37 protein-coding genes, 1 tRNA gene, 1 CRISPR repeat array and 1 riboswitch (1 of these 40 only partly in view) are annotated in these 45,016 nt (G+C 40.6%); of the genes, 21 read left to right on the plus strand and 17 right to left on the minus strand.

What is annotated here, in order from left to right; genetic code table 11:
• Positions 1 to 618: the 3' portion of a histidine phosphatase family protein gene (locus tag V7K61_RS11320; protein ID WP_335053410.1), read on the plus strand. 21 nt of this gene lie to the left of the window's left edge; 618 of the gene's 639 nt are visible here — the last part of the coding sequence; its start codon lies off the left edge, out of view; its stop codon occupies positions 616 to 618.
• A 133-nt stretch (positions 619 to 751) separates the two neighbouring features.
• Here the strand turns inward: V7K61_RS11320 and V7K61_RS11325 are convergent, their stop codons facing one another.
• Positions 752 to 1,618 (minus strand): WYL domain-containing protein, encoded by an 867-nt coding sequence (locus tag V7K61_RS11325; RefSeq protein WP_335053411.1) that lies wholly within the window; start codon positions 1,616 to 1,618, stop codon positions 752 to 754.
• 319 nt (positions 1,619 to 1,937) lie between these two features.
• Between V7K61_RS11325 and cas3 the strand changes: the two genes are divergently transcribed.
• The 11 genes from cas3 to cas2 all read left to right on the plus strand — a co-directional run bounded on the left by cas3 (position 1,938) and on the right by cas2 (position 14,038).
• On the plus strand, positions 1,938 to 4,070 hold the full coding sequence (gene cas3, locus V7K61_RS11330) for a type I-D CRISPR-associated helicase Cas3' (RefSeq protein ID WP_335053412.1): 2,133 nt from the start codon (positions 1,938 to 1,940) through the stop codon (positions 4,068 to 4,070).
• 28 nt (positions 4,071 to 4,098) lie between these two features.
• Entirely contained in the window at positions 4,099 to 4,359 is a 261-nt protein-coding gene (locus V7K61_RS11335; RefSeq protein ID WP_335053413.1) for a DUF433 domain-containing protein, read from the plus strand.
• The gene (locus tag V7K61_RS11340) at positions 4,356 to 4,727 is read left to right on the plus strand and encodes a DUF5615 family PIN-like protein (RefSeq protein ID WP_335053414.1); all 372 of its coding nucleotides are present in this window, start codon (positions 4,356 to 4,358) and stop codon (positions 4,725 to 4,727) included. Before V7K61_RS11335 ends, V7K61_RS11340 begins: the two co-directional genes overlap by 4 nt.
• A gap of 8 nt (positions 4,728 to 4,735) precedes the next feature.
• Complete coding sequence (gene cas10d / locus V7K61_RS11345) at positions 4,736 to 8,050, plus strand: type I-D CRISPR-associated protein Cas10d/Csc3 (protein ID WP_335053415.1); 3,315 nt, start codon at positions 4,736 to 4,738, stop codon at positions 8,048 to 8,050.
• Positions 8,051 to 8,093: 43 nt separating this feature from the next.
• Positions 8,094 to 9,128 (plus strand): type I-D CRISPR-associated protein Cas7/Csc2, encoded by a 1,035-nt coding sequence (gene cas7d, locus V7K61_RS11350; RefSeq protein WP_335053416.1) that lies wholly within the window; start codon positions 8,094 to 8,096, stop codon positions 9,126 to 9,128.
• A 5-nt stretch (positions 9,129 to 9,133) separates the two neighbouring features.
• On the plus strand, positions 9,134 to 9,841 hold the full coding sequence (gene cas5d, locus V7K61_RS11355; protein ID WP_335053417.1) for a type I-D CRISPR-associated protein Cas5/Csc1: 708 nt from the start codon (positions 9,134 to 9,136) through the stop codon (positions 9,839 to 9,841).
• Between the two features lie 114 nt (positions 9,842 to 9,955).
• Positions 9,956 to 10,576, plus strand: a complete 621-nt coding sequence (locus V7K61_RS11360; RefSeq protein ID WP_335053418.1) for a 2OG-Fe(II) oxygenase — start codon at positions 9,956 to 9,958, stop codon at positions 10,574 to 10,576.
• Positions 10,566 to 11,402, plus strand: a complete 837-nt coding sequence (gene cas6 / locus V7K61_RS11365; protein WP_335053419.1) for a CRISPR-associated endoribonuclease Cas6 — start codon at positions 10,566 to 10,568, stop codon at positions 11,400 to 11,402. The genes V7K61_RS11360 and cas6 overlap by 11 nt, the downstream gene beginning before the upstream one ends.
• Before the next feature lie 31 nt (positions 11,403 to 11,433).
• On the plus strand, positions 11,434 to 12,027 hold the full coding sequence (cas4, locus tag V7K61_RS11370) for a CRISPR-associated protein Cas4 (protein WP_335053420.1): 594 nt from the start codon (positions 11,434 to 11,436) through the stop codon (positions 12,025 to 12,027).
• A gap of 548 nt (positions 12,028 to 12,575) precedes the next feature.
• Positions 12,576 to 13,580 (plus strand): type I-D CRISPR-associated endonuclease Cas1d, encoded by a 1,005-nt coding sequence (gene cas1d, locus V7K61_RS11375; protein ID WP_335053421.1) that lies wholly within the window; start codon positions 12,576 to 12,578, stop codon positions 13,578 to 13,580.
• Positions 13,581 to 13,750: 170 nt separating this feature from the next.
• Positions 13,751 to 14,038 carry a CRISPR-associated endonuclease Cas2 gene (gene cas2, locus V7K61_RS11380; RefSeq protein ID WP_094347310.1) on the plus strand — a complete coding sequence of 96 codons (288 nt, stop codon included), beginning with the start codon at positions 13,751 to 13,753 and terminating at the stop codon, positions 14,036 to 14,038.
• Positions 14,039 to 14,306: 268 nt separating this feature from the next.
• A CRISPR array of direct repeats spans positions 14,307 to 16,233; the repeat unit is 37 nt; unit sequence ATTGCAATTCATCAAAATCCCTATTAGGGATTGAAAC.
• 151 nt (positions 16,234 to 16,384) lie between these two features.
• Here cas2 and V7K61_RS11385 read toward each other — a convergent pair.
• Positions 16,385 to 17,005: an NADPH-dependent FMN reductase gene (locus V7K61_RS11385; protein ID WP_335053422.1), complete on the minus strand. Its 621-nt coding sequence runs from the start codon at positions 17,003 to 17,005 to the stop codon at positions 16,385 to 16,387.
• 62 nt (positions 17,006 to 17,067) lie between these two features.
• On the opposite strand from V7K61_RS11385, the gene V7K61_RS11390 reads away from it, so the two are divergent.
• Entirely contained in the window at positions 17,068 to 17,556 is a 489-nt protein-coding gene (locus tag V7K61_RS11390) for an NUDIX hydrolase (protein WP_335053423.1), read from the plus strand.
• Here V7K61_RS11390 and V7K61_RS11395 read toward each other — a convergent pair.
• The 7 genes from V7K61_RS11395 to V7K61_RS11425 all read right to left on the minus strand — a co-directional run bounded on the left by V7K61_RS11395 (position 17,553) and on the right by V7K61_RS11425 (position 24,543).
• Positions 17,553 to 18,287, minus strand: a complete 735-nt coding sequence (locus V7K61_RS11395; RefSeq protein WP_335053424.1) for an amino acid ABC transporter ATP-binding protein — start codon at positions 18,285 to 18,287, stop codon at positions 17,553 to 17,555. The genes V7K61_RS11390 and V7K61_RS11395 overlap by 4 nt on opposite strands.
• Entirely contained in the window at positions 18,280 to 19,767 is a 1,488-nt protein-coding gene (locus tag V7K61_RS11400) for an ABC transporter permease subunit (protein ID WP_335053425.1), read from the minus strand. The genes V7K61_RS11395 and V7K61_RS11400 overlap by 8 nt, the downstream gene beginning before the upstream one ends.
• A 152-nt stretch (positions 19,768 to 19,919) precedes the next feature.
• Positions 19,920 to 20,900, minus strand: a complete 981-nt coding sequence (locus V7K61_RS11405) for a 2-dehydropantoate 2-reductase (protein WP_335053426.1) — start codon at positions 20,898 to 20,900, stop codon at positions 19,920 to 19,922.
• A gap of 136 nt (positions 20,901 to 21,036) precedes the next feature.
• Positions 21,037 to 21,915 carry an inositol monophosphatase family protein gene (locus V7K61_RS11410; protein ID WP_335053427.1) on the minus strand — a complete coding sequence of 293 codons (879 nt, stop codon included), beginning with the start codon at positions 21,913 to 21,915 and terminating at the stop codon, positions 21,037 to 21,039.
• A gap of 623 nt (positions 21,916 to 22,538) precedes the next feature.
• On the minus strand, positions 22,539 to 23,027 hold the full coding sequence (locus V7K61_RS11415) for a PEP-CTERM sorting domain-containing protein (protein ID WP_335053428.1): 489 nt from the start codon (positions 23,025 to 23,027) through the stop codon (positions 22,539 to 22,541).
• 76 nt (positions 23,028 to 23,103) lie between these two features.
• Positions 23,104 to 23,850: a cobalt-precorrin-6A reductase gene (locus V7K61_RS11420; protein WP_335053429.1), complete on the minus strand. Its 747-nt coding sequence runs from the start codon at positions 23,848 to 23,850 to the stop codon at positions 23,104 to 23,106.
• 273 nt (positions 23,851 to 24,123) lie between these two features.
• Positions 24,124 to 24,543, minus strand: coding sequence for a DUF1636 domain-containing protein (locus V7K61_RS11425; RefSeq protein ID WP_094347318.1), 420 nt, complete (start codon positions 24,541 to 24,543; stop codon positions 24,124 to 24,126).
• A gap of 22 nt (positions 24,544 to 24,565) precedes the next feature.
• Positions 24,566 to 24,737: riboswitch (cobalamin riboswitch) on the minus strand.
• Between the two features lie 52 nt (positions 24,738 to 24,789).
• Between V7K61_RS11425 and V7K61_RS11430 the strand changes: the two genes are divergently transcribed.
• On the plus strand, positions 24,790 to 25,479 hold the full coding sequence (locus tag V7K61_RS11430; protein ID WP_335053430.1) for a SinI family restriction endonuclease: 690 nt from the start codon (positions 24,790 to 24,792) through the stop codon (positions 25,477 to 25,479).
• A 3-nt stretch (positions 25,480 to 25,482) separates the two neighbouring features.
• Here V7K61_RS11430 and V7K61_RS11435 read toward each other — a convergent pair whose 3' ends face one another.
• The 4 genes from V7K61_RS11435 to V7K61_RS11450 all read right to left on the minus strand — a co-directional run bounded on the left by V7K61_RS11435 (position 25,483) and on the right by V7K61_RS11450 (position 29,235).
• Positions 25,483 to 26,922 (minus strand): DNA cytosine methyltransferase, encoded by a 1,440-nt coding sequence (locus V7K61_RS11435; RefSeq protein WP_335053431.1) that lies wholly within the window; start codon positions 26,920 to 26,922, stop codon positions 25,483 to 25,485.
• 151 nt (positions 26,923 to 27,073) lie between these two features.
• Positions 27,074 to 27,856: a uroporphyrinogen-III C-methyltransferase gene (gene cobA / locus V7K61_RS11440; RefSeq protein ID WP_335053432.1), complete on the minus strand. Its 783-nt coding sequence runs from the start codon at positions 27,854 to 27,856 to the stop codon at positions 27,074 to 27,076.
• On the minus strand, positions 27,853 to 28,578 hold the full coding sequence (locus V7K61_RS11445; protein ID WP_335053434.1) for a sirohydrochlorin chelatase: 726 nt from the start codon (positions 28,576 to 28,578) through the stop codon (positions 27,853 to 27,855). Before V7K61_RS11445 ends, cobA begins: the two co-directional genes overlap by 4 nt.
• 273 nt (positions 28,579 to 28,851) lie before the next feature.
• Entirely contained in the window at positions 28,852 to 29,235 is a 384-nt protein-coding gene (locus V7K61_RS11450) for a DUF4359 domain-containing protein (RefSeq protein ID WP_335053447.1), read from the minus strand.
• Between the two features lie 125 nt (positions 29,236 to 29,360).
• Here V7K61_RS11450 and V7K61_RS11455 point away from each other — a divergent pair.
• Together V7K61_RS11455 and V7K61_RS11460 are read left to right on the plus strand one after the other, a co-directional pair.
• Positions 29,361 to 29,433: transfer RNA gene (locus tag V7K61_RS11455), tRNA-His, on the plus strand.
• 1,565 nt (positions 29,434 to 30,998) lie between these two features.
• Complete coding sequence (locus tag V7K61_RS11460; protein WP_335053448.1) at positions 30,999 to 33,419, plus strand: sucrose synthase; 2,421 nt, start codon at positions 30,999 to 31,001, stop codon at positions 33,417 to 33,419.
• Positions 33,420 to 33,472: 53 nt separating this feature from the next.
• Here V7K61_RS11460 and V7K61_RS11465 read toward each other — a convergent pair whose 3' ends face one another.
• Entirely contained in the window at positions 33,473 to 34,027 is a 555-nt protein-coding gene (locus tag V7K61_RS11465; RefSeq protein ID WP_335053435.1) for a peptidoglycan-binding domain-containing protein, read from the minus strand.
• 644 nt (positions 34,028 to 34,671) lie between these two features.
• Positions 34,672 to 35,388 (minus strand): ROK family protein, encoded by a 717-nt coding sequence (locus V7K61_RS11470; RefSeq protein WP_335053436.1) that lies wholly within the window; start codon positions 35,386 to 35,388, stop codon positions 34,672 to 34,674.
• A 350-nt stretch (positions 35,389 to 35,738) separates the two neighbouring features.
• Between V7K61_RS11470 and V7K61_RS11475 the strand changes: the two genes are divergently transcribed.
• Positions 35,739 to 36,242 (plus strand): 2TM domain-containing protein, encoded by a 504-nt coding sequence (locus tag V7K61_RS11475; protein WP_335053437.1) that lies wholly within the window; start codon positions 35,739 to 35,741, stop codon positions 36,240 to 36,242.
• A gap of 191 nt (positions 36,243 to 36,433) precedes the next feature.
• Here V7K61_RS11475 and V7K61_RS11480 read toward each other — a convergent pair whose 3' ends face one another.
• Entirely contained in the window at positions 36,434 to 37,000 is a 567-nt protein-coding gene (locus V7K61_RS11480; RefSeq protein WP_335053438.1) for a phycobiliprotein lyase, read from the minus strand.
• Positions 37,001 to 37,075: 75 nt separating this feature from the next.
• Complete coding sequence (locus tag V7K61_RS11485) at positions 37,076 to 37,756, minus strand: HEAT repeat domain-containing protein (RefSeq protein ID WP_335053439.1); 681 nt, start codon at positions 37,754 to 37,756, stop codon at positions 37,076 to 37,078.
• A gap of 335 nt (positions 37,757 to 38,091) precedes the next feature.
• On the opposite strand from V7K61_RS11485, the gene V7K61_RS11490 reads away from it, so the two are divergent.
• The 4 genes from V7K61_RS11490 to V7K61_RS11505 all read left to right on the plus strand — a co-directional run.
• Positions 38,092 to 39,105, plus strand: coding sequence for a zinc-dependent alcohol dehydrogenase family protein (locus V7K61_RS11490; RefSeq protein WP_335053440.1), 1,014 nt, complete (start codon positions 38,092 to 38,094; stop codon positions 39,103 to 39,105).
• Positions 39,098 to 41,353: a pentapeptide repeat-containing protein gene (locus V7K61_RS11495; protein ID WP_335053441.1), complete on the plus strand. Its 2,256-nt coding sequence runs from the start codon at positions 39,098 to 39,100 to the stop codon at positions 41,351 to 41,353. The genes V7K61_RS11490 and V7K61_RS11495 overlap by 8 nt, the downstream gene beginning before the upstream one ends.
• Positions 41,354 to 41,897: 544 nt before the next feature.
• Positions 41,898 to 43,244, plus strand: a complete 1,347-nt coding sequence (locus tag V7K61_RS11500) for a P-loop NTPase fold protein (protein ID WP_335053442.1) — start codon at positions 41,898 to 41,900, stop codon at positions 43,242 to 43,244.
• Positions 43,201 to 45,016 (plus strand): tetratricopeptide repeat protein (locus tag V7K61_RS11505; protein ID WP_335053443.1); only part of this gene is annotated, 1,816 nt, incomplete at its 3' end. The genes V7K61_RS11500 and V7K61_RS11505, both read left to right, overlap by 44 nt.

Below are 45,016 nucleotides of genomic sequence, written 5' to 3' on the forward strand. Positions count from 1 at the left end.
CTGCGACATGGAGAAACTACTTTTAGTCAAAGTGGTAATTTCTGCGGTGAAACTGATGCAGAGTTGACTTCTGAAGGTATGCAGATGGCATCCGCTTTTGCCGATGTTTATCAACAATTGAAGTGGGAAGGGGTTTATGTTAGCCCGATGAAGCGCGCAATTGCAACTGCCAAACCATTTTGTGATGCTATCGGTATGGATATGCAGTTGCGTGACGGACTTAGAGAAGGTAGTTACGGCGAATGGGAAACTAAGAGTAAATCGTTTGCCCAAGAGAATTACGCAGAAAACTATGTAAAATGGGTGACAGAGCCAGCTTGGAATGCACCACTAGGTGGAGAAACTGCGGTAGATATTGCTAACCGTTCTATGCCTGTAATTGCTGAAATTCAAGAAAAACATCCCCAAGGTAATGTTTTAGTAGTTTCTCATAAAGCCACGATTCGGATTATGCTTTGCAGTTTACTGGGAATTGATTTGGGACGCTATCGCTATCGGGTGAATATTTTGGTCGCGTCGGTAAGTATGGTTAAATTTGACGTTAATGGCCCTTTGTTAGAGATATTAGGCGATCGCCATCATATACCCGATCGTATTCGCTCTCGTCCGGGAACATAATATAGCGGTTCTCGTTTGGGTGCAATACAGTCTGACCTCTCTCCAAACCTCTCTCCTAAGAGGAGAGAGGCTTTGAATTTTACCCCCCTTCCAGCAATCAAAAGTTTTTCCGCTTCCCTCTCCTCGTCAAGACTTAACTCCTGGTTTCGATATCGTATAACTGGCAGAGGGTGAGGAGTTTTTGTTTGAGGCGATCGCGCAAATTTTCCGGCGACACCACTACACAATCTGGTGCATATTGCATAACTTCCCGCATAAACCAAAATGTACTAGATACTCGCCTGATAACTCGCCGGACTCGCGCTTTATCTGGTAGCCACTCATTAATATTGTCTTCTTGTTTAGCTTGATAGGCAAAAGCCAAACCTGCAAATAGATGCATTTCCACTTCTATCTCAGCCAAATTGGTATGCCACTCACCAGAAATTGGCATGACAGCAGCTTCTGTAATCCTGTCTAATCGCAAACTCCAGTTGTGAACCAGTTCTGGGATATCAAAGTTTCCTTCTGTCTCTTCGCACCAGCAATCAAGATATTGCCGCTTTTCGTGGGGTGTAACTTTGGCGTGACGAACGGTAAAATTAAATACACGCTCGGCTGCATCTTGATAGGAAAGCTGAAAAGGTTGTTCGCGTAAGATATAGCGGTCTATTTCTAAGCGCCAAGCTGGGGGTAAATTCTCTAAGAAACGTTCAATTTCGCCCCGCAGTGGTAATGATAGTTCGCTGCGTTCGAGAAGTAAGTTTGCAATGATTTGGGCTTGTTCAATTTGCCCGATGTCTGTCAAAGCATTGATACAGCGATGTAATGCCCTGATTCGTGGTTCTTTCCAATCGTTATTGTTACCGATGAGTAACTGACGTTGAGCGATCGCTTTAATTAACTTAGAGATGTTAGGTTCTTCTCCCCACATCATACCGAATTCACGAGCGATCGCTTCTAGCTCGGCTTTATCACGTTCTGATATCGACAGTGTAATAGATTGACCTTTTCGACTCATATTTTATACGGACACTTTTATACGGATATATCTTGGCAACTTCTATTTTGCATGGCATTATAGGGAATAACAACGAGTTACGGACAGTTTTTAAGCAAAGTGAAAAACTCGCACCAATGGTGCGAGAAATAGCCTGAAGATGTTCTATACCCATCTGAAAAACTGCAATCATTGGTTGCAGAAATTTGTGGGTGGTATTTCTTAGCACATATATAAATGCTGCCATTGGTGGCAGAAATTGATTAGATTTACTAAGTCTGTCATTCTTTTTGCATAAAATTTCCGATAAACCAAGCATTCACAAGGAATTATCAAGGATATGTCCGAAAATTACAGCATAAGTCTCAAACCTGTTTATTCTCAAACCGTTATTACACCTGACGGGGTGAAATTACTTAAAGATTGGTCGCTTTCTTGGCATCAAGCAGAAACTTATCAAGCATTACAAGACCCAAATATTGATGTTGTATTTAATAGAGCGATGACAGGCGATGGTAAAAGCTTGGCAGCTTATTTGTCGGCAATGACAAATCGCACGTACACTTTAGCAATGTATCCCACAAATGAACTGGCAAGAGATCAAGAAAAACAGGTTCAAGGATACAAAGATGAATTGAAACCCAAGTACGAACCTCAAATTAATCGCTTAAATGCAGCTATTTTGGAGAAATATATCGCTACTGGTAAGCTGTCTTCCAAACGAGATGGTATAGAAGATTTTTCTACTAACTATGAAATTCTGCTGACGAACCCTGATATTTTCCATTACATCCATAATTTTTACTACTTGAGAGGAAAAATAGATAACCCTGACAGGTTATTCAGACGTATAGATGAAAATTATAAATTATTTATCTATGATGAGTTTCATATTTTTTCATCTCCGCAAGTAGCTAGTGTGATCAATACAATACTTTTAATGAAACACACTGGCGATACTCATAAAAAATTTCTCTTTCTTTCTGCTACACCTAACGAATTATTAAAGACTTTTTTAGAAAAGGCTCAACTTAGATATAAAGAAATTGCTCCAGATGCTGTTGGAGCTTACAAATTTTCATCAGATGATTCAAACGATGGGTGGCGGCAGATTAGTCAACCTATTAACTTATGCTTTGCTCAAGGAATAGAGTCTAATCTGAGTTCTAGCTATAAATGGATAGAAGAAAATGCTGAAACGGTGATTTTAAAGTTTTTTCAAGACTATCCTAACAGCAAAGGTGCAATTATTCTCAATTCCATCGCAGCAGTTAAAAAGCTCATAGACAAGTTAAAACCTCTTTTTGAACCGCGATGGAAGGTTAGAGAAAATACTGGCTTAACAGGAGAAACTGAAAAATCTCAATCAGTTGCAGAAGCAGATTTACTTTTGGGTACGTCTACAATTGATGTTGGTGTAGACTTTCGGATTAATTTTCTAGTTTTTGAAGCTGCTGATGCAGGAAATTTTATTCAACGATTTGGTAGACTTGGCAGACATAAAGGTTTTGAAACTTATCAAGCTTACGCTTTAATACCTAACTTTCTTGTTGCAAGGCTATTTACAGATAAATCTCATCATTTACAAGATGGTGAAAATTATGACCGCATTACTTTTAATAATGCCATTAATGAATTTTGGACATTTAAAAATCAGTTTGAGCGATATCCTCAGCGATGGGGTGGTATACAGTCGGCTTATATCTATTCAAAGCTGCAAGGAAACCATCACATGAAAGAGAAATATCCAGAGGTAGCTAAGAAATTTGGTACTAGTGTACAAAATACTTTAGGAATTAGCATTAAACAGATGAATGCACAGTTTTATCGCTGTCAGAGTGAAGGAAAAACAAAAATTATTGATGAGGCTAGGAGTTTTCGGGGAAGTAGCCAGTTAGATTGTGCAATTTATGACTTAACTAATCCAGATGAGCCAGAAGCAGAAAGATTTAAAATGTATAATCTTCCTGGCATTCTCAATAACTTTATTTTCGAGTTATGGGATAAAAATAGCTTTATGGAAAAAGCCGAGAAAGCTGGAGTAATTACTACTCGCTTTGATAAAGCTTTGTGTTATTTAAAGTTCAAAGGCTATCGAGATGTGCGGGAAGATTGGCACTTCTATTATCCAGGGAATCTAAGAGAATTAGCTAAATCTGGTAAGGTGCAAGTTCTACCAGATAAAGAACACGAACTACAAGGTTTAGAGATTTCCCAACGACACGGCTACGGTATCAACCAAATTAGTGATGCTGTGAGTAGACGTAAACTAGTGTGCTTCATTTCAGACCGCGATCGCAACTTTTTACGCGCCACTCTCGGATTACCTATGCATTTTCAAGCTTACCCCCTCACCAACGAGCCAGAAGATAGGCATCCCTGCTACACCATTACTTTTGGACAAGATGCGCTGTTATTGGAAACCTTAACTTGGCATTGGAAGCCAAAAGACGATGAAGGATGGATATGTTAGAACTAGAGGCTATTAGAGGTGAAGCTACATGACTAACAATGATTTGCTTTCTCGTATTTCCATCGATCCGAATATTTGTTTTGGTAAACCGTGCATTCGCGGACACCGTATTTGGGTATCACTAATTTTGGATTATTTAGCTGGTGGTACAACAATTGAAGAAGTTATTGAAGCTTATCCAAGCATAGAAAGAGAAGATGTACTGGCTTGTATCGCCTACGGTGCAGAGATGGCGCGGGATGTTTTTGTGGAACTTCCTTTGACAAAAAAAAAGGAAGCAAGTGCGTGAAATTAAAGCTAGATGAAAATATCGACTTGCGCGTTGTAACTTTATTGCAATTAGCGGGACATGATGTTGCAACAGTACCAGGACAAGGCTTAAGTTCTGCACCCGATCCCGAAGTTATTGATGTTTGTCACCGTGAAGGTAGATGTTTAGTCACTTGCGATCGCGGCTTTGGAAATCGTCTGAAATATAATCCCTCTAACTATTCAGGAATTGTAATTATTCGTCTACCCTCTCGCTACACATTTGCTGATTGGCGTGAAGCTATTGAAATATTAATCACTGGGCTAGAATCCGCCGATGTGATAGATAAATTATGGATTATTCAACAAGGAAAAATACTTGAATATCAAGCTATTGAAAGCGAGTAAGGAAACTAATGAACGAATTTGATGATGATTTACCGGAAGAAGTACCAGATTTTGATTCAGGAAAGGATGAAGATGATGAATCGCCTGTCAAACGCGAACTTCTCACTATTCGGTTATTTAAAGAAGCTGTAAAAAAGGCAAAAGGAAATGAAGGCGATCGCATCCTAGAAAAGTTTGCTGATTATGTCTTACCTAATTTAATTCGACAGCTAGCAGGAGCAACCGCTAAGGGTGGTAAATTCTTTGAAGTAACTGTAGAAATTATTAATGCCAAACGCGCAGCCGCAGGGAAAAAACCACTTCGTAGAGACAACGCTGGCGACCAATCTATACTTGCTCACTTACTTAATGGTCTATTTCCCAGCTATCGAATTTTGAGGAAGTTACAAGCAGAAGGAATAGGCACAAATCCAGTTAAGCGTAATTGTGAAGATTTGCAATCCTCTGTATTTATTGTTTCCTACTTGTTGCATGACTATGAAAAATTCCCTGACTATCGAGATTGGTTAGAACAAAATTTTATTATTCGCAATTGGGAAGAAGAACCACCAAAAAAAGAAGATGCTCCAAATCTAGGACGTGGCTACATTACCAAAAAGATTTTAGATTTTGGCTTATACCACTTACTAGGCGAACAATGGGAAGAACTTATCGATGACATCATTGAGATTAGTAGCAATTCAGGAGTTAAAAATGATGCGGATTTAGGTTTGATTACTCGTGGCTTAAAACCTTTAGATGATGAAAGACTAGATAGCAGAATTAGACAGATTTTGATTGACTTAGTTTCACTATCTGATTTATTTGCTTCAGTTATTAAACATCCGAGAGATGTAGAAAATGGTCGTTTACCTACATTGCTTGCAAGATTAAGCAATCATCAATTACAACTTACCTATCATTCTCTTTCAGAAAATCGCGGTGTTCTCACAAATATTTTCAATAATGCTTTAATTGCAGCACATACTGAAGAGTTTTATACGCCATTACTCTATCTACCTGATGGCGTTGTATATTTAGCTACTGTTGATCCTCCTCCAATTACAACTGATGAAATTCCTGAACAAGTTATTGCCAAAATAAAGTACTTATGTGCAGAGAAACTAAAGGAAAGACAAACAGGTTTTAATCGTGATGGCAAGGGTTTTAAATTTGCAGATTATTACTGGTTATTTTTTGATGTAGTTGAATTAATGGAAGTTAGCATTAATGCTGCTTCTCGGCTACTTCCAGATTCAAAACCTGCTTCTGCTGATAAGCGAGGCGAAAGCTTGCTAAATTATCAAGCGCAAGGCGAACTATCAGCACACTTAAATTTACAAATTGCTAATGAAATCCGCATCGATCGCTTGGCAGAATTTGGTGATGTTTTGTGTCGAGGGATTTGGGGTAGTTGGTGCGAAAAAGTTAATGATTGGCAGAAACAACTAGTAAAAAATCAGAGAAAAAGTATTCCTGATTTAGATTTGACACAAAAACTAGCTGAATATTTGGAATTATCAGCAGAAATTCCAGCCATCAGAGAAATTCAATCTTTGAAAAAAACAGGTGGTGTACCTCTTGATTGGTATTACCTAGCAGCGCAATACTTTCGCAATAATTCAGGTTTGGACTTTGCTCAAATTCTGGAAGTTATGAAAGGGATGGTGAATCATGCTGCTGCTTTTATTAGACCAATTTTAGCAGAGTTTCAGGATATGCCCGATGGCTGGGATGACTTAAAAACTTATGTCAGCCAAGTTATTTCTTTACCAACAGGCGCAGTTATACAACCAAAACCGGACTCATTTTTAGTTGAACTTAAACGCTATAATGCCGCCAAAATTACGGGTAGAGGACGAGAAAATGTTTGTGCAATTTCTAGTTCTTCATATACTGTGACTGAACAGATGGAATCAGCGACCTTATTTGCTCCTCAAGTCTACAGTAACCGTCAGATTTTATTTAATGCTCAAGCTGCTAAACGGCAAATTTGCTCAATTTGGTCAATTGAAATTATGTTGAGACAAATTTTGATGAACCAAACAAATGCCGTAGGAGCAGATTTTGAAGGACGAAAATATCGCTATCTCTACCTTTACCCAACTTACTTTTTTACCCCAGAAACAAATAAGTTTTTGCAAAAGGCTTACAATCAATTTTCTCGAACTCGGTTTGATGCTGAAATGCGTAAGCACTTTGTCACAGAAAATCAAGTTGCAAACTTTCAAATTGATGATTATCAAAAAGTTGATTCTCTACTAATTAAAGAAAATCTAAAACCAGAAGATGATCGGACTTTTAAAATTAGCTTTCCAGAACATGAAACTCTGACATTTTTCTTTTTAGGCTTACCGCCTGGAAGAGACGCTACAGATACAGAATCTTGGGTAACACCAGCTTGGTTAGCATTAGCATTACCGCTTATTCTAGATGTGAAAGTCGTAGCATCAGAATCACCTGTACCACCTTTCATTAGTGGCGCTGATTTTGAAGAAACGGTTTTAATTGATGGAGAACATCAAGCGATTCGTTCTTTGATTCAAAAAGATAACTATCGTTTAGATAGCATTCTACCTGGTAGTTCAAAAAAACGTGAATTTTCTCCCCTCAATGTTCTTACTGCTGCTTATTCTATTCACTTGGAAGTTAACCGTAAAAAGGATGGCGATCCAGATTGGGGAAAATTAGCAGATTTAGCACGGGATTTAGAAACCAGTCCTCTCTATGTCTTCTATTACCTTAATAAATGGTTGCGAAAGCAAGACAAAATTGATGCTGTACCTATGGCAAAAGTTCGCCTATACTTGGATTTTTATCACTATTTTGAACCAGGAGAAAAAGCTGTGAATCAACTGCGTAAGTTAACAGAACTATACCGTCGTTTTTATCGTTCCAAAAGTCAATATGCTAAAGCTAATGCAATTCTCAAACCAATTGATGAGGCTGCTGATGTAATTTTGAAAATTGATAAATCTATGGCTAGTGACACTGATTCTTTAATAGATGTGGTAGCGGCTCGTCTAGCCAAGTTGATGAATAATGTGCGACGGAGAGCGGCTGAAGGAAAACCAACATTAACTTTAATTGATGGGAAGTGGAAACCTGCCTTAACTTCCGAAGAAGAACGTCAAGCAGTTTATGAGTTTTCTAAGTATTTTGTAAAAGAAATATTTGAGGGAAGCTTTAAAAGCGATCGCGCACGTTTAGCAGGTACTCAACTCAATTTAATTAGAGATACCTGTGAATACCTTTATCGCCTAGCAGATGATGAAGAACGTAAAGCACGTCCACAAGATGAACCTGATGATATTCCTGAATTAGAACTTGAAGCATCAGTCTAATTTATTCTTTTTTTCCAACTAACTAAATCGGAGCAATCAAATCATGAAATTCTTGAAAACACTCGATTCTAAATTTTTCCACGATGTAATTCCTGCTAAACCAATGGGAAAATATGTTCATTTCATTACTATTCGCGTTACAGAATCTTATCCTTTATTCCAGACAGATGGTGAACTCAATAAAGCCAGAGTACGTGCTGGAATTGAAAACAAAGAACCTATTAGTCGCTTGGCAATGTTTAAGCGCAAACAGTCTACACCAGAACGTTTAACAGGTAGAGAATTATTACGTAACTACAAAATTGGTGACTGGGAAAAATGCGACTACAACGTAGATTTCAGCAAAACTACTCCTGATTGTATTCTCTACGGTTTTGCTATTGGTGATTCTGGTTCTGAAAAGTCGAAAGTAGTTGTAGACACAGCTTATTCCATCACACCATTTGATGATTCTCACCTTAACTTTACCCTCAATGCACCTTTTGAAAATGGGACAATGAGCCGTCAAGGGGAAGTAACCAGCCGTATTAATAGTCAAGACCATATCTTACCTCAAGTCTTTTTCCCCAGCATTGTCACGCTGAAAGATCCTACTGAAGCTGGATTTCTCTACGTTTTCAATAATATTCTCAGGACACGCCATTACGGAGCGCAGACTACCCGTACTGGTAGAGTACGTAATGAGTTAGTTGGAGTCATTTTCGCTGATGGTGAGATTGTTAGTAATCTTCTCTGGACTCAAAAGATATATGACGTAATGAACAATGCAACTCCAAAGCAAATTAATCCTCCTGATCCGCTCAATGAAGAGGAGGTTTTAGAGGCGGCTACACAAGCAATTACTGCTCTAATGTCTCAAGAGTGCATTTCTCATACTGATTTTGTTGGTACATCCTTCACACAACTTTTGAGTGAAGTTAAGTCTATCACCAGTAATGAAACTCGATTGCAAGAAATGTTGAGTCAAGCAAATTCTGAATCATCTGTTTATGCTCAAACATGGGTTCTGAAATCAGGTAAGAAAGACCCTAAGAAAGATACCAAGAATAATAAGAAAGCTGCTGCTGTAACGGAGTAAGTAAGATGGTGTTTATTTATCGCTGTCAAATAGAACTTCATGACAGCCTCTATTACGCAACTCGTGAAATCGGGCGATTGTATGAAACAGAGGCAATAATTCACAATTATGCCCTCTGTTATGCACTGGGTTTAGTTGATAGCCAAATCTACTCTACTACCGTTGCTGAAGAACATTCCTATCGCTATTTTTGCCCCGAACAAGTGCCAAAATATGAGGAGCATTTAACGCCACTCAATCAACAGAAAATTTACGTAACTCCAGCGCGATCGCTCACTCATTCTTCTATCCTCAATACATGGAAGTATGCTAACAACAACTACCACGTTGAAATGGAGAAAACCCAAAAAAATATCCCTAGTTTTGGCAGAGCGAAAGAAATAGCAGCAGAAAGTATATTTGAGTTTTTTGTCATATCTCAAAAAGAACTCAAACTACCAAAGTGGATTCGCTTGGGTAAATGGATGAGCAAAGCTGAGGTGACGGTTGAACCATTACCGAAACATAAAATTACTGAAGGTATATTTATTTGTACACATCCATTAAATCCTTTAGATGTGATGTTCACTAATCAAGTGATTAGCTATGATGTTGTGAATATGCCTCCAGTTAGCTTAATTCAGAATGTCCAAATGCGAGGTCAATACTATCAATTTGATGGCATTCAAAACTTAAAAATTCCAGTTAAGATAGAATATCGTTTTCGGAGTTAATTAATTCCTAAAACCCTTACTACGTTTTTTCTTTTTCGCAGGTTCTAGCGTCCAGTCACAAATTACGCTACAATTTTTAACCCCTGTTAGTTCTGTACGCTCCCCACATCCATCGTGAAACACTATCAACAACAAACCAACGCCTTCCCCAGCGATTACCTAAACAATTTGTGGGGAGAAATCCAAGCTTGTCCTTACTTTGCTATTAACAACCTCAACCGCGATTTTGTCGCCACCAAAGGATTTTCTGTAGTATTTCAGCGTTCTGGATTAGCAAAAGTAGAGCAGCAGTTTCCCTACTTCAAACCTTACCTCGATTTGGCTCTCCAGCCTAACTGTAATGCTTTTTACCTCAATCCTTTACAACTCAAAGAAGGCTCCCGCGTCGATCCGCATATTGATCGCTCCTTGCGTTCCTACTCCAAAACCATTGAACCACCTGCGGTTGTCAGTGTCCTCTATGTGCGCCTACCTGCGGATATGGAAGGGGGAGAACTGGTATTGCGATCGCACAAACGCCAACTTGGGCAAATTAAGCCCCAATTCAATACTTTAGTTTATTTTCAAGGTGATTTAACCCATTCGGTTAACGCTGTCAAAACCCCAGGAAATCGTCTGAGTCTCGTTTGTGAACAGTATAGTTTGAGTGATGCTGAACTCCAGGAAATCCCTGAATTCACTGTAGAGTCAAGAAGCACTCAGTCTACAACCAAAAAGAGAAAGTATGCCTCATAGTTTAGTGTTGAATTTGCTACCTCAATCGCCCATTCCACCACAGTATCTTACAGGTAGACATCTCCACGCCTTATTTTTAACCCTCGTTAGTTCTGTAGATCAAAGTTTGGGCGATCGCTTGCACGATTCCACCGCAGATAAGGCTTTCACCCTCTCTCCCTTACAAATTAATTCCCCCCTTTTGAAGGGGGGTAGGGGGGGATCTAAATTGCAATACTCACATCAACAACCCATTCCCGCCGGTACTCCTTGTTGGTGGCGCATCTCCTTATTAGATGACACTCTATTTAGCAAACTTACCCAACTCTGGCTAAATCTTAATCCCAATCGCCCTTGGCATCTTGGCCCGGCTGACTTGTATATTACCAGCATTCAAGGTACACCCCAATCTATTCAACCTTGGGCAAATGCCACTACTTATGCTCAATTATACGAAGAAGCTAGCAATGGCAATTCTTCCATTAACCTTAGCTTCTCCACGCCTACCGCTTTCCGCCAAGGACAGTATGATAGTACCCTTCCTACCAGAGAATCTGTTTTTAATTCCCTACTTTCGCGGTGGAATAAATACAGTGGCATAGAATTTTCTCAGATTGCCATTGAGTCAATATTTCCGTCATTTGTCAATATTCACACAGAAATATTAGCTGATTCCCGCAGTAAATTTATTGGCATTATTGGCGAAGTTAAGTACAAGATTTTGGGAGAAATTGAACCCATACAAATTAAGCAACTTAACGCTTTAGCTGATTTTGCTTTGTATGCAGGAATTGGTCGCAAAACAACAATGGGTATGGGGATGACACGGCGGCTATATTCTCCCTAATTTCAATAATCATTTAAAAACCACCTAAGTTATGAATCAAACCGAATATATTTCAATTGCGGCATTGAATCAATATGCCTATTGTCCGCATCGCTGTTGGCGAATGTTTTGTGCAGGGGAATTTACTGATAATCAATACACAATTGAAGGTACAACTTTACACGATCGCGTCCACACGACAAGCGATGTACAGCGAGGAGAAACTTGGCAGATTCGGGCAATTTGGCTAAAGTCTGAGCAATACAAACTCATCGGCAAATCTGATTTAATTGAATCAGAATCAGGTCAAGTTTATCCAGTGGAATACAAGCGGGGACGTAAAGGCGAATGGGATAACGATGAATTGCAAGTTTGTGCCCAAGCCTTATGTTTAGAAGAGATGACAGGACAACCTGTTACTACTGGATATATCTATTATGCCCACTCCCATCAACGGCAATTAGTAGAGATTAATCAAGAGTTACGGCAAAGTGCGATCGCTACTATTGAATCTGTTACAAATCTCCTAGAAACAGGAGAAATGCCAAAACCAATTTACAGCAAACGCTGCCAAGGATGCAGTCTTTATTCGCAATGTTTACCCAAAGCAACTGATAAAGTCAGAAGTTATCAAGAAGTAAATTAAATCATCCTCTGGTAACTTCTAGTTGAGGACATATTCACTTTTAATACTGTTCAAATAAGATCCCCTCGCCTGTGGCGACCACCTTCAAAAGGGGGTAAAGGAGGAACATTGCATAGCGCCTATTTTCAGAGATTGGGGGAATCGCTATCTCTAAAAATGTAAAAGATAAACATAAACCCCCCTTAAAAAACTTGTTATTACCCACATTTTTGTAACAGTCAAAGTATCGCGTTCATCGACATCCCACCCAGAACTGAAGTTCTGGGCTAATAGCTCAGTCCACTTAAGTGGACTGAAATTTTCCCAAACACACAGAGTCTAACCATCTACATGACTTAAAATCTTGTATTTAGTCCTCTTGAGAGGACTTAACCTATTAGCCTCGGAATTTATTCCAAGGCGGGTTGGCAACGAAGCGAGAGATTAAAAAGATATGGGTAATGACAAGCTTAAAAAAGGGGGGTTGGGGGGATCTTCGCGCAGTAAACAAGCTAACAAAACCGTATTGTATTTAGTTTGATAACTTTCAATTAATTAAGGATGAAATCATGGGAACACTTTACGTAACACAAGCCGATGCTTTTATCGGTAAAGTTGACGAACGTCTCACCGTCAAAGCTGAACAAAAAATAATCTTGGATATCCCTTTAATTAAAATAGAAGGAATTGTAGTACTAGGAAGGGCTACCGTTTCTCCCTCCGTTGTCAGTGAACTTTTAGATCGTCACATTTGTTTAACATTTCTCACAGAAAACGGACGATATTTAGGGCGTTTAGAACCAGAAGCTACTAAAAATATCTTTGTTCGTAAAGCCCAATGGCAAGCTATAGGAGAATCACAACCAGCAATACACTTAGTTAGAGGATTTGTGCGGGGGAAATTAAAAAATTACCGCCATAGCTTACTTCGCACTCAGCGAGAACATCCTGATACTGACCTGAATAATAACATCACTCGATTGGAAAACGCGATCGCACCAATTGAAAAAACTAGCAGTATTGATTCCCTCAGAGGCTTAGAAGGTGCTGGTAGCGCAGCCTATTTTGGTTGTTTTCAACAGCTAATCAAAACCTCAGAATTTCAATTTGAAGCCAGACGCCGCCGCCCACCAACCGATCCAGTTAATGCTCTACTGAGTTTCGGGTATTCATTACTACGCCATGATGTGCAAAGTGCTTTAAATATTGTCGGCTTCGATCCCTATCTAGGATACTTACACGTCGAGCGTTATGGTAGACCTTCCCTAGCCTTAGACTTGATGGAAGAATTTCGTCCTTTAATAGTGGATGCTGTTGTGTTGTCGCTGATTAACAAGCGATCGCTAACCCTAACTGACTTTACCACCGAACCGCTCAGTGGTGCCGTAAATTTAACCAAAGAAGGATTGCATACATTTCTTCGCGCCTACCAACAAAAGAAACTATCGAGTTTTAAACATCCAGTTTTGGGAAACAAATGCACCTACCAAGAATCCTTTGAAATTCAAGCGAGGTTACTGGCTAAATACCTCATGAACGAAATCGATAAATATCCCCCCTTAATTCTCAAATAACTTACGCGGTGTACAACTTTCTCTCAAACCTAACCCCCAACCCCTTCCCTGGGAGGGAAGGGGAGCAAGACTTAAAGCCTCTCTCCGTTTCGGGGAGAGGTTTGGAGAGGGGTTTTAAGAATAAGTTGCACATCGCGTTAACTTGTCATTTTTCCCTCTTCCCTATTCCCATGTACATCGTTGTCAGCTACGATATTCCAGAAGATAAGCGTCGGACTAAAATCCATTCGATTCTTAAGTCTTATGGACAATGGATGCAACTGAGTGTGTTTGAGTGCGATGTCACTCCCACTCAGTATGCTAAACTGCGATCGCGTTTAGCAAAATTGATTAAACCCGACACTGACAGCGTGCGCTTTTATTTTCTCTGTGGCTGTTGTCAGCGAAAAGTTGAACGTATTGGCGGAGAACAGCCACGAGACGAAACAATTTTCTTTGCTGAGTCTCCTTCTAGCTAGGTTCCTGTATCTCAAATGCGCGGAAGGGTAGGTGTAGAAATTTCACAGCCCGAAAAAAGTGCTTCTATCCCAACTCCAGTAAGGCTTTCAAGCCATTAATCGCCTAATCCTCATCCGCGCAATTCCCGAAATGCTTATCAAAATACGATTTCAGCCTTTAAATTTTCCTGGCGCTCTTTCCAAACGAATTCTCTAATGCTATGATTGCCCTTGAATCGCGCAACCGCACCTTGAAAACTAAATACAGCTTGACTTTCAGGCTCCTGCTATTGCAATTCATCAAAATCCCTATTAGGGATTGAAACTCTATCACACAGTAAATAAAATGTCAAGGGCTACTTAGAATTGCAATTCATCAAAATCCCTATTAGGGATTGAAACAGCCTGCTCTTGAGTAGCCGTTCCGGCTGCCACTATTGCAATTCATCAAAATCCCTATTAGGGATTGAAACGCGAAACTGACTTGGGATTAACCCGATACACCCTGATTGCAATTCATCAAAATCCCTATTAGGGATTGAAACCGGGCAATATGCGCCAATACTGAAGAGGAAGACGCTGATTGCAATTCATCAAAATCCCTATTAGGGATTGAAACCTAACATTCCCAACACTGTCTCTTCTTGGCAAATTGCAATTCATCAAAATCCCTATTAGGGATTGAAACTTGAGGTTAAGGCGGGAATGCAATGGCGGATTATATTGCAATTCATCAAAATCCCTATTAGGGATTGAAACGAAATCTGAAGACTTGGTGGGACACTATTTGTATATTGCAATTCATCAAAATCCCTATTAGGGATTGAAACATCTAAAGAATACGTATCAAATAACTCAAATCCTCGAATATTGCAATTCATCAAAATCCCTATTAGGGATTGAAACCTTGGCTCAATATGAAATTGGGGAATTCAAAAAGGGATTGCAATTCATCAAAATCCCTATTAGGGATTGAAACTATCAACGCTAATATTGCTATCTACCAATACGAATTGCAATTCATCAAAATCCCTATTAGGGATTGAAACGAGTAGAAAGCTTTGAAAACCCTGTGTGTCATGATTGCAATTCATCAAAATCCCTATTAGGGATTGAAACAAGCTGACAACATTATCAAATCCTTGATAATAAAATTGCAATTCATCAAAATCCCTATTAGGGATTGAAACCCACATCACCTGCTGATGGTTTGTACAGTTATTGAAGGATTGCAATTCATCAAAATCCCTATTAGGGATTGAAACGGGGGAAACCAAAACTATGTACCCGCCACCCCCGCCCCATTGCAATTCATCAAAATCCCTATTAGGGATTGAAACATTTACAAAACTGAGTAACGATATTAAGTACAATAAATTGCAATTCATCAAAATCCCTATTAGGGATTGAAACAAGTAGTGGATTACACGGAAATCGTAATCTAGCATTGCAATTCATCAAAATCCCTATTAGGGATTGAAACCGGGATTTTGCTACTACAGTTTTACCGCAGGGAGAATTGCAATTCATCAAAATCCCTATTAGGGATTGAAACGGAACTACACTAAGGCTGGTATATCTAGCTGTGATTATTGCAATTCATCAAAATCCCTATTAGGGATTGAAACGCGGTATACTCCCCGGCGCTGTAATATTTTCTTTTAATTGCAATTCATCAAAATCCCTATTAGGGATTGAAACATTTCCGGCTGGTGTGGGTTCTGGTGCAGTTGGGTAAAATTGCAATTCATCAAAATCCCTATTAGGGATTGAAACCGACTCAACTTGAGCTAACCTATAAATCGATCCAATCAAATTGCAATTCATCAAAATCCCTATTAGGGATTGAAACGATTCGCCATACTCTTATTCTCATAAAGTGGGTTGTGGATTGCAATTCATCAAAATCCCTATTAGGGATTGAAACACTGCAAGCAAAGCAAAGTAACCGTCCTGGGTGCAAGATTGCAATTCATCAAAATCCCTATTAGGGATTGAAACAAAGTTGATAGGTAAATAGCAAGCAGCCGCAAGAGATTGCAATTCATCAAAATCCCTATTAGGGATTGAAACTAATTAGGAGATAGTGTTTTTCATCAACAGAGATATTGCAATTCATCAAAATCCCTATTAGGGATTGAAACAGGTGTAATAACCAATTCCAGCCTAGACCCAAAAGATTGCAATTCATCAAAATCCCTATTAGGGATTGAAACGGCAATTAGCTAAGGCAGCAAGTGAGATTTACCAATTGTAATTTATCAAAATCCCTATGTGTTGGCGAGTTTCGACTTCGCTCAACTCTCGATCTATCAGTTGGTTGAGCGAAGTCGAAACCAACGGCATCGGTATATTTATTCTTGTAAATTACCTAAGCTTCAGTAATATCTTTGTTAAGCCATCGCCTAACTGCTCAATAGATTGTTGCTGTTTAGGATCTTTTAACGTGCCATCAGCATTAAAAGCTTCGTAAGCTTTGGATACTGCTATCTGGTCGGGTAGTACCAAAACTTTGATGTTTCCCAAAATAGACCGCAGGTGAACCAATCCCCGCAAACCACCAAGAGCGCCTGGGGAAGTACTCATAATAGTAGCCACTTTACCTGCAAAAGCAGCCAATGGTGCTTCATTTGGGGCTGGACGGGATGCCCAGTCAATGGCGTTCTTCAAAACTGCTGTGAGTGAACTGTTATATTCCGGCGAAGCAATCAGCAATCCTTGATGAGAAATCATCAAATCCTTGAAAATGCGGGCGTTGGCAGGTAGCCCTTCTTGAGCTTCCAAATCTTCATCAAATAGAGGTAAAGGCAAATCGCGGAGGTCTATATAAGTCACTTCTGCGCCAGCTGCCTTAGCGCCAGCCGCCGCGATTTTTACCAGTTTTTTGTTGTAAGAATCTATCCGGGTGCTGCCAGCAAAGGCAAGGATTTTCGGTGGAGATGCCATAATTCTAGGTTGAATGGGAATAATTAACCTGTTCAGCTGCATTATCCTGTTTTCAGGCGATCGCTATTTGCTACCTTTAGATTTTCTTTACAAACTTTCTCGTTATGGCAAATTGGTCAGACTCTTATCTTGGCAAGTTACGACAGGTTGTAGGCGATCGCCTACTTCTAATGTTTGGCGCACGTGTGATTATCGAGGATAATTTGGGGCGTGTTTTATTGCAAAAGCGGAGTGATTTCAAACTTTGGGGACTACCTGGTGGCTGTCCAGAAGTAGGTGAATCTGCCGAAGAATGTTCAGCGCGAGAGGTTTTTGAAGAAACTGGTTTAACGGTTAAGCGTTTCGCAGCTGTGGGGTTTTCTTCCAACCCAGCCCATGAAACTGTAACTTATCCCAACGGCGATCGCGTCCAAACCTTCATTTTAATTTTGCGAGCCGTTGAATGGTCAGGCAGCCTCGCTTGCTTAGATGGAGAATCGCTGGCGCTGGAATTTTTTGATTTGGCTGACTTACCTACATTAATGCCAAACGATCGCCCCGTTTTAGAAAAGTTTCAAGAATACAAAAAAAGCGGCGAATTCCTGATGTTCTAAAGCATTTTTTCTAAGAATTGCTTGGCGCGATCGCACTGAGGATTTTGGAAAAACTCGCTAGGAGTAGTATCTTCTGCTAAACTTCCTTGGTCGAGAAACATAATTCGATTGGCAACTTCTCTGGCAAAGCCCATTTCATGAGTAACGATCGCCATTGTCATACCAGAAAGTGCTAAAGCTTTCATCACTTCCAGCACATCTTTGACCATTTCTGGATCTAGTGCAGAGGTGGGTTCATCAAACAAAATCATCTCTGGTTCCATTGCTAAGGCACGGGCGATCGCTACTCGCTGTTTCTGTCCCCCAGATAGTTTGGATGGGTACACAGATACTTTTGACTCTAAACCTACCTTAGCAAGCAATTCTAAGCCATGTTCTTCTGCTTTTTGCTTGTTAACACCTTTTACCTTGATGGGTGCGTAGGTGACATTTTCCAGCACATTCATGTGAGGAAACAAATTAAAATGCTGAAATACCATCACCAAATGCTGACGCACTTTAGCAATGTTTGCTTTAGGCTTGGTGATTTCTTGGTCGTGAAAGTAGATTCTGCCTCTGGTGGGTTGTTCTAGCAAGTTTATGCATCGTAAAAAGGTAGACTTACCTGAACCAGAAGGGCCTAATATGGCAACCACTTCCCCCTGGTAAAACTCAGTGGAAATATCTTTGAGTACGTCGAGTTTGCCAAAGGATTTACATAAGAATTCCGTGCGAATTACTACATTACTCACTTTCCCGTAACCTCCTTTCTAAAGCGGATGCACCCAAAGTCATACCCATTACTAAAACATAGTAAATTAACCCTGCAAATAGCAGTGGTTCAAAATAAATATACTTATTTGCACCAACTATTTGGGCGCTGCGTAATATTTCCACCACCCCAATGGTTGACACCAGCGCGGAATCTTTAAGCAATCCGATAGTTTCATTTACCAATGCTGGGAGAATATTCTTTAATGCTTGCGGCAAAATCACATCCCACATCATCAACCAATAGGGAACACCCATAGACATCGCCGCTTCACTTTGCCCTTTATCCACCGCCTGAATTCCACCTCTGATGGTTTCTGACATGTAAGCACCAGAATTCAGGGTGAAAGTTAGCACCCCAGCCTCCAATGCGGAAATGTCATAGCCTGTAAGCTGGGGTGTTGCGTAGTAAACTAATGCCAACTGTAATAACAAAGGTGTACCTCGAAAAACAGAGGTGTAGGCATTCGCAACCCAGGTAAGCGGCTTGATGCCGAGAATTTTTAATAGAGATAGGATTGTTCCCCAGATTAACCCCAAGGTTACAGATAATAGGGTGAACAACAAAGTTAACGGGATTCCCCGCAGAATAAAGGGAATATCGGGAAGGATTCTGGTGAAGTCGAGATTCAATCCGCCTTTGACAGGAGTTGAAGATGCAGTATTGGCGGTAGTATTCTCTGAAAACCACTTGGCTACAAGTTTATTCAATGTGCCATCGTCCTTCATTTGTTGAAGGACTTTGTTAAACGGTTCTACAAAAGAAGAACCTTTAGGAAAAGCGATCGCCGATCCACTTGCCTCTTCTGAGGGAATAGTATTAAATTCTAAATCTGGGTTAGCTTGGGCGAATCCCTTAGCGACGGTATCTTCAACAATTGCGGCATCAATTCGCCCAGATTTGATTTCTTGAACTACTTCTGGCACTTTGTTGAGTTGCTTTAGCTGAATACCCGCAACTTTTTTAGCAATTTTCTGAGCATTTTGTTCTTGTATGGTTCCTAGTTGTACCCCAAGCTTTTTTCCTGATAAGTCTTGGGGTTGCTTCAGGTTGCTACCTTTAGGAGCGACAATGGTATCTTTGGCTTCGTAATAAATAATTGAAAAGTCAATATTTTTCTGACGTTCTGGAGTCGGAGTCATCCCTGCCATGACAAAATCAGCGCGATTTGCTTGGAGTGCAGGGATTAATCCATTAAAATCGGATTCCATTATTTTAAGTTTAAACCCTAGTTTTTCAGCAAGGGTTTTGGCAATATCTATATCAAAGCCAACAATTTGGCGATCGCCTCCTTTAGTATCATAAAACTCATAAGGAGGATAATCTGGGGAAGTAATCAACGTCAGCGTGTCTTTCCCTAAAGGTGAGGCAGCTTTGAGAGAATTACTATGTCCGATAATGATGTTTATTACTACTGCTACAACTAGTATGGTTGATAGCCATATTTTCTTTTTCTTCATGAACTTGATAATTATATTTAAATTCTGCAACTTAAATGTGTAAATTCGTGGGGAATTGAGGGTGAAATTTAAACGCAAAGGAGCGGAGAGGGAAGCGCAGAGGTACGCGGAGAATTTTATACTAATTACTGGAATGTTTTAATTAGGGGCTGTCAAATTTTTATTTTGGTTGCCTCCAGTAGCTTGACGCTGGCATAAATAGCATCAATATGAGGTGTGGGAATTTGAGTAAGTTTTCCCAATTCTGCGACTGCGCCAACAATGGCGTCTATCTCGGTGGGGCGTCTGGCTTCAATATCTTGTAGCATTGAGGTTTTATGGGAACCAACGTTTTCTGCGCCATTAATTCGCTGTTCTAAAGTGATGCCAAACTTTATACCCAAATTTTCGGCGATCGCTTGAGTTTCAGTCATCATTTGCCGCGCTAGTTCACGAGTCAGGGGATAGCGGCAAATATCCTCTAGAGTCGCACCAGTTAAGGCACTAATCGGATTAAACGCTACATTTCCCCACAACTTGATCCAAATTTCCGTGCGAATTTGATTGCGGATTGGTGCTTTGAATCCTGCTTGTTTTAAAGTCTGTGCCAATAATTGGATGCGATCGCTTTTACTACCATCGATTTCACCCAGAGTAAAGCGATCGCCTTCAATATGTTTAATTACACCTGGTTCAATTATCTCAGTTGCCGGGTAAACCACACAACCAATAGCGCGTTCAGCACCGATATTAGCTTCAATAATCCCATCTGGATCGACAGATTGAATCCGCGTACCTTCAAACTCACCGCCATGTTGACGAAAGTACCACCAAGGAACGCCATTTTGGGCTGTCACCACCATTGTGTGAGGATTGTAGAGTGCTGGGAGAAAAGGTGCGATCGCAGGTACACTATGAGCCTTCACAGTTAAAATTACTACATCTTGTGGCCCAGCTTCTTGAATATCACTCGTTGCCAAAGTCGGAGTAGCAATTTGACTAGAACCATCTGCCATGAACAGCTTCAGCCCATTTTTTTGAATTGCCTCCAAATGAGAACCACGCGCGATTAGTGTCACCTCTTCACCTACCAGTGCCAATTTCGCCCCTAAATATCCACCAATCGCACCCGCGCCAACAATACAGATTTTCATTTTTTCAAAAAATATGATTTGTGGAAAACGGTATCCAGTTCAGTTACCAGTAGTGAATTCTCCAGCTTAGAGTGGGAAGATTCACAACTACTACTTATTACTCAGCACTCAGCACTCATTACTCAGCACTCATTACTCAGCACTCATTACTCCTAAAGCTTTGCATCGCTTCTAATAAATCTTGATGAACAGATTTTGAGGCAGCTACAATCAATCCAGGCATACTATAGTTTTGACAAGTATGCAGTGGCGGTAAAGTCGAACCGTCCAGAGTAGTTACAATCCAGCCAGCCTCTTTTGCAATAAAAGCGAGTGCAGCACTATCAAGAAATTTGCCCGATTTGATAACTGCTCCACTCAAATCGCCACTAAGAATACCATTAAGATTGGGAATTTGAATATCACTAGAGTAATCAGCCGCTATATCGATTACTTTATATCGATCTTTTAATAAATGTGCGATGGAATTCATTCCCCATCCCAATAAAATATAAGGTTTGGCAAATGTTATATCTAATGGGGCACAAGCTTCTAAGTTCATCTCCAGCGTCCCTTTAAAAGCACCTTCACCTCGAAGCGCGTAAAAATAAATATTTTGGGCAGGAGAAATGGCAATTACTGCTTCAAACTCATCCGCATTTAGAATACTGAGAATAATTTGGTAATTAGAATGTCCATCCATATAAAACTTCGTGCCATCAATCGGGTCAAGTGTTACTAAGTAATCACCTTCTGAACCGAGTTCGGTAGCGCGAAAATATTTGGTATTATTAGAACTTTCATATTCTTCACCATAAAAGCGAATATCTGGGAAAGTACCTAGTAATACTACTTCTACCAGATTTTGAATAGCCACATCTGCGTCAGTAAGGGCGGCACTAAAAAAGTTGTTTGCTTGTTCTTTGGCAGGAAGTGCAGCAATTTTTGGTTGTAAAAAATTGGCATAGGCTGCTGCTACTTTGAGATGGGGGAGTAAAGTCTCTAAAATTAATCGAGTAGTTGGTGTTGTGGACATTGCAGCAAACTCCTTTTAGAAATAATCTACCGTCCGCAGGGCGATAGAATTCTATATCTAGACAAAATTACGGTATCATTTGGATGCAATGATACCACCGTTGCTATATTACTTTAATCTGTGTGTCTCAAAGAGCCTATAGAGAGATTGCAAGTTTTCTCATGAATTTAAGGGTTTAAAACCGAACGTCAACACTTAGTAGAGCATTTCATTAATTCATAGCGAATTAAATTTGGCAATACCCTACAATGCCAATGCATCGGCTTGCATTGTGAATGCGTTGGCTTGAAGTGTTAAGTAAGCAGACGCAATTAAATATAAGATGTCATTGCGAGCGGAACGAAGTGAAGCGTGGCAATCTCAGTCTTTGCGATTGCTTCACTTCGTACCCAACTCTTGGAGAGGCTGCGCCAACGGGTTCTCCAAAGGAGTACGCAATGACGAACTATCTTATATTTATTTAGATCCACCTACTTAATGCATCGGCTTGCATTGTGAATGCATCGGCTTGTATTGTTAATGCATCGGCTTGCATTGTTAATACGTCGGCTTGTATTGTGAATGCATCGGCTTGTAAGGTGCGCCCAAGTGCCGATGATCGGTAAGCTAAAAATAGAAGTGGGTTAAGGGGCAGTGATTAGGGTCGCAGAAAAACTAATGGGTAATTCCCTATCTTCTAATCCTAAATTTTCAAAACCTGGTCTAGTTGGCGCAGAAAAAACCTCTAAATAACCTGGTGTCGGCAAAAAACTAGCGAAAAATGGACTAGAATAATTTCCTCCTGAAGTGGAATATGCAAAACCCTTATCCGTTAACTGCTGAGTATTAAGGCTAATTAAATTATCAATATCAAAAGGTTCGTTTCCTGGCATTGGAGTACCGGCGGGTTGCAGGCCAGTAATTGTTTGACCATTTCGCGTACCAGTAATTCCAGTCATCAAGTAAAAACCCAAATCGTTAGGGGTGTCATTAGTCGTGAAAGTACCGTTCGCCGCTACGCCAGTACCAGAATAATTCCAACTCCAACTTAAAGCAGAAGCGGCTGGCATTGTCCCGAAAACTAATCCAGATATGGTGGCAAGGACTATGGCAGATAAAGCTAGATTTTTCATGGAAGTCGTTACTGCGATCGTTCCCGTGTATTATACGGAAATTAGGAAAGATCGTATTATCAATTTTGGCTATTTACTAACTGCGATGCCTACGGCGGGCTAGCCATACCAAAGCAGCATCAACATTACTAACCTGTTCCCCTGGCGGTATCGCTGGACGATTTACCATCACAACCTTCACGCCCAGTTCTCGCGCGGCAATAATCTTGGGCTTTGTCGCAGCGCCACCGCTATTTTTACTGACAATGGTATCAATGTTATTCTCAATCAGAATTTGTCTCTCATTATTGAGGGTAAAAGGCCCGCGATCGCACAATACCATCCCCGGCGGTACTAAAGCATCATCGGTAGGAGGGTCAATCATCCGCATCAAAAACCAAATTTTCTCCAAATGAGCAAAAGCGGCGAGTTCTTGCCTTCCAACTGTCAAAAATACCCGCTGTGACTGATTTTGCAGGGTTGTTGCTGCGGCTTCAACATTATCAACTTCAATCCAGCGATCGCCACTTACTTTTTCCCAAGGCGGACGGATTAACATCAGACGGGGGACTCCAACTTCCGTTGCCGCATCTGCCGCATTGAAGGAAATCTGAGTCGCGAAAGGATGGGTTGCATCAATTAATAAGTCGATTTGCATGACTCGCAAATAGTTAGCCAATCCAACCACACCCCCGAAGCCTCCAACCCGCAAATCGCCCAGCGGTACTGACGGTTCGCGGGTGCGGCCAGCAAGAGAAGTTATTACTTCTAACCCTTGGATAGTCGTAACTTTGGCAGCTAGTTCTGCTGCATCACCCGTCCCACCCAAAATCAAAACGCGCATTATTTAGATATCTTGTAAAAGTCCCTAACACCCCACCCCTTAATCTCCTCCCCAAAGCATCGCTATGGTAGGTGTACACACAAGTCGAATTACCCCCCTTAATCCCCCCTTATAAAGGGGGGAAACAGGAAATTCAGTTCCCTCCCCTTTATAAGGGGAGGGTTAGGGAGGGGTAAAACTTATGCTTAAACCCATAATGATTAAACTGTTTCAGACTTGTGTGTACACCGCAAAGCATCGGGGTGGAATTCAAATTTTGTGAATGCAAGAGGTCTATTGAGATAAAGGTGGAATCTTTGCCAAAATCCCCTTTTTCATTGCTTCTGGACGCTCTGACCAAGGCAGTAAACCATCTGCTTTAGCATAGTATTGACTAGCACATTCCAGTACCGCAGAGGCACTGCCATCAACGGCTAAATCACCAAATAAATATGTTAATTTGCCTTTGGCACTAAAGGCGACTACACAAGAACGATTGCAAGCACTCATGCATTCAACTTCCTGAATTGGGAATCGATCTCGTAATTCCCAATCTTGTGCCAGCTGCTGAAGTTGGTGTAAAAGTTTTTCACCACCACTTTCACCTAAGCGTTTTCCATTTTGCCAAACACTGGCACAGGTTTTGCAAACAAATAAAGTATGTTCAGCAACTTCCATTGGACTGGTTGGGGAAATATTTACAGTCGTAGTCATCTGTACCTCGCAGATATGTGAAACTAATAAATCTATTTCGGCGGGCATCCTGACTCACTCAATTTGAGATTTTCGATTTAGTTCCTGAATCTCACATTGGTTCACAGTTGCGGGACAGCGCCGGATTTGCACCGAACTTTCCCCGTTACCTCTGGTAGCTGACTCCCACCAGAACCGAATAACCTTATCGATCATACACTAGGGTTATCGGAGAATACGAAACAACAAGCTTTATTTCAGAAATCTATGTCGGAATTTATACCAAATTCAGCAGAGATTGCAAAGAAGGCAATGGATAGTGTTGATCCATCACTTAGCGATAAATTTACAATGGTCATACGATTTCTTTCGGATAACCCTGCTGCGGCTTCACCGCGAAAAGGTAAAAATCAGCCTATCGTCGGGACAGAAGAATATATTATTGCCAGTGCTACAAATTTCAAAACAGGTCGTGACCCAAGAACACCCTTGCCACCTAGTACAATACCGGATGAAATGGTAAGTATCATCCTGAATAAGTATTTTGAAGTTCCGTATGAGGAATTGGGAAAAGCTGAAGAATTGCATCGCCTATCAATGGGAGCTGAGAACATTGTAGGGGATTTGCTAGAAAGGTACGTTGCGACAGTTATTGAGCCGCATGGATGGATATGGTGTTCTGGTTATATAGTTAAAGCAGTTGATTTTATATATTTTGATAACAAAAATGTCTGGCAATCGCTACAAGTAAAAAATAGAGATAATACTGAAAACTCTTCTTCTGCCGCTATCCGTAAGGGAACCCCAATTAAAAAATGGTTCCGAACTTTTTCTAAAAGAAAGGGGGACAACTGGTCTAAATTCCCCTCATTGGAAGGAAAAGAACAGCTTTCAGAAGAAGGCTTCAAATCGTATGTTGAAAAATACTTTGTTGCTTTAAGAGAGATAAAGTCCTAACTCTTATACAGGATATGCTGTTGTTGCAAAAAGCGAACCTTGGATCGGTTTTATCTCTTCTAACGACTCACTAATTTTAGCTTCCCATAAAACATCATCGTTACCTTTATAACGTGAAAATGGAAAGTTCAAGGGGGGATGTTTTATCTTACCACTCATGTGTGCAAGGATCGCTTTGCCTATTGCTTCTCCAAAACCGACAGGTACGGCATTCCCTATCTGCCGATATTGCTCGATGAGGGAACCACATACAACCCAACTATCTGGAAATTGCTGAATACGTTTATATTCCTGAATACTTAACGGGCGCAGATGTTCTGGGTGACAGATATCCGTTGCTGGCATGGCTGGGGATGTCACTAAAGTACAGCTTGGTCTATCCCATGACAAGCGTCTAAAGAAACCAGTTTTCCCTCCACCTGAGTAATAGGATTTTCCTAATGCTTCTTTCTGCAATTCTTCAGGTAGATGTTTCCAATATTGACCCTCTTTTAACATTCTGTAATACTTTAGCCTCCCTTCTGGGAACTCGATATACTCTGCCTCACTTTGGCTTAAATCTGCAATAGATTCACGTAGGGTTATCCACGTATCAAGACCAAAATCACCACTTTCTGAATGTGTGGGGTATAAATAAGGAACCTTTTTCTTTCCACGATGGCAGATCATGACCACTCTTTCCCTAATTTGGGGAACACCATAATTTGCCGTGTTGTATAAGTTAAAGCTGATACTGTAACCACCTTTACGAAGTTCATTCACAATATATTTCAAAGCACCACCTGGCATTTCTTCTCTGGATAAGGGAATACTGCCGCTTCCTCTTTCTGAGTGAGGGCGGTGCAGTAATGGTGCTGAAAGAAAACCTCTTACATTCTCGATGACGGCATATTTTGGGCTTATTTCTAAGATAAGTTCAATGTACTTTAAGAATATATTGCCCCTCTCATCTTTGAAACCACGCCTTGCCCCTGCTGTGGAAAAAGCTTGGCAGGGTGGTCCGCCTAACATAATATCTACATCTTCTTTGGCTAGTTTGGCACGATCTAGGATATCCTGAGCAGTATAAGACGCTATATTCCCCAAAAGTGCAATATCTGGCTTGTTTGCAACTATGGTCTGTCGGCAGTGCTTATCCACCTCACACGCAAGGGAAATTTCGATACCTGCTTTCTCAAAACCAAGATCCAGTCCCATAGCGCCTGAGAAAAAAGAAATGGCTTTAACTGCTTGGTGATGATTTTCCTTGCTCGTCCTATCTACAGGATAATTTCCCTTGGTCCGGTTAATGTAATCTTCAACTGCCTCCGGCTCCATAACCCACACTTTCCCTACCTGCTGTCCCTTGATATCCCCACTACGCAATAGAGTACGAACCCTTTGCTCAGAAATACCTATTTTTGAAGCAGCTTCCTTTGTGGACAAATAGGGATAGTTTTTCATTTCGTTCTCGAAACTTTTTTTATACCATAACTATCATTATCAAGTGGTTATGTCAACCGCTATTAAGTATAGAGATTCAGTATTCGCAAAACCGACCGTTTGCGAGAATGATTTTATGTGCAGGTCAAATGTTGGACAACCTTCAAACCAACTATGAAACTGGACGACAGCCAGATAAAATACTGTGCATCTTCACTACTTGTCCAATAACTGCGATCGCAGGCGCACTAAATCCAGTTTCCTCTACCTGCTCGACAATTGTTTCCAATGTCCCAATTAATTCTTCTTGTTCTGGGCGCGTACCCCAGCGCACCAAAGCAATAGGCGTTTGTAAATTCAACCCAGCTGTGATTAATTCTTCCACAATATAAGGCAGATTGTGAATTCCCATATAAATTACAATGGTTTCGGAACCGTGAGCGATCGCACTCCAATTCACTTGCGGTCTATACTTACCCGCCGCTTCATGACCAGTTACAAATGTCACTGATGAACTATACAGCCGATGCGTCAAAGGAATACCTGAGTATGCTGCTGCTGCGATTCCCGAAGTGATACCCGGCACTACTTCCGTTGATATTCCAGCTTGAACTAATTCTGCCATCTCTTCGCCACCGCGACCAAAGATAAAGGGATCGCCACCCTTGAGCCGCACCACAATTGCATTATCCTGCGCTTTATCAATCAGCAATTGAGTTGTTTCTGACTGCAACAACGAATGTCTCCCCGCACGTTTCCCAGCATTAATTTGCTCGGCTTGGGGATTAATCATTGCCAGAATTGCCGGACTCACCAAGGCATCATAGATGACTACATCTGCACATTCCAACAAACCTTTCGCCTTCAGGGTAATTAAGCCTGGATCTCCTGGCCCCGCACCTACTAAATAAACCTTTCCCAAATACTTGTTCTCCTGTTTTTCTGTGCGGTTCATCTCTGTGTTAAATCCCAAATTAGCTCGGCTAATTCTGCACTTGCTCCCAGTGGCTCTGCCAATTGGAAATTCACCGCAGAAAATTGTAATTTTAGCTCTTCTATTGAGGTGGCGATCGCATCGGTTATTCCACCAGCGAATAAAAAGTATGGCAAGATTGCAATTTCCCGATAACCAGCAGTTACTAACTCTTTCACCCGTGATTCTAAACTAGGAGGCCCAGCCCAATAAGCAGTCACGGCTCCCAAACTCGCCGCCATTGCTTCCACACTTTCTTGCGAACCTGGGCGACGGCTACCATGAGCTAAGAGAATCCATGCTTCTGCTTTGATAGCAGCTATTTGCTTTGCCAACAATTTCTCTAAATTAGGATGAGAGCCTAAATATGGTTGCAACTCAATGATAGTATCTTGACCAGCAGCCTGTTGTGCGAGTGCTACTTCGGCGGGAATGTCTGTCATCAGATGCACTCCTGGCAGCAGAAATAGCGGTACAATTTTGAGGCGATTCTCATTTTGAGACTGTGGGCAATCGCCAAAAGCGCTTTTAGCAAATTGTTGAATCTGCTCGTGTAAAGGCTGAGGACTCATTTCTAAAGCAGCGATGCCAACCAAATGTTCGCTTGACAATTTCTGACATACCAGACTAGCTAGTTGCTGCATAGCAATTTCTGGGCGGCGATCGCGACTTCCATGAGATAATAGCAGATAGGCAGATGACATCGGCAAAGCTTGAACTATCAGTTACTATATCTTACTTAAGATTAAGTCGGGATTCATAAGTAATCTGGTAATTATTGAAACTATTATCAATTACTAAACAGAAGTATTCTTAATCACTTTGACAGCAGATATCAAGTTGTAAAGTACACAACTATCCGTTTCAAAAGCAGGTATAAAGCTTGTTTTTCTTCTGTTAGCGCAGCCGATTCTGAATTCTGACTTCTGAATTCTGACTTCTGAATTCTGCTGTATATTCTCCCCCTACTCCTTACCTTATTTTTCTTCGGCAGTGTAAGTATAAAATTGATCAAAAGCTCCTACCGTTTCAAATTTGTATGAAGGCATCCAAGAATTTATTTTTAAATCTGTACGGTAAACACTAAAAATAAGGAAATCTTGCCTTTCTGTAGTTCTGGCAATAATTTCTTGGATTTGCGGGTTAGCTGAGTCAACCAACTTATCACAATTAAAACGGATTAAATTTTCTATAATATTCGTAGTTTTTTTACATACATCGGTTTTTAAGTATTTTGTCAGGCGTTGAACTGCATATTCTTCATATTCAACTTGACCGGGATTGGTTTTCGCCATTGTCACACCCAAGGCGGCGAGGCCTACTGCTGCTCCAGTATACGCGATGATGGTCAATGGTTTCATATTTGCCAAGTAAAATTCATTGTAATTGTTAGATTCCAGAGACTCTAAATCAACTAAGTCCGTTCCTTGAAGAAAAACTCTTGCATCGATTGCCAAATTATTGCTATAATCCAAATTGTTGAATGGCGAGCGTAGCCAAGTGGTTAAGGCAGTGGTTTGTGGTACCACCATTCGTGGGTTCGATTCCCATCGTTCGCCCTACATAATTTCATATTAATATCTACACTCCTTTATAAGGTGGTTTAGATGGTGTAAGTCCTTGTAATCATAACTTTAACAAGGATAAAGATATGCGATCTGTAGCTTTATAGACTTAGAGACTGGCGATCGCAATCCTAAAATCGTGACCAAGTTTATCCTTAATAGTCTGGGTATTCTAAAACGGACATTAACATCTAACAAGCAGCACGGCAAGATACAGGGTTCTGCCATGAACCATGAGGTGTAGTGGGTGCATTCGCTGTAAGTTCCAAATCACCTTTGGCATTTATCACCCACCCTGTAGCTTCTACAATGCAAAGAAATCCGACTTGTTCTATTTAGAATGAAGCACGCCGATGTTTAACGCAAACCACCCTAGAAATTGCCTACGCTTGTGATACCATCCCCAGATGGTCTATATCTTGGGTTTCAATGGACGGTATAGCGTTTCCTAATCACATGAGTTACATCTTAGCCCCCTCTCGAAGAGCGGGGAGGGGGTTGGGGGTGGGGTTCTTGTACTTCACACAACCGAGAACCGCTATATTTATTTGCTCATTTGCAAATGCCATCACTACTTTCATTCACTTAGACTTTAAAATACCACAACTTGATCTTCAACCTGCGGAATCTAGGTTCAAACGACCTCTAAATAAATCTCTTTCATATTAAAATTACCGACATTTTGGTAAAGTCGGGAATCTAACCTTAGAAGTGTTTGAACGCATATTTAACTGTTAAAAAATGCCTAGAAGAACGATCAAAGTCAGCCCAAAGAAGGCAAGTAAAGACATAATCAAAATGTTGCCTATACTGTGGTCATAAGCTGTTAACTTATCTGTATTGGTAGCCATATAAATCAACCAAATTTAAACAACTTTTGCCTAAATTATAACTATGGCAAATCAATACTAGTCTGTTTTTGAATAAAACTTGATTTTAATTCATTTAAGTTGAACTAAATAGTTAAACTAGTTAAACTTCAGCGAAAATATTAACTTTTGTTTAAAATATTTAAAAATAGAGTATGGCAATACTATTACTTATTCCCCCAATTAACGCAATATATGAATCATCTTTTATTTTTGAAATTATTTACCTTACATACAACAAATTTCAAGTTGGTGAACTACACAAGCTAAGTCTCAAAGCCTATTTTCCTTCTTTTAGCGCAGCGCAGCCCATTCTAACTCCTGAATTCTACTGTATGTGCCGATCATCAAAATATACGCAAATAAATGATATAGTAAAGATTAAATAAAGCAATTGAGGGCGTGATAATTTGTGCCCTAAATATTATGATGCAGTTATTTACTAACATCTATCAAAAGAAATAAAAATTGTATTCCTTTGGTGAGATCCAAAAACACTGAGTCATAGATACTTTAAGTAAAGTAGAACATGATTTAAGTGCCTACTAAACAGTTGATACTTATAGGTACACAGATGAATTATATTTATCTGTGTTGTTTCGTGTTTATATATGTCTAACAAAAAGTGGAGGCTTATTTGTCTCGTCTTGAAAGTTAACAATGCAAACATCGTCATCTAGTGGAGTTGCTATGTCTGAATTACTTCAAGCAGTCTTAGATAGTGAAGAAAAAAGTGATTTACGTTCCTTTATTAGTGAATTACGCCAGCAAGAAAAGAAGTACTTACTACGGAACGACATACTCAATGTATATAGTGAGTTTTGCTCCAAATCCCAGAAACCTGAAGGCTTTTACACTTCCTCGGAGTTAGGCAAACTCATTTACTATACTCAGGAAATAATTCAGGAGGACTCAAACTTCTGTTTCATCATCCGTTCTAAGATTGCCAGCCAAGAAGTTTATTGGTTGACATCAGACTTAAGCATTGAGCCGATGACGGTGCAGGATTTGTTGGATCTGCGCGATCGCTTGGTGGACAAATTTCATCCTAACGACGGCGGCTTGCTAGAATTGGATTTCGGCCCGTTTTATGACTACACCCCAGTCATCCGCGACCCCAAAAATATTGGTAAAGGGGTACAATTCCTCAACCGCTATCTATCCAGCAAAATATTTCAAGACTCCAAACAATTGCTGGACAGCTTGTTGAATTTCTTGCGCCTGCACCACTACAACGGTGTGCAACTGCTAGTCAACGATCGCATTCAATCACAGCAGCAACTTTCTGAGCAAGTTAAGAAAGCGATCAGTTTTGTTAATAATCGCCCCGCAGATGAACCCTACGAACAATTCCGCTTCCAATTGCAGTCAATGGGTTTTGAGCCGGGTTGGGGTAACACCGCAGCGCGAGTGCGGGAAACTTTAAATATTCTTGATGAACTGATTGATTCTGCCGATCCTCAGACCCTAGAAGCATTCATTTCTCGTATCCCGATGATTTTTAGAATCGTCCTGGTGTCAGCTCACGGTTGGTTTGGGCAAGAGGGAGTTTTAGGGCGTCCCGATACCGGTGGTCAGGTAGTTTACGTCCTTGACCAGGCAAAGAGCCTAGAGAAGCAGCTACAAGAAGATGTCCTGCTTGCAGGTTTAGAGAAATTGAATGTCGAGCCAAAGGTAATTATTCTCACCCGCTTGATTCCCAATAGTGATGGTACCCTTTGTAATCAACGGCTAGAAAAAGTCCACGATACCGAAAATGCCTGGATTTTGCGAGTGCCTTTACGGGAATTTAACCCTAACATGACTCAAAACTGGATTTCTCGGTTTGAGTTTTGGCCTTATCTAGAAACTTTCGCCATTGATTCCGAAAGAGAACTACGGGCAGAATTTCACGGCACACCTGACTTAATAGTTGGAAACTATACTGATGGGAATTTAATAGCATTCTTGCTGGCGCGACGGTTGAAAGTTACTCAATGCAATGTTGCCCATGCTTTGGAAAAATCTAAATACTTATTCAGTAACCTCTACTGGCAAGAATTAGAGGAGAAATATCATTTTTCCTTGCAATTCACAGCTGATTTGATTGCGATGAATGCTGCCAATTTTGTGATTAGTAGCACCTACCAAGAAATTGTCGGAACACCAGATAGTGTGGGACAGTACGAATCTTATAAGTGCTTCACTATGCCTGAGTTGTATCATGTCACCAATGGCATTGAATTATTTAGTCCCAAATTTAATGTCGTACCGCCGGGAGTAAACGAAAATAATTACTTCCCCTACACCCGAAATAAAGACCGGGTAGAGAGCGATCGCCAACGCCTTGCCGAAACCCTCTTTACTCTCGAAGACCCCACACAAATCTTTGGTAAACTCGACGATCCTAACAAGCGCCCTCTCTTCTCAATGGCGCGTCTTGACCACATCAAAAACCTCACAGGTTTAGCTGAATGTTATGGTCAAAGTAAAGAATTACAAGAGCATTGCAACTTAATTTTGGTAGCGGGTAAATTACGCGTCGAAGAATCAGGCGACAACGAAGAACGTGACGAAATTATCAAACTCTACCAAATAATTGACCAGTACAATCTCCACGGTAAAATTCGTTGGTTGGGTGTGCGCCTGACTAAAACTGATTCTGGTGAAATTTACCGAGTCATTGCCGATCGTCAGGGAATTTTTGTACAACCAGCTTTATTTGAAGCTTTTGGTTTGACAATTTTAGAGTCGATGGTTTCAGGATTACCGACTTTTGCCACACAGTTTGGTGGGCCATTAGAGATTATTCAAGATAAGGTGAATGGCTTTTTAATTAACCCAACGAATTTAGAGGAGACAGCCACAAAAATTGTGGACTTCATCACAAAATGCGAACAAAATTCTAACTATTGGAGTGAAATTTCCCAGCGAGGAATTGACCGAGTTTACAGCACCTATACTTGGAAAATTCACACTAGCAAGCTGTTATCATTAGCACGGATTTATGGCTTCTGGAACTTTACTTCCAAGGAAAATCGAGAAGATTTATTGCGCTATATCGAGGCTTTGTTCTATTTAATTTACAAGCCAAGAGCGCAACAGCTATTAGAACAGCACCAGTACCGTTAATTTGTCATTAGTCATTTGTCATTAGCCAAGGACAAATGACTAAGGACAAATGACTAAATTGTTAGCGCACTCCAAGTTCGTTGACCAACTACTCCATCTACACCTAAATTTTGCTGGTTTTGAAAGGCTTTGACAGCAGTCTCTGTTAGTGCGCCAAAAATCCCATCTACTCTCACAGCATAACCATTAGATACTAATAACTGTTGTAAGGCTCTGACAGCAATACCAGAACTACCAAAATAAAGAGTCGGTAGAGGTTGGCTACTAAACTTCTGGAACCTTCCTGTAGCCTTTGTACGGACTTTACCTCCAGACTGAAAAGATTTCTTAGGCTTACCTAAGTTAGAAGAAACTAGTCCCAGATTCTTTTTGCTAATTTTCTGAAGTATGTGTTCTTTTTCTGGTTTCAGCGCTGAGAGAGAAGCCTGATAAATCTCATCTATCTGCATAAATTCAGGTGGCGTAACTTTAGCAGCTATCTCTAACTGACTCTGTTTTGACTGGTTTAGGTCATTTTCCATCTGAAATAATTGCTGCTGTGGCAAATTGGCCCCAGATGCTTGTCTTATTGTTAATACGCCCGTCATCATCAGGCCAATTTCATTCATTTTAGTTTATTTTATTTCAAGCAATTTTTTTAACCAACAACATTATTGTTGTCCGGGATAGTACATACTGACCAAATAAAAAAGTCATGTACTAATTTTTCCAGATAATATTTTCATGTTCATATTTGCTCACCTCCGATTCCATTTAATCAGATTAATATCATTAATCAAGCCATCAAGTTATCAGACATCCTATCTAAATCAATGGGTTAGACAATAACATACTATACGATCGCCAGGGAATGCCATCAAACAAATTTACCTTTCAGTTAAGGATTATTGGTCTTTGAAGACGCGATAAATCGCGTCTCTACAATAAGGGTTTTGGGTTTATCTGAACTGTATTGCAACTTATGTCGCTCTTTCAAGCTATTCTCGAAAAGCGCACACTTTCACCTCAAAAGAATGAAACCGCACAACCTTGTTGCACGGTATGGAATTTGAGTTAAAGTTTAGATACTACATGAAAAAATTACACAGGGGCACTGAACATCATGTTTGTGCAATTCTCTTATCTAATCTGTGTTAATTTTTATATCATTTTGAAACTTTGAGAAAGAATGCACCTTACTCAAAAAGTGTGTAGGCGTAGGCCGCCCTTAGATATCGCTTAGTACTCTCAGTTGGGGATATTGAAAAACTTTTTACCTTTTTTCATCTCGCCACAAAGCAATACCGCCTAATAAACCAGTGATATTGGGGATGAGTTTGACATTTAACGGTAGCTGTAAATTCACTTTCACCGCTTCACCACCGCCAATGTAAAGGTAGTCATAATTAAACAGATGTTGCAAAGATGCGATCGCTTTTTCTAAACGCCTATTCCATCTTTTCTCACCAATTTTTTCTAACTCTGCACGCCCCAACTGCTCCTCAAAAGTCTCTCCTTTGCGAAACGGATGATGCCCCATTTCCATATTTGGCACTAGCTTGCCATCCACAAATAAAGCCGAACCAAACCCCGTACCCAGAGTAATCACCAATTCGACACCTTTACCTGCGATCGCACCAAATCCCTGCATATCTGCATCATTAATCACCCGTACAGGCTTGTTTAAGTGTTTTAATAATGCTGTTTCCAAATCAAATCCAATCCAATCTGGATGTAAGTTTACCGCTGTTTCCGTAACTCCACATCGTACTACACCAGGAAAACCGACCGAAACGCGATGAAATTCACCTTGAGCGGCGGCTAAAACTACAATTGCATTAATTACAACCTCCGGTGTCGCAGGTTGAGGTGTATCTAAACGCGCTCTTTCTGTTACAGGATGCCCCGTAATATCCAAAACCATAGCCTTAACACCGCTACCGCCAATATCAACCGATAGGGTACGAATCGATCCATTTTCTTCAACCATTGAGTTACATCCTTGTTAATGCTTGTTATTTCGTTATTATGCTCTGCTGCATTTGATAATATCTGGATGTTTGGAGAGTCTTTAGATTGGGGGAGCAGGGGAGCAGGGGAGCAAGGGAGAAGGTTGCAGTAAATTTTTCCCTCTGCCCCTCTGCCCCTCTGCCCCTCTGCCCCTCTGCTCCCCTGCCCCCCTGCCTCTTTACCTATACCCAAAGTTAAAAATCCCATACATTCAATGCCGGACAGCATCTAGATTTGTTAATCTAAGAATAATAGAGATAGTACTGGCGTAGCTGCTTAAAATCTATCGGGTAGCAAATTTCTATTAAAAGTAATATAAGAGAAAGAATTATGACGGCGTTTGAACCTCAAAGCATCCGCTCGTATAGCCAAGAAGATGTCCAACAAATTCTGCACTTAGCGATCGCTCGTCAAGCAGATGATAAAGACACAGAATTTTCTTATGAGCATATATTAGAAATTGCTGCTGAGTTGGAAATTTCACCTGAGTCTTTAAAATTAGCAGAACGCGATTGGGTCTTACAACAGGGGCAACTCCAACAGCGGAAAGCTTTTGACGCTTATCGCATCAGAAGATTTCAGAAACGCCTAAGCAAATATGCCATTTTCAATGGCTTTTTGATACTGCTTGATTTAATCACAGGTGGCGGAATTTCTTGGTCGCTGTACATTTTACTATTCTGCGGATTGCCTGTAGCGCTTGATGTCTGGAATACCTTTCAAATCAAAGGTGAAGAGTATGAAATGGCATTCCAAAAATGGAGTCGTAACCATCAGATTAAAAAAACCATCAGCACAGTTTTGAATAAGTGGTTTAAGGTATTACAGGCTTAATCAAAACTTTCCCTAAACCTAATCCATTTCTACTTAATTCCACCCAGAAACCTACGGTGTACACACAAGTCTGAAATAGCTGATTAACCAGGGTTTTACCCCACCCTAACCCTCCCCTTGGAAAGGGGAGGGAACTAGATTTCTTTTTCCCCCCTTTCCAAGGGGGGATTAAGGGGGGTAATATTTTGCGATCAACTAGATACTGAATTAGCCGCCTCGGAAACCTTCTCGGCTGGTGGAAAGCCACCCATGCGAATCTCAGAAGTGAAGGAAGTGATACTAAATCCGCCTAAACTTTTGAGGACGTTTACCCGCATTCGCAAATTGGGGCTAGCAAACCACAGCCGTTCCTCTGAGAAGATGGTTTCATCCTCTGTAGTTAGGATCAAAGCACCATCACTGTCAAATTTATAGCGTCCGGGAACTGGAGTTTTATTGGCATCAACTATTTCTCGGAGTAAACTGCCTTGGGCCGGATTATCCGCATCAGGTACCGAAACTAACACAGTTGAACCACTATGTTTTGCTTGATCCTTATCCATTGTGCCGTTCCAGGTAATTTTGGTAGCACAGGAAGCAGAACTAGGATTAATGTTGTAACTTTGACACAGCTTGATAACTTCTGGACGATCTAATGCCAGCGCCTCAATGATGATATCTGACTTGCTATGTTCCGATTGGTTAAAAGCCAAATGTTGACTAGTACGATGAGAAAACCATTTACCAGTACTTAACTGAAAAAACTCTTCAATATTCATGAATGAAATTACCCTGCATCAAAATGCTAAAATTCCCACTTAATTATTATTAAAAGGTAACAGGAGGCTTTAATATTAAGCTTGATTGCCTATTTCCTCAAGCTTCTTGAGGCCAATTCTGGCTGCCTCAGCAACGTTGAAATGATTGTCTTTTTCCAGGTATTTTAAAGCTGATACACTCTTGGGAGTGGGAAGATTTCCCAAGGCTTCTGCCAAACGCTGCCTGACTAACCAATCATCTGATTCGGCAAAGCGCAGGATCTTATCTACAGACTCGATGTCTTTTATTTCTCCCAGTGCAGAGATTGCAGCTTGTTGTAACACTACTTCTTTGCTATCCAATGCCTGAAGAAGAATTTGACGGGCACGAGGATCTTTAATATTACCTAGAGAAACAGCTGCACTAAAGCGTACTAGCCAATCAGTATCTTCATAAAATGCCCGTGAAAGCACCTCAAAGGCTCTAGCATCACCCAAATATCCTAAAGCACCGGCGGCATCAGCGCGTATACCATAATCGGGGTCATTTTCGAGAATTTTTACCAAAATAGAATAACATTCTGGTGTTGGCTTGATTCCCAGAGCAAATATTGCCATCGATCGCAGTTGCAAAGATTCATCATCTAGTACCTTTTTAATTAAAGGGACTGCATCCTCAGCCGCAACATGACGCAGATTAGCAAGGGCTACCATGCGATCGCGTAAATTCGGACTTTCTAACTGAGTAGAAATTTCTTGTAAGCTTAGAGCTGCCATTTAGTTCAAAGCGTTTTCTTTACTTATCTTAATTTACCCGATCTGTTCATCAGGCTGCCGCCATCGTGAAGTAGGAGTTTGGCGACTTTACAAAATGCCTCAATTATGAGTAAAGAATAAACAAATATTACTTACGTGAGATTATATATTGAAGTTAGCAGTAATTAAGGGATAATCTTCAAAGCTTCAGTCGCTTGTTTTTTGTTGAATGTAGATGTAGGGCGATCGCGCCTGATCGTCAAAAATCGCAGTTTTCCCTCAAACATAGCTCTGCATCTACCCTCTTACGTTAAAGTTGCATAAGAACGTGCATCTAAAGCCAGGAGGAAAGAATTGTGAAAGCAGTCTTGATGACAGCAGCTGGCAGTCCCGAAGTTCTGCAAGTACAGGATGTGCCAAACCCCGCTGTTCCTGTCGGGAATACTGAACTTTTAGTGCGTTTGGTAGCGGCTGGCATTAATCCCATTGACACTAAACTTCGGAGTCGAGGCAGTTTCTACCCCGATCGCACGCCGACAATTTTAGGATGTGATGGTGCAGGTATTGTTGAAGCAGTGGGTGCTGGCGTTCAGCGTTTTCGCGCAGGTGATGAAGTATATTTTTGCTATGGTGGCTTGGGCGCACACCAAGGGAATTACGCTGAATATACCGTTGTGGATGAACGGTTTGTGGCACGTAAACCCGCTTCCATCTCCTTTGCCGAAGCAGCAGCAGCGCCTTTAGTATTAATCACCGCCTGGGAAGCTTTATATGAACGGGGACGATTAGAACCTGGGGAACGGGTTTTGATTCATGCCGGTGCTGGTGGTGTCGGCCATGTAGCAATTCAATTGGCGAAACTCAAAGGTGCTACTGTTTCCACCACCGTGGGTTCAGAGGAAAAAGCTAATTTCGTCAAAGAACTCGGTGCCGATAATGTAATTTTTTACAAACAAACAGACTTTGTGCAAGCGGTATTAGATTGGACTGGTGGCGAAGGCGTAGACTTGGCTTTTGATACCGTAGGCGGCGAAACCTTTCACAAAACCTTCCCCGCAGTGCGAGTCTATGGCGATATTGTTACCATTCTCGAACCAGATGCCAATACTGTTTGGAAAACTGCTAGAACTCGCAACCTCCGCATTGGTTTAGAATTAATGCTGACACCAGCCTTACTAGGATTACAAGATAGTCTCCACCATCATGCAGAAATTCTCGAACAATGTGCCACGTGGATTGATGAAGGCAAATTAAAAATTCATGTCAGTCACAAATTTCCCTTAAAAGAAGCAGCTAAAGCCCACCAATTAATTGAAAGTGGGTCTGTGGCAGGTAAAATTGTTCTGCTGATTAGTGACGAATTTGCATAATTTATCTTTTAAACGCAAAGGTACGCAGAGGTTAAACGCAAAGGTACACAGAGGAGTTTCTCTGCGTACCTCCGCGCTTCCCTTAGCGTTCCTTTGCGTTTTACTCCTCCTCCTCCCCCTACCAGCTTGGGCCGCACAAACACAACCAGAACGCACACCCTTAACCCTAGAATTATTACAAGAACGACTACGCACACCCATACTCCGCGAAGGCAATTTAACCGTAGATTTGCAGAAAATGGCGATCGATTTGCGCCCAGAAAACGCCAGTTTTCGTGATGCTTTTTACCAACTGCTGCGAAAAGAACTAGGTACAAAACCTTTAGGTTTAGACCTCAGCTACGCTTTGATTCTGGGGGATTTTGTCGGTAGCGATTTAGGTTTAAGAACACCATTATATGCAAAAGCGATCGCACCCATTTTCACCGCTACCGAACAAGAAAAACTAGAACGTTTGCGCTTCGTTTGTCTAGAGTCACTCGCGATGTCTACGACGGGCTACGCCTACGCTTTACCCAACTCTAAAGATTGTCGATCGCTTCTGGGAACAGAATCAACCCCAGCCAGTGAAATCGCCGTCTTTCGTGGTGTCTTAACACTGGTACAAACTCGCTTCAACGGCGAAGTGAAGTTCTCCAATACATTTTTTCTTCAGTCTGTGGATGCCCAAGGTGCAACTTTTCTCCAACCCACTAACTGGACTGAAACCAGATTTGCTCGTCCTGTTAGTTTTACCAGTGTTAACTTCCAACAACCAAGCAATTTTCAGGGCAGTATATTTTTTGAAAAAGCTAACTTTAAAAAAATTAAATTTCGGGAACTGGCTGATTTTCAAGGTAGTATCTTTGAGACAACTGCCAACTTTAACCAAGCAACTTTTAAACAGTTGGCTAAATTCAATAGTGTCCAATGGCAAGGGAATGCTGATTTTTCTGAAGTGGATTTTGCCAATCAAGCCCAGTTTACTAAAGCCGATTTTAATCAGTTCCTCCTTTTAACAGAAGCGACTTTTGAGCAATCTGTAAGCTTCCGAGAAGCGGAGTTTAACCAATTAGTAAATTTGCAAGGTGCGAACATTCTGAACCAAGCAGATTTTAGTGATGCCAGGTTTGCTAAAGAGGCTTGTTTAAGCGTACCTGGTTTAACTTTTAACTCCAACCAAGCGAAAATTTTAGGTAATCCCGGTCAGATTGGTCAGATGTTCTGCATCCCAACATTGCAAGGTAATCAAAACGTCTTGCGGAATTTGGGGCAAAATTTCCGTCAGCAACAGCAAGTTGCCGATGCTAATGAACTGGAATATACAAAACAACGACTGCGGTTAATCGAGTTTGGGCATCGTTTGACGGCTACCAATATTAATAGTGCAACTGTTGCTAGTTTGATTAATTTGGGTTTTTCTGCAACTCAAGCCCAAGCGATCGCCCAGCGTCGTCTGGTAAAATCCTTTCGTAACAGTAGTGAGTTACTCACCATAGCAGACATCGATTTAGAAAAATATACCCAACTAAGCGATCGCTTAATTGTTGGCGAAACCCTTTCTATAGTTGGGTGGTTATTGCAAGCTTGGAGTTGGTTGGCGTTGAGTGTGTTGCTGTTGTTGAGTGGCTATGGGACAAATTTTTGGTTAGTGTTTGGGGTGGGAGGATTAGCGATCGCTTATTTCGGCCTACTATTTTGGCTAGTAGATCGCTATCGTCGGCTGCATCCCGTACCAATTATTCCCACATCCTACGAAACCATTTCGATATTAGTCAGTTTTAGCGTTTTAGAATTCTTCAGCTTACTAGCGATCTTTCGCAATGCTGAACAACCTTGGCTGACATTGGGATGTCTGTTAATAATTCTTGTCCCCGTCCCAATGGCTTTATTAATCCGACTTTACCAACAAGGTCGTTATCATGACTTAATGGACGTTTCTTACTTCACAGAAGACGGCACATTTCGCCAGTTACGATTATTGATTGGACGTTTACCAGTGATACCAAGGAATCAAACCTTTCGGGAACGATATATGCCTCTCTTGTGCGATCGCCGTTGGAACTGGCTCAACTATTATGATTTTAGTCTCAACAATCTAGTTAAATTAGGATTTAATGACATTCGCCTGCGAGATGAACACTTACCTGGTATTATCTCTGCACTTGCTTGGTATCAATGGAGTTTGGGTTTAATTTACATTACGCTGGTTTTGTGGACACTTTCGCGTACAATTCCGGGGTTGAATTTACTGATTTATCTGAAGTAGCTGATTGCGCGATTAGATAAGCGGAGCGTCTCGCAGAGAAGTGCGGGCTACGCCTACGCACTATAGAGCAACTCATAAGTTAATTACAACAATTGCTGCAATGATTTAAACGTTTCTTATACATGAACAAGCAATTGTTGCAAAGCATGAAGCCTTTGCAGCAATTGCTTATACATTTCTTGGAAATACTTAAACCTTTCTTATACATGAAGGAGCAATTGTTGCAAAGTATGAAGCATTTGCAGCAACTGCTTATACATTTCTTGGAAATACTTAAACCTTTCTTATACATGAAGGAGCAATTGTTGCAAACGCTTCAATTTTGGCAACTAGTTTTCAGGGTTAAGCGAGTTACGAGTGCTGATACCAAGGAAAGGGGAGCCAAAGCATAGCTTTGGCTCTTTGGGATGCAATGACTGTAGGAATCCTAACTAATTTCCTTTCCTTGCGCGCGGAGTTTTATGAGTCCTATAGCTGTATTTGCTAAATTTGATGGGCGATCGCTTAAAATTTAAAAGTTGGTGATTGTTATCTGCTCAAAAGAATGTCTCACTCAAGTTTTCAGCGTGCAAATACTCTTAAAGCGGCTTTTTTGGCTTGTAATGTTGAGCCGCTTGAACCAGCAGAAATGGAACGGTATTATGTCGATTTGTCGCTGGTGCGGAAAACTTCGGCTATTGATAATGTCAGTACAATTTTGGATTTTCAAGAAGCAGGTGATTTTACAACAATTTTATTTACCGGCCATCGCGGTTGTGGTAAAAGTACAGAGTTAAAAAAAATTCAGAGTCTTTGGGAAAACAATTATCGGGTTATTTATTTGGAAGCGAATGAAGAGACAGATATTAATGATACCCGGTATACAGATTTATATTTGATTGTAATTAAACAAGTTGAATTTGAATTACGAAAATTAGGTTTAACTTTTAATCAAGCTTTATTAAAAAGTTTTGAATCATGGTTTAAAGACATTACTCAAGAAAACGAGCAAAGTGTCGAAAAATCAGTCAACGTCGATGCAGAAGCAACTCTCAGCCCTACTGCGCCATTTCTCGCCAAACTAATGGTCAAATTGCTGGCACAAATTAAAGGCTCGGACAAGCAAAAGACAACTATTCGGCAAACTCTAGAAAAAGATTTATCTCGCCTCAAATCTGATACTAATCTGTTATTAAGCGACGCTTACGCAAAATTGCGGCAAAAATTTCCTCAATGTAAAGGTTTATTAATTATCTTCGATAATTTAGATCGGGTTCCTCCTGTCGTAGCAGAACATTTGTTCTTTGATTATGCGGCTCAGATGCAAGAATTAAATTGTACAATCATTTATACAGTACCAATTTCAATTCTTTGCTCACCGAAAAATCCCTTAAATCAATTTGATGGTGATCCTCATATTATACCGATGATTAATATCTATAAATTTGAACGGCATAAATGCGATTTAAATTATCATCAGACGGGCTTAGATGCGATGGCAAGTGTAATTGAAAAGCGGGTTGATATTGATGCAATTTTCGAGAGCCGTAATCAATTATTAGAATTAGCAAAAGCAAGTGGTGGCCATGTGCGTCAGTTAATGCAAATGATGCGCTCTGCATGTCAAACAGCGAGTACCCGAAAACATGCAAAAATTATCTCCGAAGATATAGAGTATGCAGTTAAACAGCAACAATTTAGTTTTGAGCGGTTTATTCCTGAAGAACATTATGCTCATTTGGCTCAGGTTTGTTTAACTAAAAATGTCAGTAAAGATGAAATTGGACAATTAATGTTATTTAATACTTCCGTGTTGGAATATAACGGCGATAAACGATGGAATTATCCAAATCCGGTGGTGAAGCGAAATGAGTTCTTCCAAGAAGCTCTCCAATCAGCACAAAAACAGTGAACTTCAAGCCGAAATAGGTAAATTTATTGCCTATAATAAAGATGAATTTGCTGAATTGGTGACATTTGTCGATTTTGCAGAAAAATTTACATTAGGTTTTATTGAAATTAATTTTACACCCGACATAGACCTATTAATTGCTGGATTGCAACAGAATCCTCAATGTCAAGAAATCCAATTTTTGGTTTTAGATTTTCCTGATGAGAATTTGCGATTTTTGCGGGATAAATTGGTGGAGCAATTAGCCAAAATTACTAAAGAAACAAATAAAAAACTTGTTTTATTAATTCAGAATTTAGAAAAATCAATTGGTGTTTTTGGAGATTATCCACCAGTTTTACAGGATTTAAACTTCGTCCGCGATTCCTATCGTCAAACCGTACCTCATCCGCTTTTATTTATCTTGCCAGATTATGCGATTTCGCGGTTAGCAAAATTTGCACCTGATTTTTGGGCTTGGAAATCAGGTTTATTTCGCTTTAAAACCACAGAATTGACTAGAGATAAAGCAATTGCCAATACTCTGAATACAGATATAAATATAGAACGCTTACCAACACCAAAACAACAAGAACGTATCGATTTATTACATAGTTTGTTGATGGAATATCACCCAACTGGAGAAATACCCCGCCCAGAACATCTCCGCAATTGCTGTAATATTTTAAATGAATTGGGCAAAGCATATTTAAGCCAGCACAAACCAATCAAAGCTAGAGAATATTTAGAAAAAGCTGGGAAAATTGCCAAGCAATTTCCTGATTATTCCTTACAAATCGAAGTTATCAATCAGTTAGGTAAAAGCTATCGGCAGCAACGACAGTTTGAAAGTGCAAACAGCTATCATCAACAAGCTTTAGATATTGCCAAAAAGCAGGAAAATCGTCGTGCTGTCGCCAATTCATTGCATTATTTAGGTAATGTCTCTCTGAATATGCGACAGTTCCACCAGGCACGGGATTATTATCAACAAGCCCTGGAAATAGATATCGAATTTGGCAATCGCTATTCCAGTGCTAGGACTTACCACCAGTTGGGAAGGATTGCCCAACAGTTGCGCCAATACGACCAGGCACGGGATTATTATCAACAAGCCCTGGAAATAGATATCGAATTTGGCAATCGCTATTCGAGTGCTAGCACTTACCACTACTTGGGAATGGTTGCCCAAGAATTGCGCCAATATGACCAGGCACGGGATTATTATCAACAAGCCCTGGAAATATATATCGAATTTGGCGATCGCTATTCCAGTGCTAGGACTTACCACTACTTGGGAATGGTTGCCCAAGAATTGCGCCAATATGACCAGGCACGGGATTATTATCAACAAGCCCTGGAAATATATATTGAATTTGGTGAGCCCTATTGGAATGCTAGGACTTACAACCAGTTGGGAAGGGTTGCCCAAAAGTTGCGCCAATACGACCAGGCACGGGATTATTATCAACAAGCCCTGGAAATATATATCGAATTTGGCGATCGCTATTCCAATGCTAGCACTTACCACAACTTGGGATATGTTGCCCAAGAGTTGCGCCAATACGACCAGGCACGGGATTATTATCAACAAGCCCTGGAAATATATATCGAATTTGGCGATCGCTATTCGAGTGCTAGCACTTACCACCAGTTGGGAAGGGTTGCCGAAGAGTTGCGGGAATACGACCAGGCACAGGATTATTATCAACAAGCCCTGGAAATATATATCGAATTTGGCGATCGCTATTCGAGTGCTAGCACTTACCACCAGTTGGGAAGGGTTGCCGAAG

This window comes from Nostoc sp., assembly GCF_036918015.1.
GTDB lineage: Bacteria > Cyanobacteriota > Cyanobacteriia > Cyanobacteriales > Nostocaceae > Nostoc.

Bases quoted from the DNA above. Each gene is read 5' to 3' on its own strand.
- V7K61_RS11445 (WP_335053434.1), bottom strand. From the start codon at position 28,578: ATGTCATCTGCCTATCTGCTATTATCTCATGGAAGTCGCGATCGCCGC.
- cas6 (WP_335053419.1), top strand. From the start codon at position 10,566: ATGCCTCATAGTTTAGTGTTGAATTTGCTACCTCAATCGCCCATTCCA.
- V7K61_RS11425 (WP_094347318.1), bottom strand. From the start codon at position 24,543: ATGACTACGACTGTAAATATTTCCCCAACCAGTCCAATGGAAGTTGCT.
- cas5d (WP_335053417.1), top strand. From the start codon at position 9,134: ATGGTGTTTATTTATCGCTGTCAAATAGAACTTCATGACAGCCTCTAT.
- V7K61_RS11335 (WP_335053413.1), top strand. From the start codon at position 4,099: ATGACTAACAATGATTTGCTTTCTCGTATTTCCATCGATCCGAATATT.
- V7K61_RS11385 (WP_335053422.1), bottom strand. From the start codon at position 17,005: ATGCAGCTGAACAGGTTAATTATTCCCATTCAACCTAGAATTATGGCA.
- V7K61_RS11500 (WP_335053442.1), top strand. From the start codon at position 41,898: ATGTCTCACTCAAGTTTTCAGCGTGCAAATACTCTTAAAGCGGCTTTT.
- V7K61_RS11410 (WP_335053427.1), bottom strand. From the start codon at position 21,915: ATGTCCACAACACCAACTACTCGATTAATTTTAGAGACTTTACTCCCC.
- V7K61_RS11415 (WP_335053428.1), bottom strand. From the start codon at position 23,027: ATGAAAAATCTAGCTTTATCTGCCATAGTCCTTGCCACCATATCTGGA.
- cas7d (WP_335053416.1), top strand. From the start codon at position 8,094: ATGAAATTCTTGAAAACACTCGATTCTAAATTTTTCCACGATGTAATT.
- V7K61_RS11430 (WP_335053430.1), top strand. From the start codon at position 24,790: ATGTCGGAATTTATACCAAATTCAGCAGAGATTGCAAAGAAGGCAATG.
- V7K61_RS11475 (WP_335053437.1), top strand. From the start codon at position 35,739: ATGACGGCGTTTGAACCTCAAAGCATCCGCTCGTATAGCCAAGAAGAT.
- V7K61_RS11420 (WP_335053429.1), bottom strand. From the start codon at position 23,850: ATGCGCGTTTTGATTTTGGGTGGGACGGGTGATGCAGCAGAACTAGCT.
- V7K61_RS11480 (WP_335053438.1), bottom strand. From the start codon at position 37,000: ATGAATATTGAAGAGTTTTTTCAGTTAAGTACTGGTAAATGGTTTTCT.
- V7K61_RS11485 (WP_335053439.1), bottom strand. From the start codon at position 37,756: ATGGCAGCTCTAAGCTTACAAGAAATTTCTACTCAGTTAGAAAGTCCG.
- cas4 (WP_335053420.1), top strand. From the start codon at position 11,434: ATGAATCAAACCGAATATATTTCAATTGCGGCATTGAATCAATATGCC.
- V7K61_RS11390 (WP_335053423.1), top strand. From the start codon at position 17,068: ATGGCAAATTGGTCAGACTCTTATCTTGGCAAGTTACGACAGGTTGTA.
- cobA (WP_335053432.1), bottom strand. From the start codon at position 27,856: ATGAACCGCACAGAAAAACAGGAGAACAAGTATTTGGGAAAGGTTTAT.
- V7K61_RS11400 (WP_335053425.1), bottom strand. From the start codon at position 19,767: ATGAAGAAAAAGAAAATATGGCTATCAACCATACTAGTTGTAGCAGTA.
- cas2 (WP_094347310.1), top strand. From the start codon at position 13,751: ATGTACATCGTTGTCAGCTACGATATTCCAGAAGATAAGCGTCGGACT.
- V7K61_RS11450 (WP_335053447.1), bottom strand. From the start codon at position 29,235: ATGAAACCATTGACCATCATCGCGTATACTGGAGCAGCAGTAGGCCTC.
- V7K61_RS11405 (WP_335053426.1), bottom strand. From the start codon at position 20,900: ATGAAAATCTGTATTGTTGGCGCGGGTGCGATTGGTGGATATTTAGGG.
- V7K61_RS11325 (WP_335053411.1), bottom strand. From the start codon at position 1,618: ATGAGTCGAAAAGGTCAATCTATTACACTGTCGATATCAGAACGTGAT.
- cas3 (WP_335053412.1), top strand. From the start codon at position 1,938: ATGTCCGAAAATTACAGCATAAGTCTCAAACCTGTTTATTCTCAAACC.
- cas10d (WP_335053415.1), top strand. From the start codon at position 4,736: ATGAACGAATTTGATGATGATTTACCGGAAGAAGTACCAGATTTTGAT.
- V7K61_RS11470 (WP_335053436.1), bottom strand. From the start codon at position 35,388: ATGGTTGAAGAAAATGGATCGATTCGTACCCTATCGGTTGATATTGGC.
- cas1d (WP_335053421.1), top strand. From the start codon at position 12,576: ATGGGAACACTTTACGTAACACAAGCCGATGCTTTTATCGGTAAAGTT.
- V7K61_RS11465 (WP_335053435.1), bottom strand. From the start codon at position 34,027: ATGAATGAAATTGGCCTGATGATGACGGGCGTATTAACAATAAGACAA.
- V7K61_RS11460 (WP_335053448.1), top strand. From the start codon at position 30,999: ATGTCTGAATTACTTCAAGCAGTCTTAGATAGTGAAGAAAAAAGTGAT.
- V7K61_RS11435 (WP_335053431.1), bottom strand. From the start codon at position 26,922: ATGAAAAACTATCCCTATTTGTCCACAAAGGAAGCTGCTTCAAAAATA.